This is a genomic window from Lysinibacillus sp. NPDC093692 (assembly GCF_050280125.1).
In the GTDB taxonomy this organism is placed as follows: domain Bacteria; phylum Bacillota; class Bacilli; order Bacillales_A; family Planococcaceae; genus Lysinibacillus.
In genome coordinates this window covers 1-57,671 of sequence record NZ_JBNNUW010000023.1, presented here as the reverse complement: position 1 = coordinate 57,671, position 57,671 = coordinate 1, and the positions used below count along the sequence as shown (strand labels likewise).

Annotated in this window: 54 protein-coding genes and 2 pseudogenes (1 of these 56 running past the window's edge); 22 read left to right on the top strand and 34 right to left on the bottom strand. The window is 37.2% G+C overall.

The annotated features are described in order from the left end of the window. A protein-coding gene (locus ACQKN4_RS20340; RefSeq protein WP_427484652.1) for an SDR family oxidoreductase crosses the window boundary here: on the top strand, nt 1–585 show its 3' portion. It extends 174 nt beyond the left edge of the window; the window shows 585 of its 759 coding nt (coding positions 175–759); its start codon lies beyond the left edge, outside the window; the stop codon is at nt 583–585. Between the two features lie 58 nt (nt 586–643). Here the strand turns inward: ACQKN4_RS20340 and brnQ are convergent, their stop codons facing one another. Beyond that, nucleotides 644–1,993 (bottom strand): branched-chain amino acid transport system II carrier protein, encoded by a 1,350-nt coding sequence (gene brnQ / locus ACQKN4_RS20335; protein WP_427484651.1) that lies wholly within the window; start codon nt 1,991–1,993, stop codon nt 644–646. Between the two features lie 189 nt (nt 1,994–2,182). After that, nucleotides 2,183–2,935 carry an alpha/beta hydrolase gene (locus ACQKN4_RS20330; RefSeq protein ID WP_079560110.1) on the bottom strand — a complete coding sequence of 251 codons (753 nt, stop codon included), beginning with the start codon at nt 2,933–2,935 and terminating at the stop codon, nt 2,183–2,185. A gap of 284 nt (nt 2,936–3,219) precedes the next feature. Here ACQKN4_RS20330 and ACQKN4_RS20325 point away from each other — a divergent pair, with 284 nt between their 5' ends. The 3 genes and pseudogenes from ACQKN4_RS20325 (at nt 3,220) to ACQKN4_RS20315 (ending at nt 5,746) form a co-directional block, all read left to right on the top strand. Beyond that, on the top strand, nt 3,220–4,101 hold the full coding sequence (locus ACQKN4_RS20325; RefSeq protein ID WP_427484650.1) for a LysR family transcriptional regulator: 882 nt from the start codon (nt 3,220–3,222) through the stop codon (nt 4,099–4,101). A gap of 396 nt (nt 4,102–4,497) precedes the next feature. Then, a complete protein-coding gene (locus ACQKN4_RS20320) occupies nt 4,498–4,794 on the top strand; it encodes a hypothetical protein (protein WP_427484649.1) in 297 nt (98 codons plus the stop codon). A 394-nt stretch (nt 4,795–5,188) separates the two neighbouring features. Then, nucleotides 5,189–5,746: pseudogene (locus ACQKN4_RS20315) on the top strand (hypothetical protein). Nucleotides 5,747–6,201: 455 nt separating this feature from the next. Here ACQKN4_RS20315 and ACQKN4_RS20310 read toward each other — a convergent pair. Then, a complete protein-coding gene (locus tag ACQKN4_RS20310; RefSeq protein ID WP_079560107.1) occupies nt 6,202–7,002 on the bottom strand; it encodes a DUF1835 domain-containing protein in 801 nt (266 codons plus the stop codon). 14 nt (nt 7,003–7,016) lie between these two features. Next, entirely contained in the window at nt 7,017–7,640 is a 624-nt protein-coding gene (locus tag ACQKN4_RS20305; RefSeq protein WP_094075065.1) for a LysE family translocator, read from the bottom strand. Nucleotides 7,641–7,930: 290 nt separating this feature from the next. Between ACQKN4_RS20305 and ACQKN4_RS20300 the strand changes: the two genes are divergently transcribed. The 8 genes from ACQKN4_RS20300 to ACQKN4_RS20265 all read left to right on the top strand — a co-directional run bounded on the left by ACQKN4_RS20300 (nt 7,931) and on the right by ACQKN4_RS20265 (nt 14,683). Further along, nucleotides 7,931–8,314: a sodium:proton antiporter gene (locus ACQKN4_RS20300; RefSeq protein ID WP_079560106.1), complete on the top strand. Its 384-nt coding sequence runs from the start codon at nt 7,931–7,933 to the stop codon at nt 8,312–8,314. A gap of 503 nt (nt 8,315–8,817) precedes the next feature. Beyond that, the gene (proB, locus tag ACQKN4_RS20295) at nt 8,818–9,912 is read left to right on the top strand and encodes a glutamate 5-kinase (protein ID WP_427484648.1); all 1,095 of its coding nucleotides are present in this window, start codon (nt 8,818–8,820) and stop codon (nt 9,910–9,912) included. Nucleotides 9,913–9,924: 12 nt separating this feature from the next. After that, the gene (locus tag ACQKN4_RS20290; RefSeq protein WP_079560104.1) at nt 9,925–11,175 is read left to right on the top strand and encodes a glutamate-5-semialdehyde dehydrogenase; all 1,251 of its coding nucleotides are present in this window, start codon (nt 9,925–9,927) and stop codon (nt 11,173–11,175) included. Between the two features lie 168 nt (nt 11,176–11,343). Further along, the gene (locus ACQKN4_RS20285; protein WP_427484647.1) at nt 11,344–12,258 is read left to right on the top strand and encodes a DMT family transporter; all 915 of its coding nucleotides are present in this window, start codon (nt 11,344–11,346) and stop codon (nt 12,256–12,258) included. Between the two features lie 284 nt (nt 12,259–12,542). Further along, entirely contained in the window at nt 12,543–13,517 is a 975-nt protein-coding gene (locus ACQKN4_RS20280; protein ID WP_427484646.1) for a carbohydrate kinase family protein, read from the top strand. A gap of 108 nt (nt 13,518–13,625) precedes the next feature. Then, nucleotides 13,626–13,748, top strand: coding sequence for a hypothetical protein (locus ACQKN4_RS20275; protein WP_276207738.1), 123 nt, complete (start codon nt 13,626–13,628; stop codon nt 13,746–13,748). A gap of 62 nt (nt 13,749–13,810) precedes the next feature. Further along, a complete protein-coding gene (locus tag ACQKN4_RS20270; protein WP_427484645.1) occupies nt 13,811–14,140 on the top strand; it encodes a nucleotidyltransferase domain-containing protein in 330 nt (109 codons plus the stop codon). Nucleotides 14,141–14,317: 177 nt separating this feature from the next. After that, entirely contained in the window at nt 14,318–14,683 is a 366-nt protein-coding gene (locus tag ACQKN4_RS20265; protein ID WP_427484644.1) for a hypothetical protein, read from the top strand. Nucleotides 14,684–14,891: 208 nt separating this feature from the next. On the opposite strand, the gene ACQKN4_RS20260 is transcribed toward ACQKN4_RS20265, so the two are convergent. Beyond that, nucleotides 14,892–15,332, bottom strand: a complete 441-nt coding sequence (locus ACQKN4_RS20260; protein WP_079560099.1) for a GNAT family N-acetyltransferase — start codon at nt 15,330–15,332, stop codon at nt 14,892–14,894. Nucleotides 15,333–15,534: 202 nt separating this feature from the next. Here ACQKN4_RS20260 and ACQKN4_RS20255 point away from each other — a divergent pair, with 202 nt between their 5' ends. Beyond that, entirely contained in the window at nt 15,535–15,987 is a 453-nt protein-coding gene (locus ACQKN4_RS20255) for a MarR family winged helix-turn-helix transcriptional regulator (protein WP_079560098.1), read from the top strand. Between the two features lie 213 nt (nt 15,988–16,200). Continuing rightward, a complete protein-coding gene (locus tag ACQKN4_RS20250; RefSeq protein ID WP_427484643.1) occupies nt 16,201–17,838 on the top strand; it encodes a PucR family transcriptional regulator in 1,638 nt (545 codons plus the stop codon). Here ACQKN4_RS20250 and ACQKN4_RS20245 read toward each other — a convergent pair. The 17 genes from ACQKN4_RS20245 to ACQKN4_RS20165 form a co-directional block, all read right to left on the bottom strand. After that, complete coding sequence (locus tag ACQKN4_RS20245; RefSeq protein ID WP_079560096.1) at nt 17,827–18,654, bottom strand: ABC transporter permease; 828 nt, start codon at nt 18,652–18,654, stop codon at nt 17,827–17,829. The two genes, ACQKN4_RS20250 and ACQKN4_RS20245, sit on opposite strands and share 12 nt — an antisense overlap. 14 nt (nt 18,655–18,668) lie before the next feature. After that, the gene (locus ACQKN4_RS20240) at nt 18,669–19,610 is read right to left on the bottom strand and encodes an ABC transporter permease (protein ID WP_079560361.1); all 942 of its coding nucleotides are present in this window, start codon (nt 19,608–19,610) and stop codon (nt 18,669–18,671) included. A 17-nt stretch (nt 19,611–19,627) separates the two neighbouring features. Beyond that, nucleotides 19,628–21,175, bottom strand: coding sequence for an ABC transporter substrate-binding protein (locus ACQKN4_RS20235; RefSeq protein ID WP_427484642.1), 1,548 nt, complete (start codon nt 21,173–21,175; stop codon nt 19,628–19,630). An 18-nt stretch (nt 21,176–21,193) separates the two neighbouring features. After that, nucleotides 21,194–22,165 (bottom strand): P1 family peptidase, encoded by a 972-nt coding sequence (locus ACQKN4_RS20230; RefSeq protein ID WP_427484678.1) that lies wholly within the window; start codon nt 22,163–22,165, stop codon nt 21,194–21,196. A 37-nt stretch (nt 22,166–22,202) separates the two neighbouring features. Further along, nucleotides 22,203–23,180 (bottom strand): ABC transporter ATP-binding protein, encoded by a 978-nt coding sequence (locus ACQKN4_RS20225; RefSeq protein WP_427484641.1) that lies wholly within the window; start codon nt 23,178–23,180, stop codon nt 22,203–22,205. Next, a complete protein-coding gene (locus tag ACQKN4_RS20220) occupies nt 23,155–24,183 on the bottom strand; it encodes an ABC transporter ATP-binding protein (RefSeq protein WP_079560092.1) in 1,029 nt (342 codons plus the stop codon). Before ACQKN4_RS20220 ends, ACQKN4_RS20225 begins: the two co-directional genes overlap by 26 nt. A gap of 25 nt (nt 24,184–24,208) precedes the next feature. After that, nucleotides 24,209–25,663, bottom strand: coding sequence for an aldehyde dehydrogenase family protein (locus tag ACQKN4_RS20215; protein WP_427484640.1), 1,455 nt, complete (start codon nt 25,661–25,663; stop codon nt 24,209–24,211). An 11-nt stretch (nt 25,664–25,674) separates the two neighbouring features. Then, nucleotides 25,675–26,421, bottom strand: coding sequence for an SDR family NAD(P)-dependent oxidoreductase (locus ACQKN4_RS20210; protein ID WP_079560090.1), 747 nt, complete (start codon nt 26,419–26,421; stop codon nt 25,675–25,677). A 1-nt stretch (nt 26,422) separates the two neighbouring features. Then, nucleotides 26,423–27,511 (bottom strand): tartrate dehydrogenase, encoded by a 1,089-nt coding sequence (locus ACQKN4_RS20205; RefSeq protein WP_427484639.1) that lies wholly within the window; start codon nt 27,509–27,511, stop codon nt 26,423–26,425. Beyond that, nucleotides 27,508–28,740: a M20 family metallopeptidase gene (locus ACQKN4_RS20200; protein ID WP_079560088.1), complete on the bottom strand. Its 1,233-nt coding sequence runs from the start codon at nt 28,738–28,740 to the stop codon at nt 27,508–27,510. Before ACQKN4_RS20200 ends, ACQKN4_RS20205 begins: the two co-directional genes overlap by 4 nt. 987 nt (nt 28,741–29,727) lie before the next feature. After that, nucleotides 29,728–29,934: a hypothetical protein gene (locus tag ACQKN4_RS20195; RefSeq protein WP_427484638.1), complete on the bottom strand. Its 207-nt coding sequence runs from the start codon at nt 29,932–29,934 to the stop codon at nt 29,728–29,730. Nucleotides 29,935–30,076: 142 nt separating this feature from the next. Further along, nucleotides 30,077–30,799, bottom strand: coding sequence for a hypothetical protein (locus tag ACQKN4_RS20190; protein ID WP_139376940.1), 723 nt, complete (start codon nt 30,797–30,799; stop codon nt 30,077–30,079). Between the two features lie 638 nt (nt 30,800–31,437). Continuing rightward, a complete protein-coding gene (locus ACQKN4_RS20185) occupies nt 31,438–32,562 on the bottom strand; it encodes a conserved virulence factor C family protein (RefSeq protein ID WP_427484637.1) in 1,125 nt (374 codons plus the stop codon). Nucleotides 32,563–32,574: 12 nt separating this feature from the next. Further along, nucleotides 32,575–34,461, bottom strand: coding sequence for an ABC-F family ATP-binding cassette domain-containing protein (locus tag ACQKN4_RS20180; protein WP_079560085.1), 1,887 nt, complete (start codon nt 34,459–34,461; stop codon nt 32,575–32,577). 241 nt (nt 34,462–34,702) lie between these two features. Continuing rightward, nucleotides 34,703–36,124, bottom strand: coding sequence for an anion permease (locus ACQKN4_RS20175; RefSeq protein WP_079560084.1), 1,422 nt, complete (start codon nt 36,122–36,124; stop codon nt 34,703–34,705). Nucleotides 36,125–36,944: 820 nt separating this feature from the next. Beyond that, on the bottom strand, nt 36,945–38,492 hold the full coding sequence (locus ACQKN4_RS20170) for an esterase/lipase family protein (RefSeq protein WP_427484677.1): 1,548 nt from the start codon (nt 38,490–38,492) through the stop codon (nt 36,945–36,947). A gap of 823 nt (nt 38,493–39,315) precedes the next feature. Next, the gene (locus tag ACQKN4_RS20165) at nt 39,316–39,930 is read right to left on the bottom strand and encodes an HD domain-containing protein (RefSeq protein ID WP_079560083.1); all 615 of its coding nucleotides are present in this window, start codon (nt 39,928–39,930) and stop codon (nt 39,316–39,318) included. 1,276 nt (nt 39,931–41,206) lie between these two features. Between ACQKN4_RS20165 and ACQKN4_RS20160 the strand changes: the two are divergent. Then, nucleotides 41,207–41,413: pseudogene (locus tag ACQKN4_RS20160) on the top strand (hypothetical protein). A gap of 77 nt (nt 41,414–41,490) precedes the next feature. Here the strand turns inward: ACQKN4_RS20160 and ACQKN4_RS20155 are convergent. Beyond that, nucleotides 41,491–43,170, bottom strand: a complete 1,680-nt coding sequence (locus ACQKN4_RS20155) for a formate--tetrahydrofolate ligase (protein ID WP_079560082.1) — start codon at nt 43,168–43,170, stop codon at nt 41,491–41,493. Nucleotides 43,171–43,382: 212 nt separating this feature from the next. Here ACQKN4_RS20155 and ACQKN4_RS20150 point away from each other — a divergent pair, with 212 nt between their 5' ends. After that, on the top strand, nt 43,383–43,583 hold the full coding sequence (locus ACQKN4_RS20150) for a cold-shock protein (RefSeq protein ID WP_079560081.1): 201 nt from the start codon (nt 43,383–43,385) through the stop codon (nt 43,581–43,583). A gap of 76 nt (nt 43,584–43,659) precedes the next feature. Here ACQKN4_RS20150 and ACQKN4_RS20145 read toward each other — a convergent pair whose 3' ends face one another. After that, the gene (locus tag ACQKN4_RS20145; RefSeq protein ID WP_427484636.1) at nt 43,660–44,445 is read right to left on the bottom strand and encodes a VOC family protein; all 786 of its coding nucleotides are present in this window, start codon (nt 44,443–44,445) and stop codon (nt 43,660–43,662) included. A gap of 173 nt (nt 44,446–44,618) precedes the next feature. Here ACQKN4_RS20145 and ACQKN4_RS20140 point away from each other — a divergent pair, with 173 nt between their 5' ends. Next, complete coding sequence (locus tag ACQKN4_RS20140) at nt 44,619–45,107, top strand: flavin reductase family protein (RefSeq protein ID WP_079560079.1); 489 nt, start codon at nt 44,619–44,621, stop codon at nt 45,105–45,107. A 223-nt stretch (nt 45,108–45,330) separates the two neighbouring features. Here ACQKN4_RS20140 and ACQKN4_RS20135 read toward each other — a convergent pair whose 3' ends face one another. The 3 genes from ACQKN4_RS20135 to ACQKN4_RS20125 form a co-directional block, all read right to left on the bottom strand. Continuing rightward, nucleotides 45,331–45,486, bottom strand: a complete 156-nt coding sequence (locus ACQKN4_RS20135) for a YezD family protein (RefSeq protein ID WP_079560078.1) — start codon at nt 45,484–45,486, stop codon at nt 45,331–45,333. A gap of 360 nt (nt 45,487–45,846) precedes the next feature. Continuing rightward, complete coding sequence (locus ACQKN4_RS20130; RefSeq protein ID WP_427484635.1) at nt 45,847–46,512, bottom strand: phosphopantothenoylcysteine decarboxylase; 666 nt, start codon at nt 46,510–46,512, stop codon at nt 45,847–45,849. Nucleotides 46,513–46,934: 422 nt separating this feature from the next. Continuing rightward, nucleotides 46,935–47,810: a LysR family transcriptional regulator gene (locus ACQKN4_RS20125; protein WP_079560076.1), complete on the bottom strand. Its 876-nt coding sequence runs from the start codon at nt 47,808–47,810 to the stop codon at nt 46,935–46,937. A 134-nt stretch (nt 47,811–47,944) separates the two neighbouring features. Between ACQKN4_RS20125 and ACQKN4_RS20120 the strand changes: the two genes are divergently transcribed. Then, nucleotides 47,945–48,844 (top strand): DMT family transporter, encoded by a 900-nt coding sequence (locus tag ACQKN4_RS20120; RefSeq protein ID WP_427484634.1) that lies wholly within the window; start codon nt 47,945–47,947, stop codon nt 48,842–48,844. A gap of 130 nt (nt 48,845–48,974) precedes the next feature. Here the strand turns inward: ACQKN4_RS20120 and ACQKN4_RS20115 are convergent, their stop codons facing one another. The 5 genes from ACQKN4_RS20115 to ACQKN4_RS20095 form a co-directional block, all read right to left on the bottom strand. Continuing rightward, nucleotides 48,975–49,322, bottom strand: a complete 348-nt coding sequence (locus tag ACQKN4_RS20115) for a general stress protein (protein ID WP_079560074.1) — start codon at nt 49,320–49,322, stop codon at nt 48,975–48,977. A 197-nt stretch (nt 49,323–49,519) separates the two neighbouring features. After that, nucleotides 49,520–49,960, bottom strand: a complete 441-nt coding sequence (locus ACQKN4_RS20110) for a Dps family protein (RefSeq protein WP_079560073.1) — start codon at nt 49,958–49,960, stop codon at nt 49,520–49,522. Nucleotides 49,961–50,096: 136 nt separating this feature from the next. Then, complete coding sequence (locus ACQKN4_RS20105; protein WP_427484633.1) at nt 50,097–50,378, bottom strand: hypothetical protein; 282 nt, start codon at nt 50,376–50,378, stop codon at nt 50,097–50,099. A 7-nt stretch (nt 50,379–50,385) separates the two neighbouring features. Next, entirely contained in the window at nt 50,386–50,607 is a 222-nt protein-coding gene (locus tag ACQKN4_RS20100) for a hypothetical protein (RefSeq protein WP_427484632.1), read from the bottom strand. Then, nucleotides 50,607–50,966, bottom strand: coding sequence for a hypothetical protein (locus tag ACQKN4_RS20095; RefSeq protein ID WP_427484631.1), 360 nt, complete (start codon nt 50,964–50,966; stop codon nt 50,607–50,609). The genes ACQKN4_RS20100 and ACQKN4_RS20095 overlap by 1 nt, the downstream gene beginning before the upstream one ends. Before the next feature lie 170 nt (nt 50,967–51,136). Here ACQKN4_RS20095 and pepF point away from each other — a divergent pair, with 170 nt between their 5' ends. Together pepF and ACQKN4_RS20085 are read left to right on the top strand one after the other, a co-directional pair. Continuing rightward, complete coding sequence (gene pepF, locus ACQKN4_RS20090) at nt 51,137–52,945, top strand: oligoendopeptidase F (RefSeq protein WP_427484630.1); 1,809 nt, start codon at nt 51,137–51,139, stop codon at nt 52,943–52,945. 223 nt (nt 52,946–53,168) lie between these two features. Continuing rightward, nucleotides 53,169–54,152 carry an SEC-C domain-containing protein gene (locus ACQKN4_RS20085; protein ID WP_427484629.1) on the top strand — a complete coding sequence of 328 codons (984 nt, stop codon included), beginning with the start codon at nt 53,169–53,171 and terminating at the stop codon, nt 54,150–54,152. 261 nt (nt 54,153–54,413) lie between these two features. Here the strand turns inward: ACQKN4_RS20085 and ACQKN4_RS20080 are convergent, their stop codons facing one another. Beyond that, complete coding sequence (locus ACQKN4_RS20080; protein ID WP_197144123.1) at nt 54,414–54,605, bottom strand: zinc-finger domain-containing protein; 192 nt, start codon at nt 54,603–54,605, stop codon at nt 54,414–54,416. Nucleotides 54,606–54,776: 171 nt separating this feature from the next. Between ACQKN4_RS20080 and ACQKN4_RS20075 the strand changes: the two genes are divergently transcribed. Continuing rightward, a complete protein-coding gene (locus tag ACQKN4_RS20075; RefSeq protein ID WP_079560067.1) occupies nt 54,777–55,169 on the top strand; it encodes a ribonuclease HI family protein in 393 nt (130 codons plus the stop codon). A 344-nt stretch (nt 55,170–55,513) separates the two neighbouring features. Then, nucleotides 55,514–56,152, top strand: coding sequence for a C40 family peptidase (locus ACQKN4_RS20070; protein WP_079560066.1), 639 nt, complete (start codon nt 55,514–55,516; stop codon nt 56,150–56,152). Between the two features lie 690 nt (nt 56,153–56,842). On the opposite strand, the gene ACQKN4_RS20065 is transcribed toward ACQKN4_RS20070, so the two are convergent. Beyond that, nucleotides 56,843–57,484: a hypothetical protein gene (locus ACQKN4_RS20065; protein WP_427484628.1), complete on the bottom strand. Its 642-nt coding sequence runs from the start codon at nt 57,482–57,484 to the stop codon at nt 56,843–56,845. Nucleotides 57,485–57,671: the final 187 nt, after the last annotated feature.

Sequence of the window (57,671 nt, the reverse complement as noted above, 5' to 3'; positions counted from 1 at the left end):
ATTCAAACAAATGTTGCATCAACAGAAGATTTACAACGCTTATTTGATGAAACAAAAAATGCTTTTGGCACATTAGATATTTTAGTGAATAATGCTGGTATTATGGATGGAATGGAGCCAATTGGTGAAGTTTCTGATGAACGTTGGGATAAAGTATTCGCAGTAAATACAACTGCTGTTATGCGTTCAATGCGTATGGCGACAGAGATTTTCCTTGCTCAAGGACATGGTGTATTTGTCAATAATATTTCGGCTGGCGGTCTCTATGGTGCTCGTGCTGGAGCTGCTTACACTGCTTCTAAGCATGCCGTTGTTGGGCTTACAAAAAACACAGCATTTATGTATGCAGATAAAAATATTCGCTGCAATGGCATCGCTCCAGGTGCAGTTATTACAAACATTGCTTCTTCCATGACAAACGTGAGCCAAACAGGTGCAGCACGCCAATCACTAGGTATGGCCATTAACCCACGAGCTGGACAACCTGAGGAAATCGCTCAGCTTGCTATTTTCCTAGGCTCAGATGAATCAAGCTTTGTCAACGGACAAGTAATCGCTGTTGATGGTGGCTGGACAGCTTACTAAGATTCAACATAAGAGAAAGCACGCACATGTAAAATTCATTGTGCGTGCTTTCTATCATTTAAAATTCATTTTTTTGCTTTCTTGTTGGGAATAAGCATCCAATAAATGCCCCAATTAACGCTGGTAATATCCAGCCTAATCCTATGTCGTAAAATGGTAAAAGGTTCGAATAAGCTTTCTCAATTGCATCAAAAATACTTAGCTTCGCTGACGGAATGCTAACTACTAATGCTTTATAGCCATCAATGACACTAATAAAAATTGTGAAAATCATAGTAACCGCATATACCGGTTGCTTATTTTTAAATAGTGATGAGCATAATGCGAGTACAATTAAGACAATTGCTATCGGATATAGGAACATCAACACTGGAATGGCAAACTTAATAATATTCGTTAATCCGAAGTTGGCAATTGTAAATGACATAACGCACAAGATGAATACAAACCATTTGTAGCTAATTTTCGGAAATACCTCATGGAAAAACTCACTACAAGATGTGATTAAACCAATACTTGTCTTTAAACAAGCAAGGACAATAATCACTGCTAATAAAATAGCCCCGAATGATCCGAAATAATGATCTGCCACTGCGGCAAATATTAAACCACCGTTGTCAAATGTACCAACAGCTCCAATACTTGATGCCCCCATATACGTAATTAAACCGTATATTAACATCATTAATGCCATGGCAAAAATACCCGATTTCCACGTTGCTTTAGCAATTTCTTTTCTGTCTGTTATTCCTGCGCTTTTAATTGCATTAATGACAACAATACCAAAGGCTAATGAAGCTAATGCATCCATTGTGTTATAGCCTTCTTTAAAGCCTGTCATAAATGCTGAATCAATATAATCTCCCATTGGCGGTTGGAAATGCCCCATCGGTTTTACAATACTAATAATAATTAAAATAAATAACACAATTAGAAATGCTGGTGTTAAATATTTTCCGATATAATCCATAATTTTCGCTGGATTCAATGAGAAATAATAAACGATGGCAAAAAATACAAAGCTAAATAAAGCGAGTAAAAGTGTTGTATGTTCAGCTTGTATATATGGTTCAAAGCCAACTACAAAAGGAACTGTCGCTGTACGAGGAATCGCAAAGAAAGGACCGATCGTTAAATAGAGTGCTAATGAAAAGATAACACCGAATAATGGGTGAACACGGCTCGCTAAGTCACGTAAACCGTTACTACCTGATAAACCAATAGCTAAAATACCTAGAAACGGTAAACCGATAGCTGTTACTAAAAATCCAATTAGGCCAAACCAAAAATTGGTCCCCGCTAATTGTCCAAGCTGAATTGGAAAAATAAGATTCCCCGCTCCAAAATACAGTCCGAAAAGCATCGTACCGATGACTGCATATGTTGAAAAAGGTATTTTCTGTTGCATTTTGATGAACTCCTTAGATGTATTTAACTATTGCGAACAATTTAAATGAAGAGATTTATCACTATAATTCCACTATATTAACATAGCATTTATTTGTAAAACAATAGTTGTTTTTTCTTTTTAAAAAATAAATTGTACAGTTCCTAGCTGTAAATAGACAAAACTAAAAGAGCTGTCTGCTGACAGCCCTTAGTTTGCTACTGACCACTCTATATGATCTAAAAACTTATATACGTCCTCATACACTTTTTCGCGCTCTTTATCTAAAGTAATAATATGACCAGAATTTTCATACCAAATAATCTCTTTATCGTCTGTTTCCACGGTATTTAAAATGAATGGTGCACTTTCTTGATAAAGTTCATCATCTAATGAACCTTGTAATACTAATGTAGGTGCTTTGATTGTAGATAAATCATCACGTGTTTCGGTCGTTAAACGTGTCACACCATCTAATGAATCCTTAGGTGTAATACGTAATTCATGTAATTCTGAAATAATTTGATCTTTTGATTTATTTTCAAAATGTTTATATAAACGAGCGTAATGATATAAACGTGTAAATAAGCCTTTTGAGTTATCGCGTGTGATTGGTGCACACATGGCAACACATGCTTTCACAGGAAATGTCTCTGCTACTTTTAACGAAAATACGCCGCCAAGCGAAATTCCTACTACCGCGATTTCTTCATAGCCTTTACTTTTTAGGAAGTTATAACCTTCCACAACATCATTCCACCAGTCTTCTGGTTTTGTTTCAAGTAATGCTTCTGGTTCTACACCATGCCCACTATAAATCGGTGCATGAACCGTATAACCACGTTTTGATAAAAATTCTCCTAGCTTTTTCACATCTTTTGTGCTACCTGTGAATCCATGCAGTAATAGTACGGCTTTTTTGCCTCCCTCAATTGTTAGAGGTTGTGGCTTAGAAAAATTCATTTTATAATATCCCCTTCACGGAAATTTGTAATTGTGTAATTTATGTGTCTATCTTAACACCCTTTATTCATAATGTACAATTTATAGTTTTTATCATATTAATGTGTTTCATGCATTAATGATGTAAGGTTAACGGCTGTACTATCACACTTTCAGCTACTTTCATTTCTCATTTCTCTTTTTAAGTACTCCATCTTTTTTAAATTTTTTTGGCGCCTATACTTCCTACTCTTTTACCGTTATAATGCAGTTAACTCAAAAATAACGAGAATAGAGGTGAAAAAATGGAGTGGCAGCAATTGGAGTATTTCGTAACGGTAGCTAAACTTGAGCATATGACTCGTGCAGCTGAAGCATTAGCGATTTCTCAGCCAGCATTAAGTCGCTCTATTTCAAAGCTTGAAGAGGAATTAGGAGTACCCTTGTTCGACCGTCAAGGACGCTCGATTATGCTCAACCGATATGGCGAGCTTTTTTTGTATCGTGTCCAACGCATGCGTAAGGAGTACGAAAAAGCAGTTATTGAATTACAGGAGCTGAATAACCCAGAGCTAGGAGATGTATCACTCGGATTTTTACATACTCTAGGGACTAGCATTGTACCCGACTTGATCCGTTCCTTCCGTCAGAACCATCCGCATATTCGCTTTCACTTTACACAAAATTACTCACACTCCCAGTTGAAGCAATTACTTGCGGGAGAGTTAGATCTTTGCTTACTCGCAGCGATTGACACAGAGCCACCTGTTTGTTGGAAAGAGCTATGGCGAGACGAGCTTTTTATTATGGTGCCGATTGACCATCCCCTCGCGAACCGTAAAAGCATCAAAATGAAGGAACTTGAAAATGAAAATTTTGTTCTGTTGAAAAAGGGTTACGCATTACGTCGCACAGCTGATAAATTATTAAATGCTGCAGGTATCAAGCCGAAAATTACGTTTGAAGGTGATGAAGTATCTACAGTTGCTGGTTTTGTAAGTGCTGGGCTTGGCGTGTCGTTGCTACCTGTTGATGAAGACTTGAATCCAAATAAATTGGCGAAAATTCGTGTTGAGGATATGGTTTGTGAACGGACCATAGGTATGGCTTGGATTGAAAATCGATACCTTCCACCATCAGCACGACAATTTCAGCAATTTGTATTCGATTTTTACGATGAGAAGTAATCTTTCATTCATATAGAATGGGTAAAGCATTAAAGTGAGTAACGACCATTATCTTAGGGTGACAACCTTCAAACGTATGTAAATAAATAGACCAAACATATTTTATATATAAAATATGTTTGGTCTATTTTTATGATTCTGTTCGTAACGATTATTGTTTTGTTTTGTCTTGTCTTACTCAACTAATAGGGCAGTTTAGTTGAAGAGTGTTGTTTAACTTATTGTTCAACAATCGGGCCAGATTGTTGAATAACAACTTTTTACGAAAGATTACCAAACGACGCTTTGGTAATTTTCTGAAGGTTTGAGGGAATCAGAAGGCTAAAATGTTTATAATTAGTCCGCTTGTTTTTTGGTATAATATCTAAATGACTTTTAAATGAAATGTGGTATTACATGAAGAAATATCTTGAAAAGTATGCTATGGGTATGATTATTGCTACAATTCTTCTTTTTATAGAAGAAGGACCAGATTTACCATTACATTTACCCATATGGAAACAACTAATCGTATCCTTCATCATTCTACCTTCTATGTGGTATTTGTTAGAACGGACGAATGATAACCATAGCGATATTGATACACCTTATTTTACATGGCAAAAGTTTAGATTACTTTTAAGTCTATTATTGGGCATAATAGCTACTTTCATTGTTGCTGATATGCTAGGGTATATTCAATATGTTAAATAGCTAAACCTAGTAATTATGTATGTAAAAAATGTACGATATTATTAATTCAATATACAAATAACGTTCCCAAATGAAAGTTTGGAAATACAACAAAAAGCCACGAATGTAACGGGGTGCAAGAGTTAGACAAGGTGTTGCTGCGGCAGCATCTTTTTTCTTGTTGAGCTAACGAGGCAGTTTAGTTGAAGAAGGAACTTTCCATTCATTAAAGAATTTTTTCTTGCTACCGATAATGATGCGTTATGTAAACCTGACATGTATGGAATATACATCCAATATTTATGACAAATCACTTCTTTCAAATGATAGGAATTTTATATATCTATTATTTATAATTTACGTTGTGGTACAATATGTTAATTAATTACAATAATTTCTAAAAGGAGGATATATAATGAAAGCAACGAAACTCGTATCATTAGCAATACCTATTCTATTATTAGTAGGTTGTGCGGTAGAAAATAAAGAGTCTACTCCTAAGACTGAGCAGTTAAGCAAATCAACAATGAAAACAGTAATATCAGAGAAACAGTATCCCTATTATATTTGTGAACAATTAGTAGAGTTTCAATACATGAAGGATTTATTCATAGTAAACTCGATGAAAGCTATGGAAGACAAAGAAAAAGAAAAAGATATTTTAAAAACAGCAAACAAGATGGATAAGATTTTAGACAATATGGAGTATATAAAAGTTCCTGATAAATACAAAGACATTCACAAAGACATACAAGTAGGGGTAACAGATGCAAGAAAAGCAACAAAGCTTATTAAAGACGCTAGTAAAGAGGATAAACCGAATATGCAAGAAGCTGTACTAAAAAGTACTCCACATTTATCAGGTGTAGATGGAGAAAATTGAAAAAGTGCACTTTATGAGTTAAGTAAGGAAAACAAAGATGCTTATGGTAAAGCACTTGATAAATTAATGAAAGAACATGCGGAAATATAGATAATCCTATTGTTATCCATCGGTACTTCTAAAACTTCTAACTCCATTCATCAATCATCTCCTGTTGATATGTTATAGAAGGTGCTTAACTCATAGTGTTGATTGGAATGTTGGTTCTATAAGGTTCGAAACTTAGTTTCTTCGGAGTCCTACCTCGGACCGAGGCTATATCTTCTCGCATACAAACGATTATCATTTCTGAATATTCACATTATATAATATATACTTATTAATCAACCCTTATATTTTTAAAATAGTATGTATTAAAAAGAGGATAACCAGCCTCTATAATAGACTAATTATCCTCTACTCCTATATCCTTATATAACAATTGTTACTCGCTTTTCTTTATTCTCAATTGTGGAAAAGTTAGTCCTTTAGATGAATTTCCAAGTTTCTTGAACTACAAAAAACCACCTTCTTCAAATGAAAGGTGGTTACTGGAAGCAGTTTTATTATTTTTCCCCTACATATTTTACTTGATACGAATACATATCTGTTGTATCTCCATCAACCTCAAAAAGTCCCTGCTTTGCAAGTGTCATTAGTCGTTTTTCCACAAACTCTTCACCTAAATACTCATCAATTGAACCAATTGCTTCACCGATGATACGCATCGGTTTAAGCCATTCCTCATTTAGTTCTGCATGAGCTCTTTCGGCACATTCTATAATAATAGGATCCAATGCATCTTCCGCTACATGGACAATTCCATCTTGCCAAACTCGCAATGTACTAGGGTTTTGTTTTAGCGCCTCCCATTCATTAGCAAATTGTTGACACTCATCAATAGAAAAACGCTTTGCCTCCGAACGTAGTTTCATAAGCAAGTCTGGTGAGATCTCACCTGTTTGACGAATCATCATATTTGGTTGTACACGTTTCAGGCCATCTGTGGCATCAATCCCATATACCATACTACATTTATTGATCAACTTGCTCATGACATAACGTAACCCAATCTCTTCATGAGTACTTTGGCTGTACCATACCCAGACATCAACATCGCACGGTAAACCTGCAATTTTTTTCTTCCATTCTTTATAAAGATCCTCGTTCAATTCACGTTCTTCACTGTCCCTAAAGATATTGGCTCTTAACCAGCTTTTTCGTTCTTCTGAGCTGCTTAGCGGACCAATCGAGAAAATCTCATTGACACTAAGCACTGACTCCTCTCTTTGTAAATGATGTTGTCGTATTGCATGTTTAATTGAGCCTTGCGTAGATAAGCTAAACGTTATATGTAAAATTGCCATAAAAATCCCCCATTTTACTGTTTACTTAGCGCTATTTGTATTCCAATAAAAGTGAAAAGTACACCTTGAATCATATTTAATCGTTTAGCAATTGCAGGCTTCCCAATAATTACTTTTCTTACTTTACCGGCAAAAATACTAAATAATGAAAACAGAATAAGCGCTTGTACTAAAAATACAATACCCAAAACTAGCATCTGTAAACCTACATGGCCATTAGAAGGATTTACAAACTGTGGCAATAGTGCTAAGAAAAATAAAGAAACTTTTGGATTTAAAATATTCATTAAAATACCTTTCCGATATAAAGTCACATAGGCTTGTACATTTTGCTGTTCCATTGTGAACGGATCACCTTTCGCACGAAACGACTGCCATGCTAAATACAATAAATACGCCGCTCCTGCAAACTTAACAATAGAAAAAATAACTGTTGATTGATAAATAATAGCCGAGATACCGAGAACCGCCGCTCCTATATGAACGAGCAAACCTGTACATAAGCCAAGTGAGGTTGCTATACCAGCCTTTTTATCCTGTGCAATGCTTTGTGCAAGAACAAATAAATTATCTGGACCTGGCATTATAGTTAAAATAATTGCCGCCCCTAAAAACGCCATTAAGGTTGAAAATGCCAAAACTATCCCTTCTTTCTATTACTTTTCACAAAAATACTCATCATAAGCGAGATTAATTTTTATTCCGACTAACTCTACTTTTAGTAGAAAAATTACTTTCCAAAAAATAATAACCATAAAATGTATTTCTTAACATTATACTATATACCAATATACTTTTTCTAAATTTTTACAAAAAATCCCCTAACCAATTCTGCTCGTTTCAGCAATACTTTTCTACCTTAATCCATTATAATAAATATTATCATAACTTAAAAGTCGGATTATTTGGGAGAAAGAGGTGTTTGTTGATGGCAGTAAGCGATATTGTAAAGCAATATGAAGACGAGCAAGGAAATGTCTATTATAAAATGAAAACACATGACATCAGGGTACAGGCTACGCAAACTTCAGGGTTAGCGCCAGTTATTACTTATTGGATGGGTGAAAAAGAGATTACAGACGATATTCGAAGTTTACGCTTTAGCCCTCGCCCTCCCTCAAGTTATATTCAAGATTACGATGAATTTCAAACTATGCTTTATGCAAAAGAGCAACGTTCCATCAACGAACTATATGAACAAATGAGTATTAAACCGAAAAATATGTCTTCAGGAAAACAAATAGTATGGAGTTCTTTCGTGATTGTTTTAGCGATGCTCCCACTATTAATCGCAATCTGGTGGTTCAAATAAACAAGGTTATGTTGCTCCTACACGGTACTCTCGATTGTTCAGTAATACCTACTTTTTTATTCAAAACTTTCTATTAACATTCCTAATCAGCTTGACAGACATGCTAAAGTAGTGCATTCTGTATAGAAATCGGACACCAACCAAAATAATTGATGAAGGTCCATTCAACAAAGATATTGAATTATACAATATAAGCGAGCGAAGATTAGTACCTAGAAACTGCTTGATCAGAGAGCGATGCCCATCGGCTGTAAGGCATTGTACAAGAAAGACTAAAGAACCTACTTCGTAAATCGTCCTAGCTAACTAGGCGCAGTCTCAAGCGTTATGAGCAAAGTGGAATGTCAATGATGTTCAATCTAGGTGGTACCACGGAAAGTAAACCTTTTCGTCCTAATTTTTTAGGATGAAAAGGTTTTTTTATTTTTAAATTTAGCGAAATCTTAGTAGCTGCTAAAGTTTAAATCATAGTACAAGTGTAATGGCGAATTGGAGGTATTGCTATGGAAAGAAAAAGAATTGTCGTCAAAATTGGGAGTAGCTCCTTAACAAATGCAAAAGGTGAAATTGATAAAATACGTTTAATGGACCATGTCCAAGCGATCGCTGAATTAAAAAAATACGGTCATGAAGTATTGCTTGTTTCATCAGGTGCAGTAGCAGCGGGCTTTAAACAGCTAGGCTACCCTTCTCGTCCCGTCACATTAAAAGGTAAGCAGGCTGCCGCGGCAGTTGGGCAAAGTTTACTGATTCAAACCTACAATGCTTTATTTAGCATTTATGATATTGTGCCTGCTCAAATTTTACTTACACGCACTGATTTTTCAAAAAAAGAGCGTTATAAAAATGCCTGTGCCACATTTGAGGAATTATTAGAACGCTCCATTTTACCTATCATTAACGAAAACGATTCGGTATCTGTCAGCGAATTAACCTTTGGAGATAACGACATGTTATCAGCACTTGTAAGTGGTCTTATACATGCCGATCAGCTCATTATCTTAACAGATATCAATGGCCTGTATAATGCCAATCCATCTAAAAATCCTGATGCACAACGTATTGATCGTTTAACAGAGGTATCTGATGAGATGCTTGGCTTTGCAGATGGTTCAGGGTCTAAGGTCGGTACAGGTGGTATGGAATCCAAATTACTAGCAGCTCGAGCAGCTTTAAATGCAGGTGTCAAGGTGTTTATCGGAACTGGTCACGGTGCTAATAAACTTGTCGATATAGTAGAAGGACGTGGTGATGGTACGTATGTTGAGCATGACGCGCTTGCTGTTTTAACGAATAATAAACAGTGGATTGCACTAACGGAAGTATCTGGTAAAATCTTTATAGATAGCGGTGCAGAACATGCATTATTGGCAAATGGTAAAAGCTTGTTGCCTGCTGGTGTATATCGTGTCGAAGGCGACTTCGCAACTGGCGACGTTGTCGAAGTCTATAGTGACAAGGGACTGCTTGGCCGTGGTGAGGTCTTATATTCTTCCCTAGAGTTAGCACATGCGATGGGAAAACGTACAGACGAGTTAGCGAACTATCCCATTGAGGTCATTCACCGAGATAAATGGCTAAAAATTCAAACAAATTAAGGAGGAATTCACATGACAAGTGAAGTTCAACAAAAAGGAAAGCTGGCTAAGGCTGCAAGCTATATTTTAAATATTAAAACAACTTGCGAGAAAAATGAGGCTCTCACAAAAATTGCTGAGCAATTACTAATCGACCAAGATATGATCATTGCTGAAAATGCAAAGGATTTAGCAAATGGCGAGACACAAGGAATGCCCGCTTCTACCCTCGATCGCATCATGCTAAACAAAGAACGAGTAGAGGCAATGTCAAGTGCTATCCACTTACTAGTTGAATTAAATGATCCAGTAGGTAGTCTCTTAGAGCGAATAGAAAAAGATAATGGATTACTAATTGAAAAGCGCCTAGTACCAATTGGCGTTATCGGGATGATTTACGAAGCACGCCCTAATGTAACAGTAGATGCTGCAACATTATCATTAAAAACAGGCAATGCAGTCATTTTACGCGGTAGCTCTTCTGCTAAATTTTCGAATGTAGCGCTAGTGGCAAGTATTCATCGTGCACTTAGCAAAACGTCTATCCCTGCGGACACTGTGCAATTAATCGAGGATACAAATCGCGAAACTGTCAAAGAATTATTCCATTTAAAAGAATACTTAGATGTTTTAATTCCTCGTGGCGGAAAGGCACTTATTGATTTAGTAGTAAATGAAGCCACTGTACCAGTACTAGAAACAGGTGCTGGCAACTGTCATATTTATGTAGACCAAACGGCCGATTACTTAAAAACAGAAAAGATTTGCATCAATGCAAAAACTCAGCGCCCTTCTGTTTGTAATGCCGCAGAAAGCTTACTTATTCATCCTGAATGGTTTCATGAGCACGGCAAACAGCTACTAAGTGCTATACATCAAGCTGGTGTGACAATTATCGGCGATGATACTGTCTGTCAAGCTCTTGATTTCGCGCAACTAGCAACTGTAGAAGACTATGCAACTGAATATTTAGATTTAAAAATTAGCGTTAAAATTGTGGAAAACGTTTATGAAGCAATTGAGCACATTAATAAATACGGCACTAACCACTCTGAAGCCATCATGACAGAGGATCAGTTATCAGCAGATACTTTCTTACATAGCGTAGATGCTGCCGCTGTTTATCACAATGCCTCCACTCGCTTCACAGACGGCTTTGAATTTGGCTACGGTGCAGAAATCGGCATTAGTACGCAAAAATTACATGCTCGAGGACCAATGGGGTTACCTGCGTTAACATCTACAAAGTATTTCATTCACGGTAACGGCCAAATCCGAGAATAATTGTAGAACAATGAAGCCGACAGTTGACGTACGTACACTGTCGGCTTTCTTCGCTTATTTTATGAAGTTTTAAGATTGAAAGATTTGTAGAAGGGGCGGGGCGAAATAAACGTTAAGTCTCCCCTACTTTCTCAAGCGTCAAAAATTTTAATAGAAAGAAGGTTTTATATGAACATTTCAGCGATTATCAAACTAACTGTTTCAATGGCCCTTTTTGGCTCTATTGGATTTTTCACCGTTCATACGGGCGTACCTGCAATCGAGCTAGTATTTATTAGATGTATTTGCGCCACCCTCTTCCTTGGCGGTATGTGGCTTATCACTGGTGGGCATAAGACGGAAAAATGGGATAAAAAAGAAATATTACGTACACTTCTATGCGGTGTCTTTATTGTCTTAAACTGGGTATTTTTATTTAAAGCCTTTGAAGAGATGTCGATTTCCATTGCGATTTCTATTTATAATTTAGCACCAATATTCGTATTAATTTTTGGCGCATTGTTTTTAAAAGAAAAAATGACTATTCAAGCTTTACTAGCAACACTAACTTGTTTTATCGGCAGTATGTTTATTATTGGTTTAAATAATTTTATGTCCCTCTCTGAATTTATGAAATCAGGCTTTATATGGGCATTACTGTCTGCATTGTTTTACGCATTTACGATGTTAACAAGTAAAACGATCACAAAGCTTAGCTCCTACGCATTAACATATATCCAAACAACGGTCGGAATTATCATACTATTGCCATTTGTTAATTTTTCATTATTTGAAAGCTTAACGACTACAAACTGGCTATATATTTTAGGAACAGGTTTTATTCATACAGGATTTGTTTACTATTTATTTTTTGATAGTATTCGTAGCCTCTCTACCATACTAGTTTCAGTATTAGTATTTGTTGACCCTGTTGTGGCAATATTGCTTGATATGCTGTTACTTGATTTTATGCCGAGCTTTATGCAAACAGCTGGTATTGTATTAATTTTTGGCGGTATTTTCTACACTATTTACGTACCAAAGAAAAAGCGAATGCCTCGTAGCGAAAGCGAAGCGTCAGCTACGGAACCCCCCTACCTTTAAAGGTGAATGTGGTGTGGTTCGGATATCTAAACAACTGCTGAAATAAGGAATTCAGTCTAAGTATGTGAGGGCAAGATGACGGAACGATCGTGCTGAGCGACGGATTCAAATACAACAGACAGAAACGACTGGCTTAACGACGGATACAATGCGCATAGCGAAGGAAGGGTCCAGCTGAGTGACAGATAGAAAAGGCAAAACGACGGAAAGCCACGCCTTATGGCAATTTTTTCTGTGCGACAGCACCAATTACCAGGCGAAATTGATATAAAGGAGGTTTTTCCATGAGTAAACTTTATGCAATTGGTGAATTATTAATTGATTTTACATCTACTGAACAAAATGCCTCCCTTGCTGCAGTTGAGCAATTTACTAAAAATGCTGGTGGAGCCCCTGCCAATGTTGCAGCTGTTTGTGCAAAGCTTGAGCAACAAGCAGCCCTCATTACACAAGTAGGTCAGGATGCTTTTGGAGATTTTCTAGTAGAAACATTAAAAAATGCCGATGTCGATACGAACTATATTGTTCAAACTATTGAGGGTGAAACAAGTCTAGCCTTTGTTTCACTGACAAGTGATGGAGCCCGAGATTTCTTATTTTATCGCCGCCACGCAGCAGATTTACAATACAACAAAGAGCAACTGCCACCTAATCTTTTAACAGATAAAGATATTCTTCATTTTTGTTCAGTTAATTTAGTGGAAAGCCCAATGAAACATGCACATGTGGCCCTGATAGAACAGGCTCATCAGGCAGGGAGTCTTGTTTCTTTTGATCCAAATGTTCGCTTGCCACTTTGGAATGATGTGAAGGCATGTCGTCAAACGATTTTAGAATTTTTACCAAAGGCCCATATCGTTAAATTGTCCGAGGAGGAGCTTTTATTTTTAACAGCGATTGAGGATGAAGAAACAGCCGTCCATTCATTATTTCAAGGGAAAGTAAAAGTACTTATCATTACTCGTGGAGCAGAAGGTGCAAGTCTTAATACGAAAAATCTTCATATTAAAGTACCCGCTGACAAGGTTCATGCGATTGATACAACTGGAGCGGGTGATGCCTTCATCGGTGCATTGTTAGCCATTCTCCTTAGCAAGCAGATTACAGCAAACAATCTAATCGATTATTGTCAGCAGCATGCTACCTCCCTCCTTACATTCGCGAATAGCTATGCAGGCGCTTCGACAGAAAAATATGGGGCCATTGCATCTTACCTCACTAAACAAGAATTGCTATTTAAAGACAATCAGTTCCTTTGAAAATTTCGAAACTTATGAAGAGGAACTCCGATGAAATCTATTACAAAAAAAACGAACAAAAGCATTTCTAATTGATTTGGTAATTTCACAGCTGGAGTTTTGAAACGGATGGTATATCGTGACTCAATTAGCTCATTCGATTACTTGAAAAATCCAGAATCGTTCGAACAACAAAACGGACAACTTCGTCCTCACGATAGCTTCTCAGGTACTGTTGTAAAAGAAATCTAGCAAAATAAGGCTGCTCGAAATATACTTTGGGCAGCTTGTTTTAATATAAGGAGCGGATATATTTGAATTTGGATTATGTTGTGAAGATTTTACTTGAAAGTCTAAAAGATGATCAATATATTGAAGCTGTATTTTTAAGAGGATCTATGGCTAGAGAGGAGCATGATGAATTTTCAGATATCGATATGTATTGCGTTGTGAAGGAAGAAAATATTGAAGCATTTTTACCCAATCGCAAGAAGCATATTGAAACTTATATGAAAACATTATTCGTTGATGAAATTTATATTTTTGCCCCGCAGCTACTAGCCGTATATGAAGATATGATTCATATCGATTTATTTACCTTATCACCCTCTGAAATAAGTGATAAAGATGCCCATCAATTATGACTCGGCATAATTGCGTCCGGAATCGGATTTGTGCTTGCACAAAGAACCCCTTACCGATTCTGTGACATCCGCCGGAGGCTTTAACTTCTTTCAGTAAATGTTTGGACACTCGCTGAAAGCAGTTAAAATATTATTTGATCCGAATAGAATCCTTACAGCTAAACAGAAAAAAACACTTTGTCATTAACGCCTCTTGAATTTCAAGATGCAATAGATGATACTGTTTGGTATTTGTATCAATATTATTGGAGTGCTAAACGTGAAAATGAGATTTGGTGCGTTCATTTACTGCGGAATAGTTTAGAACATTTCGCTAAAGTACTCCTGCATAAATATTGCCCTGAACGAGCTGTACTTGGACTTAAAGCGCTAGATAAATCTTTACCCACTGACCCATTAAATGAGATAGTCCATATCATGAATTGTATGAGCCTTGAGACACATGAGGTCGCCGTTAAGAAATTAGTGAACGCCTTTAATAATGAATCAGATTGGATATTTGCAAATGCGCCGAATAAAGAAAAAATAAGAGAGCTATTGTAATCAATTATGCCTCGACATAATTGCGTCCGGAATCTGCGTTATGCTTAGGCCTGCGATGTTTTTTGTGCGAAAGCGCAGTGCTAACGTGGCGTTCTCAGACTGAGTTCCTCTATTTCAGCGGGTGTTTGGAAACCCGCTGAAAGAAGTTAAAACAAAATAGCAAACTAATAAAACCTAGTTTGCTATTTTATAATAAATAATGAATACTCTACGCCTTATGAAATTGTTTTTTCATTAAAATATGCGGGATGCCACAATCCATAAATTCTTCACCTTCACGTTTATAGCCTAATTTTTCATAAAAGCCTTCTGCATAAGATTGCGCGTTTAATTTTGATTTTGCTAAACCTTTTTCAAGTGCTATTTCCTCTAAACGTTGGATAATTACTTTACCTAAACCAAATTTGCGGAATTCTATTAATATACATATACGCTCTAGTTTGCCATAGCCATCAACAACTCGTAGTCTGCCAGTACCAACAGGTTGATCGTTATAGTACACAAGAATATGATCACATGCTGCATCTAGCGTGTCGAACTCATCAAATTCTTCTTCCTCTGGCACCTTTTGCTCCTCAATAAAAACTTTTTGACGAATCGCAAACGCTGTTTGTAAATCTTTTTCATCTGTAATTTTTTTTGTGTTCATTTTTATTCCTCCTGATTATTACTTGAATTTGGTGACCACTGGTAGAATTGTCAACTGCGCCGTTATACACCACTACGCTTCAGACTGTAAGTTTGGAAAAGAGAACCACCTGTAGATATGAAGTGAAATTTCCCTTCATGGATGATAATATATAGTATAGAGTATTTTTTGTTGCAAATACAATATATTTCGGAGGCAATCAATGAAGGAAATTTTACGAGATATTGGTGCGATTGCACGGGCACTTGATTCCATTAGTAATATTGAGTTTAAAGAACTCGATCTAACAAAGGGACAGTATTTGTATGTCACTCGCATCTGTGAAAACCCTGGTATTATTCAAGAAAAGGTTGCTGAACTATTGAAGGTAGATCGCACAACGGCCTCCCGAGCGATTCAAAAGTTGGAGACTAAAGGTTTTGTAGAAAAGCGTAGTGAAGTAGGTAACAAGAAAAACAAGCAACTTTTCCCAACAGAAAAAAGTATAAAGATTTATCCATTTTTAAAGCGAGAAGGAGACTATTCGAATGCTAGAGCATTAGATGGTTTTTCTCCTGAAGAAATGGACAGTGTTCAAGACTTTTTAGTTCGTATTCGTCAAAACATTGAAACCGATTGGGAATACGTAAAAAAAGGACATAAACGAAATTATTAAAGGCGACTCCTTGTGCTTTTCGAGCATTTGGAATCGCCTTTCTTCGCGAAGAATACCTATTTCAATACAGTTGACCATATCAAAATTGCAAACCTTTTTATGGTCTTTTCCTTCTCTCAGTCCGGTAACCCTCTAACTTTTATTCTAGTTATTATTGAAATTTTCTGATTAATCTAACATAATTATTGTACATCGAAGGGTAGGTGCTTATTTATGTCGAAACATCCTCTACTTGTACGTGATGTATTAAAGCGAAAGCATTTTGAATCTGCCAAGTTAATCGCTGGACAACAAGGACTAAATCGACAAGTACTATGGACACATATATTAGAAATTAAAAATTTTGATACTTTAATAAATGGCGGAGAGCTCATTTTAACAACTGGGGTAGGTTTACAGTTAGAGCGTGAAACACAAATCGCTTATTTGCAAAATCTTATTCGCAACGGTGCTGCAGCTCTTTGTATTGAGATTGGTGATTATTTTGATTATGTTCCTGTAGAACTGGTTGCTATGGCTAATGCTCATGATTTTCCTATCATCATTTTTGAAGAGGTTGTAAGATTTATCGATATTACGCAGGATCTACATACTTACATTATTAATCAGCATCAGCAAGCATTAACACAGCTTGATGCGATTTCAAAGACTTTTATGGAATTGTCGTTAATGCCAAATGGAATTTTAAAAATTTTACAGGTGCTTTATCAAGATACAGATGCATTATTTTTATTTGTCTCCGAAGATACAAAAAGCTTTTATTATCCAATAGAAGCCAAAAAGTATTTACAAATTTTAGAGGACCACTGTCAGCAATTAGAATTACAAGAACCCCTTCAACTTCTATCCATTGACAACTATCATTTCGTCATCATTCCGGTCAATGGACTTGGACAAGTATGGGGTTATTTATGTATGCATTCTGTACTGCCGAAGCCAAGCGACTATACATTGTTAAATCTTGAACGTGCAACGATGTCTATTGCTCAAATCTTAATGCGCAATCGAATGCTACAGGAACGCAAGCAAAGCCGAGAGGATGAATTTATCCTCTCCTTAATACAAGGTCAGCCTATTGATTTTCAATATTATCAAAGCTTTTTGCCAATGGAAAGTCGCAACTTATTTTATCGTGTCATCGTATTTACTATTCTTGATTATGCCGATACTTTTACAGAGGAAGACTGGCAAGAAATCCAGCTGCAAAATGTCATGTTTGTTCGTTCCATCCTAAAAAAACTTGGCTTCTTCCCTACCGTTTCGGTTCGACAGCATGAAATAATTATCCTTGCGTTTTATATTGCAGCAGATGATATGGAAAAAAATCGTGACCCATTTAATCAAGCTATAAAGCAGATTATTGCCCGAAAAACGCCACAGCTTTTCGAGCAAATAACCCTTACCTTTGGCATTAGTAATGTTTATCAATCCATTAATAGTGTACATCAAGGCTATAAGGAAGCAAAAACAACTATTCAAATGCAACATAATGAACTTGCTTCTTCTATTTACTTCAAGGATTTAGGTGTATACAGATTGTTATTACATCAGGATCATGTCGCACTTTTGCAATATGTTAAAGATTATTTACAAGAAATACTGTTAATTGATCAAAAAAACGGTAATGATCTTTATCAAACGCTCTGTGTATATTTAGCATGCAATGGTGCCAAAAATGATACAGCTGAACAATTATTTATTGTCCGCCAAACACTCTATAAACGCATTGAACGACTAGAAAATATTTTTGGTGCTGACTTTTTACAAGCCCCTCATCGTCTCAATATAGAAATAGCGGTGAAGGCCTATGATTTATTGAAAAAAACAGCCCCGGATATTTTACGCTTTTGAACGCGGATCCATAAAATCGCGCAACGCATTGCTAAGCATATACAAACCTAATACAAGTACTGTAATAGCTCCGCCTGGCGCATAAGTGTACCATGGGGCTCCCACTAAATAGGCTTGTGAATCTTTTAACATTCGTCCCCAACTAGGGTTTGGTGGCTGCACACCAAGCCCTAAATAACTAAGTGCCGCCTCCGCAAGCATCGCAGTCGCAAAGGTCACAGTGGCAGCGACGATAATTTGCGATGAAATATTAGGTAATATATGACGAAACATAATGCTATAAGGTTTTACACCAATTAACTTTGCTGCTAAAACATATTCAGTGTCACGATGTTGGACGAAACCACCACGTGTAATTCTAGCAATGGCCGGTATGGCAATAATGCCTAATGCAATAGCCGTATTAACAATTCCCGGCCCAAATACCGCTACGAGCATTAAAGCTAGTATAATTCCCGGAAAGGCCATTAATGCATCCATCATGCGCATAAAAATTTCATCGATCCAGCCACCTACATACCCCGCTATACCACCAATTAAAATACCAAAAATTGTTCCGATAAATACCGTCAGTAAACCGACTGCAAATGCCGTTTGTGTTCCTTTCATAATACGGCTAAAAATATCACGACCAAATTCATCCGTTCCAAATAGATAATCACTACTTGGGCTACGTAATTTTTGGGGTATATTCATCGAGTTCACATCATGAGGTGTATAAAAAAAGCTGATTATCATGATGATTAGAAAACCGACAATGACTAGTAGACCAATGATTAAATTAATATTTTTCATGTATCTTTGTATATGTTTCATCGTATCCACCTCGCTCATCGTAATCGGATTCTAGGATCTAACACTGAATATAAAATATCGACCATAAAATTAATCATGACCACCGCAACAGTAATATACATAACGATTCCCTGTACTAATGGAAAATCACGATTACTAATAGCTGTAATGAGAAGTTGACCAACGCCGGGCAGTGAAAATACTTGCTCCACAATAATCGTTCCAGCAACAACTTCAGCCATAATCAATCCAAATACCGTTAATATTGGAATCATCGAATTTTTTAAGACATGCTTATACATAACATTTTGCTCAGACATCCCTTTACTACGAATCGTACGCACATAATCGAGCTGAACTTGCTCTAAAATTGACGTACGAACATAGCGGAAATTGACCGCAATTTGTGGAATAGCAATTGTTAACGCCGGGAGAACGAGTGTACTTAACGCTCCTGCTACACTTTGCGTCCACGGAATATAGCCACTTATTTTAAAGAAGCTAAACTGCAGTCCAACATATAAAATGAGAATCATTCCTAGCCAGAAAGAAGGAATGGCCATTCCAACTTGCGTCACTGTAGACAACGACATATCACTAAACTTATTTTGTCTTCTCGCCGCAAACATCCCCAACGGTAAGGAAATGAGTAACACAATTACGAGGGTGAGCCCAGCTAATGACATCGTTACAGGTAGTCTATCAAACAGTAAGTCTTTTACGGGCATTGAAAAACGAATAGAATTTCCTAATTCCCCTGTTAATAATCCCTTCACCCAATCTGTATATTGCTCATAAAGGGGGCGATTCAAGCCAAGCTCTGATCGCAAATTTTCAATTTGTGTGGGATCCGCTTCAGTACCTAACATCGTCTGAACCGGATCACCAGGTAAAATTTGAAAAACACCAAATGTAATTATCGACACTAGAAGGATAGTAGTTATTAACAGGATGAACCGACGTATTATATACATCATCAAGCACTCATCCCTTTCTAGTTAGAAATTTTCACCTCAGACATATCGTGGAACCAGAATGGGTAGTTCTTTAATCCAGTAACTTGCTTCTTAGAGCCCCAAACAATTTGATAATCTGCGATATATACCGCTGCTGCCTGCTCAGCTAAAATTTCCTGTGCACGATGATAATAGTCAATTTGCTTCGCCTGATCTCTTTCCTTTAAAACGTCTACCATAATTTTATCGTATTCATCATTTTTAAATTTGAAGAAGTTTTCACTATCATTAGTTGAAATGTAATCATTTATAATTTCATAAGCAGAAGCACGACCCGTTAAATCGATTGTTGTCATTTGATAGTCGCGACCAAAGTAAACTCGGTCTAGCCAAATTCCCCATTCTACAACCTCAATTTCTACATCAATGCCAATTTCCTTTAAATTATCCGCAACGATTTGCGCGATATTTGAATAAATATCATTATGCGAAGATACTGTAATTTTCGTTTTAAAGCCTTTAGGATAGCCCGCTTCTGTTAATAATGCTTTAGCTTTTTCCACATCACGCTTATACATATCTTCTAAGCCTTTCTTCTGATAGTCCCCCATCGCTGGACTCATGTTTGAACCAAGTGGTACAGCATAACCTGCAAACACTGAGTCAATAATATCGGACTTACTAATCGCGTAGTTAATTGCCTGACGGACCTTTACATTATCAAAAGGTGCTTTCGTTTCATTAAATGTAACGATTAATGATGAGTTATTATTTTGATGAGATAAGTTATAATTACCTTCTACTTCACTTACACGTTGCCACGGAACACTCGTTAAATCGACTTCATTGGCCATTAAACTCATAATCGCTGCTTGATCATCCGATTGGAAGGTAAACGTCACTTTATTCAAGTATGGTAACCCTTCCTTCCAGTAGTTTTCATTTTTCTTCAGTTCTAAATTTGTACCCGGTGAGTATTTTACATATGCAAATGGTCCAGTACCTATTGGGTTTTCATTATGCTTTCCATCATTGCTTTTTGGTAAGATAGCTGATTGACGTGCTGTTAATGAATATAAGAAGTTGGAGTTTGGCTCCTTTAGCTTAATCACAAATGTATTGGCATCTGGTGCTTCCGTTGACGCAACATTATCAAAGCTATTTGACATCTTTTCGCCGCCGTTTTTCCCCATTAAACGATCAAATGAATACTGAATATCCTCAACAGTTAAATCCCCACCATTATGGAATTTCACACTCGGACGAATTTTAAATGTATAAGTTAAACCATCCTCAGATACTTGATAGCTCTCGGCTAGACCTTCTTTTAAAGTACCATCTGTTTCTGGTGCCATCAGTCCTTCAAAAATATTAAGAATCATTTGGTACGATATAGACGCTGTTGCTTTATGTGGATCTAAAAAATCTGGGTCGTCATTTATACGTACTACGATTTCTTGTGGTAAATCCGCTACTGTCTTTCCACTAGTACTTGCATTCTTTTTATCATCACTTGAACAGGCACTCATTAGTAAAACGACTATCATTGTCAATAACAGCAACGACCAATTGTTCTTTAGTCTCATGTCATTTCCCCCTATTCTCTATGTGCTCATTATTTGAATGCTTTTATAGCTTTCTACTTCAACTAATTTATCAGCAGCTTTAATGCCAGTAATGATCGCTTCTTCCATGACTCTTGTAGCCATATGGCCCAAATAATCCACCGGAAATCTTTTATCCCCTGTACCAAGCACGAAAATTGTATCTCCATCCAGCATTGTGTGTACTGGATAAATTGTCCGTGCAAGAGCATTTTGTGTAAGCTGGGCTATTTTTTTCGCCTCTGCTTTTGTCAGCTTGGCATTCACTGCAACGACACCGATTGTCGTATTCGTACCAGAAAATGCTTCCGATTGCACATGCTCCTCTAAATACGTACAGCAATCCATCCATTCCCCTGTTTTCGGATCCCTTGCTCCTGCTAGCGTTTCTCTTGTAGTAGGATCTTTCACATCTCCAACAGCATTGACAGCAACAATGGCACCCACTACAACATCCTCTTTGCCAGCTATAGAGGCGCTGCCTAGTCCCCCTTTCATACAATATTGAGGGCCCGCCAATTTTCCTACAGTCGCACCATAACCAACCCCTGTATTCCCATTTGCAAATGGACCAACAACCGCACTTTTAGCGGCTTCATAGCCCATTGGAGCAGTAGGTCTTGTCTTTGGATCACCGATAAATAAATCGAACAGCACCGCACTAGGAACAATTGGAATTGTAGCAACACCTGCCTGTACGCCAACACCCCGCTCCTCTAGAAATTGCATGACTCCTGTCGCAGCATCCAATCCATATGCGCTTCCTCCAGATAGGCAAATCCCATGCACATGCTCAATTTCGTTAATAGGATCAAGTGCATCAGTTTCTCGAGTGCCCGGCGCTGAGCCTCTTACATCGACACCGCACACCGCACCACTTTCCACTAAAATCGCTGTACAGCCTGTAATTCCTTCACTATTTTCTGCATGCCCTACTTTAACTCCAGGCACATCTGTAATATTTCCAAACATCATACACACCTCACTTCGCAAAGACTGATTTTTCAGTCTATTTATCATATAAAAAGCAAGCTACCCGTTGATGGTTATTTTCTTCCTGAAGCTCTGGCCGTTCCTGATGACATCTGTCCATCACATAGGGACAACGTGTATGAAACACACAGCCTACAGGAGGGTTCATCGGGCTTGGCAATTCACCCTGTAACGGTATTTCTTGTTTCGGCTCATCAAAATTGATCACTGGAATGGCGGATAGCAACGCCTGCGTATATGGGTGCAGAGGATTTGCATATAATTCTTTCTTCGCGCCAATTTCCACTACCCTCCCCAAATACAACACAGCTACTCGATCGCTAATATGTTTTACAACACTTAAATCATGGGAAATAAATAAATAGGTCAAATGAAATTCATCCTGTAAATCCATCATTAAATTCAATACCTGTGACTGCACCGAAACATCTAATGCAGATACAGGTTCGTCTGCAATAATGAACTCTGGATGAATAGCAAGAGCCCGCGCAATACCGATTCGTTGTCTTTGGCCCCCGGAAAATTCATGCGGGAACTTTTGCATAGCATCCTCTGGTAAACCTACCTTGTGTAAAAGCTCCTTTACACGTTCTTTGCGCTGCTCTTTCGTTAATGTAAATTGCAGCTTCATCGGCTCTTCGATAATGGCACCTATTCGCATACGAGGATTTAGTGATGCAAACGGATCCTGAAAAATCATTTGCATTTGATTTCGATAAGTTTGTAGTTTACTTCCCTTTAACTGCTGAATAGGCTGTCCTTTATATATAATTTCTCCGTCCGTCGGTTCAACGAGTTTTAAAATAGTTCGTCCAAACGTCGATTTTCCGGAGCCGGATTCTCCTACGATCCCAAGCGTCTCACCTCGGAAAATTTCTAGAGAAATGTCATCGACTGCTTTAATGACCTTTTTCTCTTCCTTCATCGACTTACGTTTTACAGGAAAGTACGCTTTTAAATGTTTTATTTCAAGCAAGGCTTCTTTCTTCGTCATGATCATGCGCCCCTTTCTCTGAAAATAAATGACAGCGTACTTTATGCTCGTCTTGAATATGGATTGCCTCAGGTTGCACGTCACGGCATTGTGCCATCACAAATGGACAGCGTGATGCAAAACGGCAGCCTTCTGGTAACGCATAAGCTGGTGGAACAGTTCCTGGAATTGACGGCAATCGTTTAACATCTGTCTCTAGATTAGGCATTGTTTTCAAAAGAGCCGTTGTATATGGATGCTTTGGATTCATAAAAAGCTCTCGCACTGGCGCTTCTTCTACAATCTGTCCGGCATACATAACTAGAACGCGATCTGCCGTTTCTGCTACAACGCTCATATCATGTGTAATAAATAATATAGCCGATTGATGTTCTTCCTTCATCTTCATCATAAGCTTTAAAATTTGAGCCTGTACTGTTACATCAAGTGCCGTTGTTGGCTCATCAGCAATTAACAGTTGAGGATTATTGGACATTGCAATCGCAATCATGACACGTTGGCGCATACCACCTGATAATTGGTGTGGATATTCGGCAATCACCTTCTCTGCATTAGCAATACCCACTTCTTTTAAAAGCTGCAGAGATTTGTCCCGCGCTTCCTTTTTTGATATCCTTTGATGTCTACGAATGCCTTCTATCATTTGATTACCGATTGTAAAGACAGGATCTAATGATGTCATCGGCTCTTGAAAAATCATACTAACTTCATTGCCTCTTATATTGCTCATCTCTTTATTTTTAAAGTCTAAGAGATTTTTACCATTAAGTTTAATGGTACCAGCTGTAATTTCTCCTGGTGGAATAGGCAGTAATCGCATAATTGATAACGATGTAATACTTTTACCGCTTCCAGACTCACCTACAAGCGCAACCGTTTCTCCCTTACGAATCGTAAAGCTCACATCATCGACCACTTTTGCCTGCTTACCATTTTTTAAATGGAATTTTATTTTTAAATGTTTTACCTCTAAGAGCACCTGATTTTCTTTTGGCTGATCCATATGCATCCCTCCATCTCACATTTCATTACATTTGATTAGGTGGTGCATAGCGTATTGCAATATTTTTCATTTGCGTATAATTTCTCAACGCGACAAAACCTTTTTCTCGTCCAATGCCACTCTTTTTATAGCCACCAAACGGCATTTGAATTCCGCCTGCTGCTCCATAGTTATTAACAAACACTTGTCCAGCTTTTACACGACTTGCAACATAATGTGCAGTATCCAAATCCTTCGACCAAACGCCTGCAACTAATCCGTAATCTGTACTATTCGCCAAGGTAATTGCTTCATCAACCGTCGTAAACGTAAAGACTGTTAACACCGGTCCGAAAATTTCCTCCTGCGCGAGTGGATCGTTAGCTTCTACTCCAGCTAGTATTGTTGGCTCAATATAATAGCCCTGTTCATAGCCTTTAATCGTCAGAGTTTCACCACCAGTAACTACGTAGCCATCCTCTTTCGCCTTTTGCAGTAGTGTTGAAATCTTCATATATTGTCGTTCATTTAGAAGTGGGCCCATATCAGCGTCTGCTTCACCAGGACCAACTTTTAATGCCTGAAATTTTTGTACTAATTGTGCCATGAATTTTTCTTTGGCACGCTCTTCAATTAGGAGTCTGGCTCCTGCCGAGCATGTTTGTCCGGCATTCTGAATAATGGCACGTACAACTCCTTCAAGCGCTTGCTCCATGTTGGCATCTGAAAAAACAATATTTGGAGACTTTCCACCAAGCTCTAATGTTACAGGGACAACATTCTCAGCCGCTGACTTCATCACCTCAATGCCTGTTGGAACAGAGCCTGTAAACGTAATATGATTGATATCAGGATGGGAAGTTAAATACGGTCCAACATCACGACCTAAACCTGTAATATGCTGAAAGATACCTTTTGGCACTTTATCCACAAACCATTCCGTTATAGCGTGTGTAGTTAATGGCGTATCCTCCGCACTTTTAACAATTACAGCATTGCCAGTAGCAATTGCTGCTGCTACACTTCTTGCCGTAATTTGAATAGGGTAATTCCAAGGCACGATATGTACGGTAATACCTACAGGCTCTAACACTACCGCATTTAAAATGCCGTCTTCAATAGGAATCGTATCCCCCATTACTTTATCAGCAGCTCCACCATAAAACTCAAAATAGCGGGCTGCCGCTTCAATATCGGCCCTTGCTTGAGTTAACGGCTTTCCAACATCACGACATTCTAACAAACTCCATTCCTCTGCATGCAGACGTATATAGCGGGCAAGTTCAATAAGTAGCTGCCCACGTTCATAAGCCTTTATTTGCCGCCACTCTTCCCTTTCAAATGCTACACGCGCAGCGCGTACAGCCTCGTCAACATGGATTTTATTCGCATTCGTAATTTGGGCAATGACTTCACCAGTAGAAGGGTTCATGACATCCAATAATGCTTCTATATCACCATGTATCCACTCACCATTTATCAACATTGGAATTCTCTTCACGCGTATCCCTCCTATAATCCACGACCACCGTCTACATGTAATGTCGTTCCTGTAACCATGCTTGCTGCATCAGAAAGTAAATAACTTACTGCTCCAGCAATGTCTGATGGATTCACTAATCGTCCAAGTGGGACCGATTGAACAAAGACACTCTGCTTAGTTTGCTCGACGTCCGCTCCTTGTGCCGTAAATTGAGAAAGCATCTGCGTATCGGCTGGCCCTGGGTGAATCGTATTCACACGTATTTGGAACGGAGCTAGCTCAATAGCCAAACCACGTGTAAAACTCTCCGCCGCCCCTTTAGATGCAATATAAGATTGTAAACCTGGGCGTGGTCGTACTGCAGAAATGGAAGCGATTGTGACAATTGAGCCCTTTAGCCGCTCCTTCATATAAGGAACGACTGCCTTTGTTGTAATAAATAAGCTTTTAACATTGACATCCATTAAGCGGTTCCACTCGGCCATCGTTACTTGCTCAATCGGTTTTGCTGCCTGCGCTATACCAAGTGCATTGACAAGTCCATCAATCCGTCCATACTCGTCAAAAATTTGTTTGAATACTTCGTTCACACGCTCCTCTTGCAAGACATTGACCTCAAAGCATCGCAAGGTATCGTGCGCTAAATCGCTTAGAGAAGCTACTGATAAATCAAGCCCTACAGCAATATTGCCCTTTGCAAGCTGTTCTTGAATAATGGCTTTTCCCATACCACCACCAGCACCTGTAACGATGATGACCTTTTGCTCTACTGTCATGCTATACACCCCTTGCTGCTAAATTCATTTTGATAATCTCCTGACAAATCGCATCACCCATTTGTGCGGTTGTCGCCTGTCCACCAATATCTGCGGTTTTTACAGCCCCTTCTCGAAGTACCGTCTCAATCGCACTTACAATTAGCATTTCTAAATCGGATCTCCCTATATGTCCAAGTAACAAAGCAAGTGACCAAATTTGTGCAATTGGGTTTGCTATGCCCTTTCCTGCAATATTTGGTGCTGACCCATGCACAGGCTCAAACATAGAGGGGAATTCCTTTTCTGGATTTAAATTAGCTGACGGTGACAGCCCAAGACCACCAACGATGGCTGATCCTAAATCTGATAAAATGTCTCCGAATAAATTGGAGGCCACAACTACCTGAAAATCTTGCGGTCGTTCCACGAAATAAGCTACTAAAGCGTCGATATAGATAGATTCTAACTCTAGTGCTGGTGAGCTTTGTGCAACAATTCTTCTAGCATGCTCATCCCAAAACTTCATTGAATGAATAATAGCATTCGATTTTGTCGCGCTCGTAATTTTTGTTTTGCCATTTTTATAGGCATAATCACACGCGGCTTGGACAATTTTTTCAATCCCGATACGTGTCATAATCGTATTTTGAATCGTCATTTCCTGTGGCTGACGATGATAAATTCGCCCACCACTATCGGAATATTCCCCCTCTGCATTTTCACGGAAGATTACAAAATCAATATCCCTTCCATTAGCAAGTGGTGAGGCTATGCCAGGTAGTGATTTGATCGGACGAAAATTAACATATTGCTGAAAGCTTTTTCGTATCGGCATAATTAATTCCCATACTGTCACGTCATCAGGAACACGAGCATCTCCAATAGCCCCGAATAATATCGCATCAAATTCTTTTAATTTGTCTAATGCGTTACTTGGCATCATTCGACCGTGCTTGAGATAATAATCTGAGCTCCAAGGAAAAATAGTTGTGTCTATTTGTAAAGTAGAATCATGTTCCTGAAGAGTATTTAGTACCTTTAATGCTTCCTCCATAACTTCCTTCCCAATACCATCCCCTGGAATAACTGCAATTTTTGTGTGAGTCAATGTGCATCACCTACTAAAAACTTTAATGCTGCTAAACGGTAAATGGCTGTAGTTTCTGCTAATTCTTCGATATCGACATATTCGTCAATTTGGTGGGGCATATCACGATCACCCGCTCCAACGGTAACGATCGGTACCCCATGCACATGTAGGAAAGTTCCATCTGTAGCCCCTGGGACACCGTTATATTTCGGCTCTTTTTCCGTTACCTCAGCGACTGCCTCATAAATGGCTTGTACAACAGGCTCCTCCTTCGCTGTTGCTGTTGCAGGGCGATTATCAAGCACTGTTAACTCAACTTTAAAATCCGGATCATCTGCTTGCAGGCGTTTAATAATCGCCTCAATTTTACCGAGAAGCTCATCGTGATCCTGTGCAGGAACTGTACGGATATCAAGTGTCGTCATACAATGATCAGGAATGACATTAATTTGCGCATCTCCTATTACAGGCGCGCGTAAAATCGTTGGTGTAATAGATGGCCAATTAAGCATCGGATCACGTCCTAAACGTGCCTGCTCTTCTTTTTCCAATTTTTCAAGCTCTACGATAAAACGTGCCATGCGCCAGTTCGGATTAATGCCACTCCAAGAAATCGCACCGTGCGCCATTTTACCGAAAACATCCACTTTCAAGCGTATTGCCCCACGCTGTGCGATACAAACGTTGTTTTCCTCTGGCTCACATATAATTGCTCCATCCACATCATCTGCCCAGCCATTTTTTATAAAATGTTTAATACCAAGCATTAGCCCTTCTTCATCACATGGAATACATAAAATAATCTTGCCTGTAAATTCCTCCTGATCCAGTAACAACGACTGACAAGCTGTAATCATACACGCAAGATTTCCTTTTGTATCATTTGTGCCTCGGCCATACATTCGGCCATCAATAATTTCTGCGCCGAACGGGTCGTACGTCCACGCTTTACGATTCCCTTCCGTCACGACATCTGTGTGTCCTTCAAAGAGGAGTGTTTTTCCTGGCTTACCCGAATCAATAATACCAATGACATTCGGTCGACCTGGCACAACCTCCTCAACATGTGTTTCAATCCCTATATCACGTAAATATTGAGCGACATAATTTGCGACCTCTTGTTCATTGCCATTTGGGTCATCTTCCCGGTAAACACTTTCTATACGTACTAGCTTTTGTGTAAGCTCAATAACTGCTCCGCGGTCACGTATATAAGATTCCGTTGTCTTTAAACTAGTTACTGTCATTCATAAGCCCTCCTTTTATAGAAAATTCTAGAGATCAATTATGCCTCGGCATAATTGCGTCCAGAATCGGCTTTGTGCAAGCACAAAGAACTCTTTTCCGATTCCGTGACATCCGCCGGAAGCTTAGACCAACAAACCAACCGTTTTCTGCGAAAGCGCAGTGCTAACGTAGCGTCATCAACAACATGATGTTGGTCACTCAGTCGTGTGTTGTTGTTGTCGCTCCGCTTTCGCACAGTTAAAACCGTGTTGCTGTTGCCTGTCGTACAGATAAATTGCCAAAGGACGTGGTGTTCTTAGACTGAGTTCTTCTATTTTAGTAGGCGTTTTGACGCCTGCTAAAAGAAGTTAAATAATTCTATCATTGTCCTATTAAATAAGTATTAGACAATTTGTTAATAATATATAGAATGCTATTAACTTTATGTTTAGTAGTGAAAAGCTAGAAAACACAAAAATAATATATATTATGTTATTTTTCGATAAAAAGAGACTTAAGGGATCATTACCCTAACGTGAGGTTGATTTCCGTTCCAGCTAGGCGCTTTGTCCAGCCAGAACGGAAATCAACAATCGCATGATATAGGTTTTATCAAAATGCCAGTGATAAAAAAATAAATAGTTAAAAAGGAACGAATTAAAGAAATAATGATGGAGAAATTTTATATAGCTTCAAGTTTTAAAAGCATTGATAAAGTAAACTTGTTAAAGGTTACTTAGCCACAGGTGGATACAAGGAAACGTATGACTGGGCACAAAATGTAATAGCTACGACATTTGAAGATTTAAGGGGAACATTAGAGGATTTAGGCTGTTTTCGAGAAGATTGTTGCTATTCAACTAAGGCTGCAAGTTAGTTCAATAAGAGAAGCGTATTTCTTATATCGCGTTTGAAAGAAAATGTTCAGTAAGGCGGGGGAATTCTGATGTGAGAAATTAATAAAGGGTCACTCTGCTGGAAGTGACCCAAAATATAACTATAAGATACTATTTGAACTTATCTAATTTCTTATCTTTCATTGAAGCTACTTCTCCAAATTTCTTACAAATAGATAAAATCATTGGTGAACCCGAAAAATTTAGCTTAACGAGCCTAATTGGTTTTACATTTGCATAAGATCCGCCTAGTTCACCTTGGGCAAGCGAATCATTACCACAAGACTTACCAACTATAGTATCCCCCTCCCTTTCCACTATTTCTTACGAATAACAGGAATATGCGAAAAATCATGCTTTAACAGGCGTATCCTGTTATGAACAGGATGCGCCTTATTAATATACTTTATGTCAAACGTTATAGTGTCAGTGTAGTGAAGTTACTCTAACCTACTAGAGATTAGTTAATGGATATAGCCATTAAATCATCATTTTCTAGCCAGTGTTTACCGCCGAGAAAATCAACTAAATAAAGCGGTTTGTAGTTGTTATTAATAGTAGTATAGATTACTTCGCCCGTTATCTTTAAGGCAGCTATCATCACTTGTGATCTGATAGGATATTTAATATCGACGCATTCCTTTAGAACAAGGATGAATTGTTCCATAGAGCAAACACCCGTCTGGAAGATACGGTGATTATCATCGGTTTCAATGTGGTAAATAACTCCGCCGTCTTTTAATACATCGATTACGATTGTATGTTGGAATTGACCAACTGAACGAGTAGCAGAAAATCTACACCCGGTAACTGCTCGGTGGAATGGTTCTTCTTTATCCGGATGATATAAGCTTCTCTCTACTTGCTCCCAACCACTTTCTGTAAGGGCATTCTCAATATAACTAAAGATAGGGACGTATCGACTCGAGTTTTCTAATATGAATTGTTTTATTTCTTCAAGTTCTTGAGCGAATGAGTTGTCGAAATTAGTTTCATCGAAATCTCCCTCAGAATACGTTTTAGTCAAATCTTTCATTTGACTTCTAAACTGTTCGGGGGTGATAAGCTCTGTAATGGCCCCTTCATATTTAATTACTTCAGATGTTTGGGTATTACCTGATGGATCGAACAAGTATGGTTTGCCTAAATAAGATGTTTCTAAATATACCTTTAATAGTTTCATCTGCAAAACTCTGTTGTGTTGTATTATTGGGCTCCAAATTGCAATGATGTCATATCCAAATACTTCATTCATTGCTAAGGCAAATATATGGCTACGATTAAGACAATAATCGAATAGTGTTCTTCCTGAAGCGCCTACTCTAATTTCATTTAAAGGCAAGTCTACGAAATCGTATTTCAACTGCACTTATCTTCCCTCCTTAAAAACTATAATCTTTTTTTATTTGTCATTCGTTATTATTTATTATGCACTGTGCTCTTATAGCTTAAACTTCAAGGGTACCGATATAGAATATGCCCCTGCTCTCCTATGTTCCTGTTCTACTGTTCCACTATAAAATAACTTGTGAGATTTCAATGTATGAAACTTATGAAAAAAACATGACTGAAAGAAAATCAAAGCGAAACCCCTTGATCTTAGAAAGTAATTTTTCCATTTTATTTTCTTCTTTTGGATATAGGTCCTGTTTCATTGCCTTCAATAAGGCTAGTTGATTTGCTTTTCCTAATTCTCCGACTGCTTCATACATTTCTAGGAAGCAACAATCTAAGAAAACAGCCTAGTAAAAAAAATGGAATTGAAATATAAAAAACCAGCGTCTATTTTGAATTGCTCAAATAGATGCTGGTTATTTCGTTTTATTGCTGGCGAGATTCTGTCATTTGCTTCCAAACAGAACCTTTTGCTTCCTCACCTTGTTCGATACGGGCAATCGCCATTTTTACTTGTAGCTTCACTTCAAACTCTTTATCCTCTTCAGCAGCTTTTAATGCCGTTAACAATTTTTCCGTACCGACTTCATATAAGTACATAGCTGCACGCCAACGAACTAGTTTATTTTTATCTTGTAATGCTTGCTGCATCACGTCTTCAAATTCCACTAAGCCGAGGTCACTCATACAATCTCCTGCAGTTCGACGTACCGCTGCGCTTTTATCCTGTAATGCCTTTTCCAAAAAAGGTACAACCGCTACATCTTCAATCATTCCTAAATAAACGGTTGCAAGTCGACGGATAGACATTTGCTCATCTTGTAATGCTAAATCTAAAAGTGGTAAATCATCTAGCTCTGGATCTGCCATTTGGTCAAGCAGTTGGAAACGTTTTTCCCATTCTGGTTGTTTAAACTGTTCAACAGAAATTTTTAGCTTAGCTGGCTTCTCAATAGTTTTCTCAGAATCATTAATCGTTGCAATAATCTCCGCTAAACGTTCCTCTGAATACGTTACATCGATTTCTTGTTTTACAGCTTCCGCAACTTCCTCTAGCTCTCCATAACGTACACCATAGTCAATCCACTTACGTTGGAAAATATAATTTTCATCAACTGCTGTCTCAATAATTTTATTGAAAGCTTCCACAAAGCGGTCACCACAGCTTACACGGTGCTCACGTTGATTATCAAACACTTTTACTTGAAGCGGTACTTGTTTATAAAACTGCACATGGACGTACACTTCACCATAAAATTCATTGGCAACTTGTTCTTTGTTTACTTCCTGTACATCTTCACCTAGCACTTGACGGATGCTTGCTAAAATACCTTCCCATGCATACTTTGCGTTACGCTCAACAGCGAAGAAATCTGCTACATGATAAACACCTTTAACACCTTCAATTGCTAGAATCGCTGCCGCTTCACCCGTTGCTTCATCTTTATTATCCTTTGTAAAATTATAGCTTTTGCCAAAAGGTAACTCTGTATCAACGACAATCTTCATAGAATTAGGGCTTGGTGTCGGTTCAATTGTAATAATCTTCATGTCTATCGCTCCTTATCCGTTTACGATTTCATCTAAATACGACCATCTTTCAATCAGATGTTCATATTGTGCATTCAGCTCATCTAGCTTCGCCGTTAATTCCTGTAGCTTTGTAAAATCAGCTCCAGCATTAGCAATACCTTCTTCTGTCTCCATAATTGCTGTCTCTGTCTTTTCTATTTCATCAGCAATAGTTTCCCATTCTTTTTGCTCTTTAAAAGATAATTTTTTCTTATCTGATTTAGTTTTTTCGGTCTTAGGTTTTTCAACTTTTGGCGCCTCTACCTTTACAGCAGCTTCCTGTTCACGCTTTTGTAAATATTCACTATAAATATCAAGCGTCTCATTAACATGCCCCAGACCATCTAAAATCCACAGCTTTTTCGCAATTCGATCTAAGAAAAAGCGATCGTGGGATATCGTTATAACGACTCCAGGGAAATGCTCAATGAAGTCCTCTAGCACACCTAATGTTTCAATATCTAAATCATTTGTAGGCTCATCTAGTAGCAATACGTTCGGTTGCTCCATTAATAATCGTAATAAATGCAGTCGTTTACGTTCTCCACCTGATAATTTACCGATAGGTGTACCGTGTGCATGAAGTGGGAATAAGAAACGCTCCAGCATTTGAGCAGCGGAATAGCGTACACCTTCTGCATCTGTAATATCATTTGATGCTTCACGGATATATTCAATCATGCGCTCATTTTCATTCATCTTTGGCAGTGTTTGTTTGAAATGTGCTAACTTCACTGTCGAACCAACAAGAATTTCACCAACATCAGGTGTTAGCTCTCCTGCTAGCATGTTCAATAATGTTGATTTTCCTACACCATTCGCTCCGATAATACCAATACGATCGCCCTGCTGTAGTAAAAATGAAAAGTTATCAAGGATTTTTTGTTGGCCAAATGCCTTTGAAATATTTTCAGCCTCTAAAACTTTCCGACCGAGTCGTGTTGTTGCAAGACCAAGTTCAAGAGAGACATCCTCAGATTTACGCTCCAAGTTATCCTCTAACTGCTCGAAGCGCTGGATACGTGCCTTTTGCTTCGTAGAACGTGCTTTCGCACCACGACGAATCCATTTTAATTCTGAGCGATAGCGGTTGCGATCCTTTTGTGCAGAGGCTGCATTCATTTCCTCACGAATAGCACGAGCTTCTAAATAATCCCCATAATTCCCCGTATGGCGGTATAATGTTTGATCAGCCAGCTCGTAAATATGCGTAGACAGCTCATCTAAGAAATAACGATCATGGGTAATAAATATAACTGCTCCCTTTAATCGTAACACCATTTCCTGTAGCCACTCTGTTGACTGCACATCTAAATGGTTGGTAGGCTCGTCTAATAAATAAAGATCTGCTGGCTCGATTAAAACTTTAGCTAAAGCAACGCGCTTTTGCTGACCGCCTGACAGTGTTAATACTTCTTTATCAAACATTTCTATCCCAAGCCTCGTAAGTGCTGTCTTAGCAAGAGCATTGACATCCCATGCCTGCTCTTCATCCATACGATGTTGCAAGCTAAATAACGTTTTTTGTAAACTTTCTGAAGTCGGATTTAAGGCAAGTGCAGCAACCGTTTCTTCATATTCACGATTCAGTTTTAAAATAGGTGAATCCCCTGCAAACACTGCCTGTAACACTGTTTCGCCACTATTAAAAGTAGGCTCCTGTGGTAAATAAGCAACACGATATTTATTTGGGCGGTCAACTTCCATAGAATCCGCTTCGATTTCATTTGCTAAAATAGAAAGCAATGTGGATTTACCAGTACCATTAATACCAATTAGCCCAGCTCGCTCTCCCTCATAAATGGTAAATTCAATATTTTGAAAGAGCGTTTTATCGCCCACTGTTTTCGTTAAATTTTGTACAATTAAATGACTCATTACACTTGTCCATCTCTTTCATTTAGGTGTTGTTTAATGTCCATACTACTTTTTAATATGTAGTTTATTATTGATATCCATTTTTATCATAACACCAAATGACAGGTAAACAAAGGACAACAAACTCTTCTTACCCAACTAAAAAAACCTCCTCCATTACAAGCAAAATGAAGAAGGGTTAAAAATCTCAAAAAAATATCCGGATAGAAATATTTCTATCCGGATACAGAAGCTAATTATTTTACCAATAACCAAGAGCCTTCCACCATAATCCCCCTACTACAACAAAAATCAGGATTGTTACAACGGAAACTACAAAACCAACTGTCCACCATTTTTTTTGATCAATATAGCCTGCACCAAAGAAGACCGGTGCTGGACCAGAACCATAATGAGTAGTGGCGCCAAATAAATTACTAAATGCCGCTAATAATATAGCCGCCAACATTGCTGGTGCACCCGCTTGCAGCATAACAGATAAAAACGCTGCATACATCGCACTAATATGAGCAGTGGAACTCGCAAAGAAATAATGAGAATAGAAATAGACTAATGCTAATATAACTACAGCCCATATCCAACTATACCCGGAAACAAGTCCACCCACTTCATTACTAAACCACGGAATCAACCCTAGTTTGTTCATAAAAGATGCCATCATAAATAGCGTTGCAAACCAAATTAGTGTATCCCATGCGCCTTCTTCCTTCTTAATATCTGCCCATGTTAATACATCTAACAATAAAAGCAATGAAAGACCAATAAGAGCTGCTGTAGTAGCACTAATGCCTAAGTAGTCTCCACCAATCCATAACGACAACACAGCAACAAATACTACGATCATTCGTTTTTCAGAACTTTTCAGTGGACCAAATTCATCCAGCTTCTTTTTAGCAATAGCTGCTGCCTCTGGTGTTTCCTTGATTTCAGGCGGATAAATTTTATAAATAACATAAGGAACAACGATTAAAGCTGTTAACCCAGGGACAATCATGGCCAATGCCCAACCAAACCAAGTAATCGTTACCCCAGCTGAATCACTTGCTAGCTTTACAATTAAAGGGTTCGCTGCCATGGCTGTCATAAACATAGCAGACGTTATTAAATTCCCTTGAAAGCCTACCTTTAATAAAAATGCCCCCATCTTACGCTCTGTACCGTCTTCCGGTTTAGATCCGAAAGTATGAGATAAAGACTGGATGATTGGAAATATAACACCACCAGCACGAGCTGTGTTACTAGGAATAGCAGGTGCTAATATTAGGTCACTTGCTAATAAAGAATAAGACAGACTCAAGGTTTTTTTCCCAAAAAGACGAACAAATACATAGGCAATTCGTTCACCTAGTCCCGTTTTAATAAATCCACGAGAAATAAAGAAGGCAATAACAATAAGCCAAATCGTTGAATTGCCAAAACCGCTTAAAGTCTCTTCAATAGTTAATGTATTTGTTATGGCAATCATAGCCATAGCAATAAAGGATATCGCTCCCATTGGCAAGGGTTTCGTTATAAATCCTATAATTGTCGCAACAAAAATAGCAAATAGATGCCATGCTTTTTCATCTACTCCTGAAGGTACTGGACAAAACCAGATTGCTACGCCAACAGCAAGGGAAATGAAGAAAGGAATCCATTTGACTGCGCTTTTTGCTTCTTTCATGATGTTGATGCTCCTTTAACGGTTACCCCAATGTTTTTTAACAGGCGATTTCTCCCACGATCTAATACCCGAATAAAATATAGACAAAATCAAAATCCCCATTGTCGAAAAAGCATAAGTAATTATATATGCTTTATGCATTGGATGAAAAGAGTTTTGGCTCATTTTTCAAGAAAAAATAACACGTGATTATAAATATCTATCTTTTATGATATTTTTTTGTTTTCAAAATTTTTAACAACCTCATATTCATTGAAGTTAGCATGTGCAATTCCACTGAAAAGATACGAATAGTGTTTAAATTAGCTAATGTCGAGAATCAATCCTCTTACATTTCATACAGTAAAGAGTTAAATCATCTCACGTTCTGTCTTGCAAATACAATGTAATAATCATACAAAACTCAATTCTCCCTCTTATAATGAATCGGCAAGGAATTGATTGCAGACTCGTATCCCGTTCGAGCGGCAGAAAAAAATTGAAGTAGTAAAAGTCCACTAAACTTAGACATTCGAATATAAAGACGACTTCCCTGTATACTAAGAGATGGTTAGCGCGTGTTGAATGAGATGGATATACTTAGGTAGTGATATATTTGATTGGTATAATAAATCCTATTGTATTCTAGTTCATTTTATAAAAGTTTTGTTACAAACAGTAAAAATACCATGCTGATTGCCAACATGGTATTTTCAAATCTTTTATTTAAATAGTGACTCATTACTCTTTGATATCTTATTTAATTGTATGATTATCAATTCGAAATCCAACCGTTGCTAAAGATATGTTTCCAAGGTCTTTTGCTAATTATTGCTTATGTCTATTTTATATACTTAGAACGAACAATGGTTCTATTATATGGATTGCCTTGTAACGTTTCACCGGAAATATTTAAAGTTATATTATATACACCAGATTTTTTACTCTCTGGGAAATTCACCATAAAGTTTTGTTGATCAACCTTTTGCAATTGTAGAGAAGAAGCAATGTCTTTACCTGTTGGATCTAGTACTCGTACATCGAAAGTAAGTTTTTGTAATTGTTGATTAGCTTGCATCGTGATAATATTATTCGTTTCTAATGATACTGTTGGAATACTCACCTTTATCAAAGAGGGACCCCCGTGTTGAACTGCCAATAAATACGCATTATTCTCTGCCTGCGTGCTTAGATTTACCTTCCATTCCCCAGTCTCAGAAATAACGCCAGTAAATGTATGAGGTGCTACGCCATTTAAGAGGGAGTCTTCATCCAATGAGTTGATTGTCTGATTGGTATATTTTATTCCTGAAGGAGAGACCAACTCTATCTCATCACTAGTTAACCCTGTCCACAATTTAACATTATCGAGTGCAGTATCCACATAAAAGGAATGTGTCACATCATATGACGATTGTAACTTTCCTCCATAAATATAACGAGAAACATCCAACTCTTGAAACATATCAGATTGAGAAAAGTATTCTTTGTTTGCAATGATACGATCAGTAGAAGCAGACTGTAGATACTGTTCCAATCTAGAAAATACCGCAGATCCCATTCGAATACTGTCATGGTCAAGAGCGGTATCGGTAAATAAATGTGTTCCGTAAGATAATTTAGTGCTTGCCTCTTTGACTAATCCATCATTTGGATCGGAAAGATATAGACCACCCATCCAGAGTGCAGATAAAAATGGTCCTGTATTAGTACCAGCAATTGTATAATAGTTGTTCCTACTTACGTTGGGGTGATTATCTATTAGTGAGCGAAAGTGTTCCATTTCCCCAACTTGAAGTGAATATGTTCCATCATCATTTTCACCGAGTAATGTAGCTAGCCAACCTGCCCACCAGCTATAAGCAAGATCAGCTAACTCTGATCCATAGTGAGGTGAACCTAAAGTAAACACCCTACCAACGTACGGATGAGCATTATTAAGAACTAATGCTGCTTGGGTATCGGGTCCACCCTTGCTATGGGCAATTATATTTAATTTTTTCCCGTGAAAAAGTTGACTGATTTCTTTTAACATAGAGGCTAATAATTTTCCATTATCATATTGACTGTAAGAGCCTTTACCTGCCGCATCGTATAATTGAACAAATACAGTTTGATACCCTGCTTCATAAGCTTTTGTATACATATCATTAAGACCGTGATACTCTGTATTACCATACCAACTTGTAGAGTTACCGTTTTTCCCTTGAACGAAAACAATAGGTGGTTTATTCGGATCAACATTAGGTGGAGTATCTCCTAGAAACCACTCTCCAGGTATAAAGCCTTCACCTGGTGGCTTCAATCCATAAGGTTCAATCGGGTTTGAGGCAAATACATCTGGAGTAGAAAAAAGAATAATTGTGACCATCACTAATAACGAAACCATTTTTTTCAAATTATTTTCCTCCTAACCATTATTATTGATTAAGTTCGTAAATCTGTAGAAAAGCAATTTAGATTCCATAATTCCAAAAAAACTCTCGATTACTACATCATCGTAACGGATTCCTTTGCAAAACATAACTTGTGTAAAGTCAAGAAAAACAGGTGTTGATTAACAGACGTTAATGATAATAAATCTGTCTTCAAAGATGTATTTTCAAACAGAGACAAACTAACCCGCCATCCATCTATACTCAACATTCTACAAAAAGGAAATGATTTCCTTCTAATTCAGACAAAAAAATAGCATTATCTTATACTGCGGCGAAGACTAACTTTGAGAAGAAGCATAATAGATTGCGTTAGCAAGTAAAATAGCATAGAGCGAAACGAATTGACACTTTGTTTTTCAAGTGACATACCAATTGCATTAATTACAATTCCAATATATCTATTTGCCTTATTGCCTTATCGAAAAATTAAACTTATCTTTTTTAAGTGATTCATAAATTACTACCTTCCAGAAAAAGTAAATAATTACATTGCAGTTGGTCAAAAAACATTTAATTTAGCAAGTCTTATATCAAATTACTACCATCCAAAAAATATTCCTACATTTCCTCACACATGCTTTAAAAATAATAAAAAAGAAGTGGAGTAAATCACTCTAAGTATAAAACGCACGCTTGTCGTGCCTTCATTTCACCTTCTGCTATAAATTGATGGACAAAACCAATAAAAATCCGTTGTCTATTGGAGTAGACAACGGATTTTTCATGAGACATCTATTTAATTATTAGCCCATATTTTTTTTGAAGCGTGAATAATTACTCACCCATCTCATTTTGTAATTGCTCTAAAAACTGCACCATAAATTGATGGCGTTCTTCAGCCATTTGTTTGCCCTTCTCTGTAATCATTAAATCCTTCAGCAATAAGAGCTTCTCATAAAAATGGGTAACTGAGGATGTATTTTTACTACGATACTCGTCCTCTGTCATATCCATACGCGCATTCTCTTCCTTATCGTAAAGCTTTCGACCTTTAGCTCCACCAAAAGCAAACGTACGTGCAATACCGATTGCTCCAATCGCATCTAAGCGATCTGCATCTCGTACTATTTTTGCTTCGATAGAAGTTGCTTCTAACTCATTACCACCATTAAACGATACTTGAGCGATGCAATCCCGAATATGTTGCTTTTTCTCCTCGCTAAAAGACAGCTCGGCAATTAGCTTATTTTCTTGCTCTTTGCTATCGGTATACTTTTTATCACTTACATCATGTAAGAGCACAGCGATTTTCACAACTTCTGCATCCGCTTCTGACTCTGTTTCTAAAATCGCTAACGCATTTTGATAAACCCGTTCAATATGTTGAAAATCATGACTAGCATCAAATTGTTCGTAAATTCCCCGTACTTTGTCCATTAAATTGTTCATAATCTTAGTTCAGTCCCTTCGTACATTATTATACTGTATTGCTTCGAATAGTTGGCAATTATTAAGTAACCTCGAGGCTTTAAAAAAACAGTATCGCAAGGTTATTTCAATTGACAAATTTTTCAGAATATTGTAAGGTGAATGTACAGAACATTTAACTTTGTTCTGTAGCTCACTATTTCAGTGGTGTACAGCAACTATGTTTTGACAGATTTAAAAACTTCAGCGGGCTTGCAATTGAATACTGTTGAATACTGTGTTGATGATGACGTGCGTATAGTGAAAATATCAATCATCTAAGAAAACAAATAAAAGTGAACATTTTTCCCTTAGAAATTCTTTGTTTCAACCCGCATAGCGAATGTACATGACGAGATAAGTGAACAAAAAGTTAGCTTGTTGTCACGACCTAGAAGGCTTTGACCATATGTCGCAAGCGTGTGATATTTGTATCATTAATTGACGTTACCTTCTGTAATCATACCCTTGAGTATGTGTGAACGTAACTCCTCCCATTAATAACAAATAACATAACGAATTCTTGCCAACATTTTACGAAAAGTCAAATTATCAGAGTCGTGCTAACAAAAATAGAGAAATCTTTTTTAGGCAACCATTTTTCCGAATTTCATTTAAGCCGTAAATGAAGTAATAAGTTATGAAGGAAGTAGGAACGATAGTTATGTTACGTATTACCAACCCGCTGAAGAAAAAGTAAAAGCTGCCCATCTTACTATTGTAGATGATGGCAGCTTTTATTGTTTCTTCGATTTCCATTTAAAAGACATTATCCTATCTTCCTTCTAAGATATGTTCAAAGGAATAATTTTTTCTGAACACAGGAGATTCTAAGGATATTAAGAACCTTGTTGACCTTATCGTTGTTGATCTTCATTAGTTTGGATTAGCCTTTCCTTGATTTCTTCAATACGCTCTACAGATAAACAGATAAGCCTGTGATTTTACAATCATTTTCTGATCCTGAATTATAGGACCAACTTCAAGAAGTTAAGAAAGAAGATGAACCCTTTTAGGCAATCCTTTTGTGGAAGTATATGTAAAAAGAGGAATAGGAACGAATTATCAATAAATAATAATCTGACAATGGCATTCCATGTTAAAATCCATTGTCCCATGAAAAAGAATTCTAACTATAACCCGAATCCTTTATACCACAAAGAACTACATAGCCTCTTTCATATTTTTAACCGACTATTCAAGGGGATCAGCTTACTAAAACAGGACAGCTCATATATTCTTGGTTGAGAGGGTGATTATGTTGAATAGTCTATTAGAGAACATGTATCAAATTTCAATAGCAGCCCTACTCTTATGTTCGTTTTTTCTTTTAGATTTTTTTAAAAAAATAAACGTGAAAGAACGCCTTCTTCTTTTGAATATACAATGTATATTATAATTCGAATTTCAATTTTTTCATGGTTATCCAGTTTTTCTTATTGCATATGGAGGATATTTTAAATAAAAAAAGCTGCCCTGTATAACTTATAGGAGCAGCTTTGTATGTTGTATTTATTTTTTTACGAAATCTTGCATTTTTTCTTAGAACAACCCTACTGCATGTCCTTCGTTATCTACATCCATGCGTAAGGCAGCTGGTGCTTTTGGTAAACCTGGCATTGTCATAATATCTCCTGTAAGACAAACTAAGAATCCTGCACCCAGTTTTGGAATCACTTCACGGATTGTGATAGTAAAGCCTTCTGGACGTCCTAAAAGACTTGGTTGGTCAGATAAAGAATACTGTGTTTTCGCCATACAAATCGGTAGAGAATCCCAGCCGAATTTTTCGATTTGAGCAATTTGTTTTTTCGCTTGTTCAGTAAATTGTACATCTTTCCCGCCATACACTTTTTGAACAATCGTACGAACTTTTTCTTCAACGGACTCTGTTACATCGTATAAAGGAGAGAAGTTATTTTCTTCTTCTAATACGGCTACTACTTGCTCAGCTAAGGCTAATCCACCTTTACCGCCTTCTTCCCAAACATTTGTACGAGCTATACGAACATGATTTTCTTGACACCAGTTCAGGACTGCTTCTAACTCAGCTTCTGTGTCCGTAATAAAACGATTTAAGGCGATAATCGGTTCAACGCCGAATGTACGAACCGTGTCGACATGTTTAGCTAAATTCTCGATTCCTTGTAAAAGCGCTTCAACATTTTCGCCAACTAGCGCTGTTTTTGGTACACCGCCATGCATTTTTAAGGCACGAATAGTAGCCACAATGACAACGGCACTTGGTTTAAAGCCTGCTTTACGTGCTTTAATGTTCATGAATTTTTCAGCACCTAAATCTGAACCGAAGCCAGCCTCTGTCACAACGATATCAGCTAGCTTACGAGCCGTTTGTGTCGCCATAATTGAGTTACAGCCATGTGCAATATTGGCAAATGGCCCACCGTGGATAATGGCAGGTGTTCCTTCAAGCGTTTGCACTAAGTTTGGTTTAAAGGCATCTTTTAATAATAATGTTAAAGCCCCTTCCACTTGTAGATCTCGCACGAATACTGGTTCACGCTCAAAAGTATAACCGATTACGATACTTGCTAATCGTTCACGTAGATCTTCAATGCTTGTAGCTAAACAAAAGACTGCCATAATTTCTGATGCAACAGTAATATCAAAGCCGTCCTCTCGTGGCATCCCTTGTACAGGACCACCAAGACCCACAACAACTTTACGAAGAGTGCGATCATTTAAATCCATTACACGCTTCCAAATAATACGGCGAGGGTCAATGTTTAAAGCATTTCCTTGGTGGATATGATTATCAATAAAGGCTGATAATGCGTTATTCGCCGTCGTAATAGCGTGGAGGTCGCCAGTGAAATGCAAGTTTATATCCTCCATCGGTACAACCTGTGCGTATCCACCACCTGTTGCACCACCTTTCACGCCCATTACTGGGCCAAGTGATGGCTCACGTAAAGCAACAACAACGTTTTTATTCAATTGATGAAGTGCATCAGCAAGTCCAACCGTTACAGTTGACTTCCCTTCACCTGCTGGAGTTGGACTAATGGCAGTAACTAATACTACCTTTGCGTCCTCGCCATGTGCTGTTATTTTTAGTGGGTCAATTTTTGCTTTATAGCGACCATACTGCTCAAGTGCATCCTCTGGAATACCTGCATCTTTCGCGATTTCTGTAATAGGCTTCATCACCGCTTGATTAGCGATTTCTAAATCTGATAAAGGTTGATTAGTCGTTGTCATTTGGCATCCTACTTTCTATGTTGTTAATTTCCATTATAGACTTTATTGTGAAAAAAATCATAGGAAGTTATACAAGCATTTCGACAAACAATTGACAACTTTGCTCAATTCATGTATGTTCTTAATGAAAATGCATTTTTTCACATTTTCTCAATTATTTCACGACTTAGTTGATTTTATTCTACTTTCAAGCGCATGGGAGGCGAATGCTTATGCAACAGGGAATCGTAAAGTGGTTCAATAATGAAAAAGGTTATGGCTTTATTGAATGTGATGATGGAGAAGATGTATTTGTACATTTTACGGGAATCCAAGAGGAAGGCTTCCGTACACTTGAAGAAGGTCAAAAGGTATCATTTGATGTGGTGGAAGGCAATCGAGGTCCACAGGCGTCAAATGTTGTAAAATTTTAAGTACAAAGGAGCTGTTCATTTGATGAACGGCTCCTTTTTTCAAATGCTCTTCATAGATCTTTTAAACTCTTTAACCTCAGCTATTGATCCAATAAAAAGCTCCTGGAAAAACTAGCGTTTCCTTCGTTCTATCAGTATCTTTAAGTGTAACCCCAAACGGCCCTTCATTTAATTGACCTAGCGCCATAGTAGCCGCAGTAACTTCGTCATAAAAATCTAGGCGAATATTTGGCAAGTGTAGGGAAATAAACTTTTCTTGTTGTTCAGGCTCTGGTAATTGTAATACTTCCCCCCATAGTTTCACTGTAGCTTGCACATCTTTTACATAAAATTGTACAGACTCCATCGATATGGGTTGATCGCTCTTAATGGCTCCATTTGCTTTTAATTGCGCAATACGTTCCTCGTCTGTATCAGCCCACTCAATCAAAAAAGGGAAATCAATTTCCAGCCCCGGTTTCCCAAAATGCAAGAGCTTCCATTCAACTACGGAGCCGTCTGGTCTTGTACGACTACAATCATCAGGTCCATATACTTCGAAGCCAAGTGCACGTAATCGTTGTCCCTCTTCCTTAATATTTTTTGTACGCAACGCAATTCTTGAAAAACCATAGCGCTCGTTTGTATGTTTAAACGTATAATGTAGTGAATAAGGTAATTTCACTGCATTTTCAAATAATTGACGATCATAGATGGCTATTTGCTCAATATAGTTTAATCCAAAGTAGCTTAACGTATTGAATGTCCCCCACATTGTATGTTGACCACCGTTAACTGTATGGATATTACGTTTATTTAAGAAAATCTTTGTATTCTCTGGTGATTGAACTTGATGAACTAAATGGTCAAAATATAAAGACATGACTCCCCCTCCTTTTTTCTCTATTATATACTTTACCAGTTAGTTTTGTTGGTTTAAAATAAAATTAGGAATGTTGCAATTATTTTAAATACTCAGCACCAAGATGATTATCACTCTGATGGGTCATCAGAAAAGATTTTTCATTTCCAAAAATCAATGAAGAGGTGATTAGAATGACAGACAAAGTTGCTGCTTTTAAACAAGCATTAGGTAATTATCCAACAGGCGTAACGGTAGTCACTGCTTGTAATGACGCAAATGAACCTTTTGGCTTAACTGTCAATTCCTTTGCATCCGTTTCTATAGATCCACTCCTTATTTTGTGGTCGCTCGATAAAAAATCACAGCTACATCCATATTTTACAGTAGCTCAAAAGTTTGCTGTTAATGTTTTAGCGTATAATCAAGAGCATCTATGTACACTATTTTCAAGCAAAATTCCAGATCGCTTCGCTCAGGCTAACTGGTCAACTTCTGTATTAGGTGTTCCAGTTTTGCATGATACTGCAGCCATTTTACAATGTAAAACATTTCAGCAAATCGATGCTGGAGATCATACAATATTTATCGGGCAAGTCCTAGAAATTGACAATGCACAGAAGGAGCCTTTACTGTATCATCGCAGACATATTGGTGAAATCCCAAAAAGTTTTTATGAGTAGGCTATAAGAATATACGCAAAACCAGGATGATTCGCCGTGATCATCCTGGTTTTTGAAGTTGAACTTTTTTATTATGTGGTTTTTAATACAATTTAAATGATAAGCCCCTTCAGATTAAGTAAAAAAATAGTCGGCTCCGTATACCCTAAAAAATGCCGGCTATATATGTTAAGGAAATATCCCCCGTGACTTAGAAACATCTGTTCACCTATCATCACACCTTTTACTTTTTCTGTGGAAATCTCTGCTTTTCTAATCTGTTAATTTGCACAATGACTCCATCTTGAATCGTAATGTTTACTTCTCCAAACTCCAAATTTTGAATTGCCTTTGCAATTGCCTCTAGCTTTTTGTCATCTACTTTTGCCTGTTGAGTCATCCGATACACCTCTTCTTTTATTTTTTGTACAAAAGAGCAAACGCGTCAATCATAGCCCCTTATCCCTTAGGAGCTCTCCTAGGTTTGACCTATACCATTTGTTATCGTAGAAGCCTCATTTTGTGCCAAGTCTCTACCGCTCCCGATAAAAGAATTACGTTTCTTGGAAATAATTCTATAATTCAGAAAACCTATTGTCAATATAAACATTAGAAAACTTAGTTGTTTACTAAGAAATTAAGAAAAATGAGGTTTATCTATTAGTTATGCCAGTTAGTATCAACTCATTCTTCATAGTACAAAAAAAACAAAAATAAAAACTGTGTAGAGTCTATTTTTCCTCTACACAGCTTTATTCATTTATAAAAGATCTATTAATGCTTCTGCTGTCTTTTGCTTGCCCATAACCTTTATCGGTTGGCCGTTAGCCGGTACAATCCAGTGAGGCTCATCGCCACCATATAAAGATTGTGAGCTGTTAGCTACCATAAACTGAGCGTTGGCTGATTCCATTCGTAGACGTGCACGGGACATTAAAAATTCCTCATCATCTGTTGCCTCAAGTTTAAAGCCCACTAATGTAACTTCCGGATTCCATCCTTTTATTTGACCTAATACTTTAGGTGCCTTTTTAAAGTGGATGATAGGTGGCTCGTCAGATGGCATTTTGCCTGCCTCCTCCATTAGATTCCCAGACTGGTCATACACTTTGTCAATTAGCCAATCAGAACCGGCAGCCGCCATAATGACGATTTCCACATGCTCTTCTTGAACAGCATGTCGAACTTTCTCGCCTAAATCTTCAATACCTTCAAATCGAATGGTACGCATTTTATCTTTATTCGCTGGAAGCTGTGCGAAATAACCATGCATATACAATACGTTTGCCCCAGCCGCTAGTGCCGCTTCCGCTAAATAACAGCCCATCGATCCTTTCGATAAATTCGTATGCCCACGCACACGATCCCATTTTTCAAGTGTTCCCCCACTTGTAATGAGTACGGTCTTCCCTTGTAATGTCCCCATACACTCACCTTTTTTCTAATCAATTTCACCTTGGCGACATTGTGGATGTCGCTTTGCTTTCGCTACAGATAAACAATCCGTGACATCCGCCGGAGGCTTTGGGCCAACATATGTTTTCTGAGCCAAAGCGCAGTGCTAACATATGTTGGTCACTCGATCGTCGCCACAGGACGTGGCGTCCTTAGACTGAGTTCCTCTATATCAGTAGGTGCTTGGACACCAACTGAATAAGTAATCAAAATTGCATCCATCTCACCACCTTTAGAGGTGGGAATCTTCTGTACCTGTCGTTACGCATTCGGTACAAAAAAGATCTGCTGAATGAAGTTAAATATACAAATACTATTTTAGCGTAATGCTACGTTTTGCTTCAATGATGTTTTTATAGAGAAAGTTGCTATCCTTTATGACTTACATACAAATCAATTCCTATTTTGCTCTTTTAACCAGGAACTTAAGATTTCCGCAAATTTTTTGGTCACTGGTGATGCATGGTGTTTCATTGCAATTCCAATTGTCCGATAGCCACCTTGTTTTAACGGTATAGCTTTTATCGAAGGCGGCAAATTATTCGTCACTAATTTCGGTAAAATACTAATTCCAAGTTGGTGAGAAATCATCGACGTGATTCCTACCTCTTCTGATAGTTCAAAACGAATATTTGGCTTCACGTGATATTGCTCTAACAGTACTTTTACATCATTTGTTCCTTTATGTGAAGTCATGATAAATGGCATGTCTTCCAGTTCCACAATATCAATTTCTGCTTTATTATAAAGCGGACTTTTATCAGAAACGATACATAGCAACGGATCTTGCTGTAGTTCTATAAACTGAAATTGCTTCGACTTTTGACCATTTAAAAATCCTGCATCCACCTCTCCACTCAATAGCCATTGTTCGATTTCATAATAATCTCCCTCACGTAATTCAACTTGTATACCAGGAAATTGATTGTCCATAATTCGAACAATTTCCGGCATCCAGTTTGACGAAATACTTGATATTACACCAATTCGCACTTTCCCTCGAGTAACACCGAGTATATGTGCTGCTTCTTGCTGTAACAGTTCCTCTGCATCGAGGACATGCCTCATTGACCTTAACATTGCATCTCCTTCACTTGTTAACGAGACACCCGTTCGACTTCTGTGAATAAGTGCAAAGCCGAAATCCTTTTCTAAACTTGAAACAGCATGACTTACAGCTGATTGAGTTAATCCTAATGCCTCTGCAGCTTTTGTAAAGCTAGCTACCTCAGCCACTTTATTCAAAATCTCATATTTGACTAAGCTCATTGTCTTGTCCTCTACATACATGAATTTTTTTAATACTGATTATTATAAACATTCGTTTTACTAATCACAATACAAGAGATATAGTAAATTTTAGGTTAAAAACTGTTTTAGTACACAGAATGTAGGTGAGCATAATGAGTATCCAAGGAAAAGCAAATTTATTAATGGTTATAGTGACAATGTTTTGGGGATTATCTTATACCTTTATGGTAATGGGGCTTGAAACATTGGCTGTTTATAATGTGGTGGCATTGCGTTGTATCATTGCATTTTTTGCAGCAGGAATCATCTTTTATAAACGCATGATTATGGCCGATGCTAAAACTTTAAAATATGCGGCTATTCAAGGCTTTATATTATTCATTGTGTTCGCTCTAAGTTTATTTGGACTTGAAACAACTTCGGTATCAAATGCTGGCTTTATTTTAAGTCTAACAGTTGTCTTAGTACCTATTATCAGCAGTTTTATTGAAAAGAAATTACCTTCAAGAGCAGTTAGTTTTGCGATTGTTTGTACTATGATTGGGATTACAGTTTTAACTGCCCACGGTTCATTTGCCTTTCAAAAAGGGGATATTTTAATAGCCATGGCTGCACTCGGCTATTCGATTTATTTACTGTTAAACAGTACATTTACGCGTAACGTTGAATCCATTTCATATGGCATTTACCAGCTCGGTTTTGCTGGATTTTATGCACTCGTATTAACATTCATTTTTGAAACACCTACACTTCCAAATACAACGACTTCTTGGATTGCTATTATTGGACTCGGTGTCATTTGTAGTGCATTTTGTTTCGTAGGTCAAACTGTTGCACAACAGTTTACTTCTGCTACACATACAGGACTAATATTTTCCTTAGAACCAATCTTTGCAGCGATGTTTGCCATGATGTTTTTAGGAGAAGGATTAACGATAAAAGTATTAATAGGTGGTAGCTTTATTCTAATTGGTAACCTTGTTGCTCAATTAGAGCAGCTTCATGTGTTACGCTTTATAAAAAAACACGACCACGAAAAAGCGATTCATTAAATCAATTTTGAAACCTTTCTACACAAATAAACAGAGTGATGCATGTGCAATCACTCTGTTTATCGTATTGTACTAAGGAAATATTCCCTATTATGTGAATGAAGATGACTTTCAATCACCTTTCACTAGGCTATGTCGTCATAGGTTCAATTGTAGGCTCAGCAAATACTACGATGACACCTTGTTCTACGAGATGAGAATAGTAAGCGGTTTGTCCCTCTGTAAGATCAAAACGCTTTAATCCTTCCGTCACAGCCGATTCACCGGTAAACCAAGACTTAAATTGATCTACCCAATTCCCTGCCTCATGGGTTTTAACATTAATACCCCATTCTACATCCTCAAATTGGCTTGGATCCTTTGCAATAACATGAATGTCCTCTATTTGATATGCTTCTAATCGCATACTTTCTAAAATATGAAGCATTTCTTCCCTTGTATGGGCCACTTCAATTTGTGGGCTTTGTTCATTTATCATGTTCAATTCCTCCTAACTTGTATGGCTTACTAACTATCTACCCTTCCTATTCAAAAACAAACATATTTTGCCCATTCTTTTCCGAACTGTAATATATGTTATTTCTTTGTGAAATATGTCTATCTTTTGAAACAACAAAAAAACAGACAATGGAAATGCATGAACGAGTTTCCATTGCCTATCATTTATTTGTGGTTTTAGTGCCCAAGGAAGGCCTTTAACATCCATGTATGCTTTTCAAGGGACTGGTACATAGCATTCAGTAAATCCTCTGTTCGATCGTCCCCTTCTTCTCCTGCAAGTCCCATTGTTGAATGTAAAGATTTCATAATTTTTTGGAAATCTGCAATGGTTGTAACCACCATTTCCTCCGTCGTCTCATTCCCAGTCGCTTCCTCAATAAAGGACAGTTCAAGATGTTCTTTTAACGTAGCGACTGGTTGTCCATCCTTCGAAAGAATGCGCTCTGCAATTTCATCTAGATTTAATGTTGTTTCATTATATAATTCTTCAAATTTTGCATGTAGTGTAAAGAAGGCATTTCCTTTAACATACCAATGATAATTGTGCAATTTCGTATAAAGTACAGACCATGTAGCGACAAGTTTATTTAATTGTTTGTTTAAGTTTTGTGTCATTGTTTCTCCTCCAATGTGCCAGTTGTTCTAGCCATTAGTATGCGTAGCAAAGTGTATTTGCTATACACACATTTTTTTCCATTAACACATTTTTAAAGGTCATTTGATTGGCAATTTGTCTCACTACACAATTAGACTATTTAAGTTCCTTACGAATTTCCTTAATTTTTGTCACTGGAAGCTTCGAAACCTCTGCAATCCATTCGTCTTCAGCACCCTTTTCAAATAAACCAAAAATTATTTGTTTCATGCCACGTTCAATTCCCAGCTCAATGCCCTCCTGCCTTTCTAATTCCAATACTCCAGCAAGTGTCGGTGGTAAATCTTCTTTATATTGATGCAACATTTCTTCCTCCCCTCTAATTTCCTCTTTTACATCTCTTACAAGTTGCTCAGACATAGCTCTTGGTAGTTTCAATAAATAATCAATAAAATAAAGCAACGTCATTTACTTCTGCTCGTTCAACATTTTTTAATGACCATACTTCTCTTAGTAAAGTTCTTTTGTACGTACTACGAAGACTCATTTCATTTTTTGTACGATTCAAATAAAGAGATGCTAGTAATGCTTTACTAAGTAGCTTCGTTGACTTTTTCAATTCTTCTTCATCAAAATCAGATACAACAAATTTATTAAAAGTGTACATTAATTCTGTACCATAATACTTTTCATGATACCGGTTCGTGCTATTAGTACTCTTATTCGTAAAAATAGCAATAGCCACAATCTTCTTACCATAAGGATCCATTGCTCTTTCCCACTTTTCAGATGAACCTTCGCAATTTGGTCAGCTATTTTGCGCCCTTGACGTTGCTCAATAATTTCTTTGAAAAGCTCCTGTTGTAAAAACTCCACTTGCTTTGAAAAATTCACTTCTGCATGTAACTCTGGCAAAAAGAACAACAAAAAATCTTCAAACAAATCCGCAATTAACTTCTTCCATAAATTATCTTGATTCACTTGGCTAAGTTTATATACGTCTGGTTTTTCCCAAACTAACTGCATTATAACTTCATTCCTCCTCCTTTCTTTACATCCATTATACTAAACACGAACATAAGTTTCTACGCTATTATTCTATTTTTAAAAATATTTAAACTATTCTCTATAATTATTTCACTTTCCGAAATAGTTTCGTTATAATGGAGACACTTACACATAAGGGGTGTTGATTGATGGAAGTATTACGAAAAGATGTACCATTAGAAGAAACGTGGAATTTAAAAGATTTATTTGAAAATGATGCGGATTTTGAGCCTATTTTAGCTCAGCTTGTAGAGGATGCACTAAGCTTTGAACGCAAGTATCAAGGTACAATTACGGATGCGCAAAAAGTAATTGAAGTTTTAACAGCTTTTGAAGCATTACAAAAAAGCATTGTCCCTATTGGCACATATGCAAATTTAAATAGTCAAACAGATCTTACAGATAATGTAGCGCAAATGCGTTCTGCCAAATACAGTACTGCGGTGGGTAAAATAAGTAGTGCATTTTCTTTCGTACGCAGTGAATTACTAGCACTGGACGAAGCGATTTTACAAGAGGCCACTGAGTTGAGTCCTATTTACAAAGTTTACTTAGAGGAATTGTTAAAGCAAAAGCCTTATCAGCTGCACCCTGAAGTGGAAAAAGCATTAGCTGCATTTAGTTCAACTTTTAAGACACCTTATGAAACATATAATACGACAAAGCTTGTTGATATGCATTTTGGACAGTTTGAGGCAAATGGTGAAAAGCATCCATTAAGTTTTGTATTATACGAAAACAACTGGGAGTTTGAGGCTGATACAAACGTACGTCGTGCTGCATTTGAAGCATTTTCTAGTAAGTTACGAGATTATCAGTACACAACTGCCAAAATTTATAACACACATATTCAACAGGAAAAAACAATGGCGGAATTACGAGGCTTTGACTCTATCATTGATTATTTATTGTTTGATCAGGATGTTGATCGCTCACTTTATAACCGTCAAATAGATCTTATTACAAAAGAGCTTGCGCCTCATATGCGCCGTTACACAAAGCTTATTCAACAAGCGAACGGCATCGAGAACATGACTTTTGCAGACTTAAAAATAGCGTTAGATCCAGAGTATGATCCAAAATTAACAATGTCGGAAGCAAAAGAATATGTTGAAAATGCATTATCGGTTATGGGCGAGGATTACAAGAACATGATTGAAAAGGCATTTAACGAGCGCTGGATTGATTATGCAACAAACAAAGGAAAATCTACTGGGGCATTCTGTTCAAGTCCATATGGTAATCATCCTTATATTTTAATGTCTTGGAATGAACGTATGAATGAAGTATTTACGCTAATTCATGAGCTAGGACATGCAGGTCACTTTGTGAATGCACATGCCCATCAATCTTATTTTAATAGTCGTCCTTCGTTATACTTTATCGAGGCACCATCAACAATGAATGAAATGCTTCTAGCCAATTATTTATTAACCCATAACGAAGATCCTCGTTTCAAACGTTGGGTTATTTCAAACATTGTGTCCAAAACATACTATCATAATTTCGTCACACACTTACTAGAGGCAGCATACCAACGAAAAGTATATGAATTAATTGACGCAGGTGAAGCTGTTAATGCTTCAGTTTTAAATCAATTAAAACGTTCTGTCCTTGAAGATTTCTGGGGCGAAGCTGTCGACATTTCTGAAGGTGCAGAACTTACATGGATGCGTCAGCCACACTATTATATGGGCTTATATCCATACACATACAGTGCTGGCTTAACAATTTCTACACAAGTATCCAAGCGTATCTTAAAAGAAGGTAAGCCGGCGGTAGATGAGTGGTTAGCAGTCCTTCAAGCTGGCGGTACGAAATCACCTGTAGAGCTAGCTCAAATGGCGGGTGTCGATGTTACAACAGACCAGCCGCTTCGAGATACGATAGCTTACATTGGTCACCTCGTTGATGAGCTTGAACGATTAACGACTGAAATGGAAGCTATCAAAAGTTAAACAAAGCTTAGAACCATCTATGCTATTTCTAAAGCGTAGATGGTTTTCTTTTTCTAGTTCTAAGTTGGAAAATATGTTCATATAATAGAATCAGGGCGTCCTTTTTTTGATATTTCTAAATAGACAATCATTTTTCTTCATACAAATGTACCGTTATTATTAAGTAGATGCAATTTATTTAGCAAAATTCGACTAACAATTTTCAAAGGAAGTGTTTCTAATTATGGTAAAACGTAATGATCCATGCCCTTGCGGTAGCGGCAAAAAATACAAAAAATGTTGTGAAGGCAAACAGCAGGTTACAGTAGAAACTGTAGCAATCGAAGAATTAGAACGTGTACTACAAACATTTTACTTAGAATATCCAGAACGCAAAGATGTTCGTGCTTATATCGAGCATGTAGGTACATGGCAGCCTAAATTAGAGAGCGTACTACAAAGAGAGCTAATTGAAGCAATCGCGTTAGACGACTTCTTCTTCCATCAAGAACCATCTATTTGGAAAGGTTACTTAAAGAAAACAAAGAAAAAAGCGGTAAGACCTTCTACAGTAAAAGTGTTAGAAGGCTGGTCACAACCTCGTCTATTTATTGGTTCTGTGTCTGTTGTAGAAGAAAAATATTTCAAGGCTACACATGTGTTATCAAAAGAAGAAATTTATATTCGTCGTGAAAATGATAAACCAATCCCTGAAGGTATGCATGTCTTTGCATTCATCTTACCGGATGGTACAAAAAAATCAGAGCATTATTTAGCTGTTTCAACGCTAATCTTCTTCCCGGAAGATCACGCTAAAGTGTTTGAGCAATTTAATAAAAATTTCGAGGCTTCTGAGAAGAAGATTGGCGCATTCTTAAAAGAAGAGCATTTATCCTTCTGGGAGTTACTTGTGTCAAACGGTTATAAAGGCGAGGAATTCACGAATTTTGAGAGCAATGTAATCACACAAGTAAAAGATTTCCTTGAGCAAAATGATCGTGAAACAGCTCCTATGTTAGAGCTTTTAGAAGACTACTTAATTGAAGGACAACCATCTGCGCGCAAAGAGGCTGCGATCGCTGCTGGTGCGATTCGATATGGTCAAGAGAAAGAGCTGTTCGAGCCGCTATCAATGACAGTAAAAGAAATTGCGGCGACGTTCGATATTTCAGCTTCCTCTCTCACAAAATACTACCAAGACTTAAGTACCTACGTTGAAACTAAATAATACTTAAAATTATATTGCGCTACACGCTCTAAACAGATCTTAGAGTGTGTGGCGCATTTTTTCACCATAGAAAAGCTACATTTGTTATCGGTAGTGAACCAACAACAAAGTAGCTTATTTTACGGTAATTCTTTCGAACATATTGTTATTTATGCATCGAATTGAGTTAAAATTTTTTTATCATTAAGCTTTACTTTATATAAACATAGACCGTTTAGTACTATGATTACTTCAAAGATATTTTTGCAATATGTGAAAACATTATTTACTATATACCTTCATGAGCTCTTCTCCAAGAAATTGTAGTCGCTCGCCTATTGTGCAGGCTTCAATACAGAAGCGATGAGCTCCAGATTTTCCACGCTCTTTTCGTAATTGCTTGATCACTAAGCAATCAGCACAATACATATCATGTAGTTCATCAATATCTTTCATAACCGTCACTTTATCCAATTTGAACTCTCGCTCCTTTCACGTCCAAATTTCGCTTCTTACTATTATGAAGTGAACATTTTGAACAAGCAACTATTTTGTTTATCCATATTTATCTTCAACTAAAATATTGTGAAAAAGCACTATTGATGTACAATTAATGTAAAATCTAAATCAAAAAGTGGGGATTTTATGTTAGAAGTTTACATTGATGCTGCTAGTGCAGGAAACCCTGGCCCCAGTGGTATTGGAATATTTATTAAAGGTGAGGGCCACCATATACAAATAAGTGAGTATATAGGACAGACTAATAACCACATTGCCGAGTTTACTGCATTAGTTCGCGGACTTGAGGAAGCACTCAAGATTAGTTCAAACCTAATATCAGTGCGCTCTGATTCAAAAATTGTTGTAGCCTCTATGGAAAAAGAATATGTGAAAAATGAGGAATTTAAACCTTATCTTGAGCAGGCACTTACACTTGTAAGTAACTTCGATTTATTTTTTATCAAATGGGTTCCAGATACGCAAAATAAAGCTGCAGATGCACTTGCACGTAAAGCCATTCAAAAGGAAAAAAATTAAACTTCGGGGACTGTCCCTTGTCTTAAACCAAGAGCCGGTCTCTCCCTTTATCCACATTCACTTTATTTAGATACTTAATATCCCCCAATATTTCATTTTTATCATCTTCAAATACATTCTTCTATAAAACTGCGTTCCTATAAATGTCATTCCCCTTCCATAAGAAATACGTTTACCTTCTATTATCCCTGACTTTAGATAACGAGCCATAAATTGGATGATTTCCTAATTATTATTAGTAAAATTTGTATCTTTAATGTTATTTTATTGACATACTATTGTAATATTACAATGTTAATATCATTTATGTATTAAGTTTTTGAATATTTAGGAGGATACATATTATGAAAAAGAATAAAAAGTATAGATGGGGTATGAAATTAGCTACATTGGTTTTAAGTTCATCTGTACTTTTTTCAACAATTGACACAGCATCGGCGGCAACTTATACAGTAAAATCTGGTGATTCTTTATGGAAGATTGCCAATCAGTACGGTGTTTCCTATCAAACTTTAATGAAATGGAATAACTTATCTTCTTCAACCATTCGCGTTGGACAAAAGTTAAACGTTAATACTACATCAACATCAACAGTTAAACCAAAACCAATATCTACACCTAAACCAACTGCTAGTCTAGTACAAATTGCTAAACAACAATTAGGCGTAAGATATACATTTGGCGGGAGTAAACCAAGTACAGGTTTTGATTGTTCAGGCTATGTTACTTACGTTTTTAATAATGCTGGTATTTCGACTGCTCGTAAGTCAGCAGCAGGCTTTTATAGTACAGCTAAAAAAGTAAGTTCACCCAAAGCAGGCGATTTAGTATTTTTCTCTAATACGTATAAAGCTGGTATCTCACATGTAGGCATTTATATTGGAAATAACCAAATGATTAGCGCGAGTAACAATGGTGTTTCCACTGCTAACATCAATAGCACTTATTGGAAAAAGCATTTTGCTGGATATGGTCGTTTATAATGCAAAAGAAAAACAGTTGGGATATCTTTTATTAAAAGTCAAGTTATTTTCTACTGTTAAAGATTTAACAATATGACAAATAGAATGTTACACATTATAATAGTTTTTTGCAGAATTAGTTGAAGGACTAATTCTGCTTTTATTTTTATATAGATGTAGCTTTTTAATAAAGTTCAATTAAAAGTAAGTTGCAAACGCTGATTTTCTACAGAAAGAACAACTGTTTTGAAACAAGGTTTGATCAAAACAGTTGGTTCTTTATTTATCTAGTTTGGTTTTTATAAAAAAGTTTGATTATTTCGGGATGAGAATATTCAATTAAAGCACCCCATTACTTTAAGTGAAGAATTTCACAACCCTTATTAGAAAGAGAAGAACGGTGACCTTCACCTCTCCAAAGACACTAACGTAGGGTGTTTTCAAGGATGTAACCATTCTCCCACGTTCCTATAAGTATAAATCGATCATCGTTGCTGAATTCCCCAAAACAAGCATATTGTAGTTCTTCAACTAAAATGGGTTCTAAATCATCGTATCGCAGGATTAAAACTGTCTCACTATATGTAAGGATAATATATCGTCCATCGTTTGACTGGTGCATATGTTGAAAATAACCGAAGTGGTCAGGATAATCTTGTTCTGATAAACAGACTTTCTTTAAAATTTCTTTAAACTGTCCATCAAGTATAACTATGTCATAATCTTGAACCACAATATATACGTTTTAATAGAGTTAAAGATGATGGAATCCCAATTCCGAATTTCTAAGTTATCTAATATTTCTATGGACTCTTTATTTATTGGTTCTTTAACTTTTACTATTTTTTCGACTCGGTAATCTTCATTATTTACATAACTCAAAGTAAATAAATAGGCACTTTCAGCCTGGATAAAGTGATTAAAATAAATTAGGGGAATTGAATCTTTAAATTGCGTTAGTACTCTAAACTCACCCTTCTCAATGTTGATTAATGCCAGTTGATGTCCGTCTTTCGTTTTCAATGTATCAAGGATAATGAATGAAGTATTAGTTAAAACAAAGTCCCCTTCAACAAGTTGATATTTTTTATTTGATTTAATGCTTTTGATTAACTGAAATCCAACCGTTTCATACACACATACAGTACCGATTGTGTTTTTTATATATAAATAATCATCATTGTCTGAAAAATGAATATCTCCTGGATTATTGGGTTTACTAAGCTCCTTTATTTTTTCCCAAGAACCTGTATCATAAATAATTGTTTTACTGCCCATTGTATGGCATAAAAAACGATAGGCATTCGAAAATTTAATTTGATAAGAGGTTTTAAATTTTTTGATTACATTCATATGAAGCATACAAACAGCCCTTTAATAAATATTTTTACACGCATATTCTCATCTTATCCCTACTTGCACTAACCTGCACCGTTAGTTCAATAAAGAAAAACATACTAAGATTAGTAGTGCAGACCAAGGCATTGGTTCGTACTACTATTTTTTTATATAGTAGAGGTGAAGAATAGGTCGGGCAGCT

What these genes read in the sequence shown, in the direction of transcription:
- brnQ (WP_427484651.1), bottom strand. Translation starts at nt 1,993, where the DNA reads ATGCAACAGAAAATACCTTTTTCAACATATGCAGTCATCGGTACGATG.
- ACQKN4_RS20330 (WP_079560110.1), bottom strand. Translation starts at nt 2,935, where the DNA reads ATGAATTTTTCTAAGCCACAACCTCTAACAATTGAGGGAGGCAAAAAA.
- ACQKN4_RS20325 (WP_427484650.1), top strand. Translation starts at nt 3,220, where the DNA reads ATGGAGTGGCAGCAATTGGAGTATTTCGTAACGGTAGCTAAACTTGAG.
- ACQKN4_RS20320 (WP_427484649.1), top strand. Translation starts at nt 4,498, where the DNA reads ATGAAGAAATATCTTGAAAAGTATGCTATGGGTATGATTATTGCTACA.
- ACQKN4_RS20310 (WP_079560107.1), bottom strand. Translation starts at nt 7,002, where the DNA reads ATGGCAATTTTACATATAACGTTTAGCTTATCTACGCAAGGCTCAATT.
- ACQKN4_RS20300 (WP_079560106.1), top strand. Translation starts at nt 7,931, where the DNA reads ATGGCAGTAAGCGATATTGTAAAGCAATATGAAGACGAGCAAGGAAAT.
- proB (WP_427484648.1), top strand. Translation starts at nt 8,818, where the DNA reads ATGGAAAGAAAAAGAATTGTCGTCAAAATTGGGAGTAGCTCCTTAACA.
- ACQKN4_RS20290 (WP_079560104.1), top strand. Translation starts at nt 9,925, where the DNA reads ATGACAAGTGAAGTTCAACAAAAAGGAAAGCTGGCTAAGGCTGCAAGC.
- ACQKN4_RS20285 (WP_427484647.1), top strand. Translation starts at nt 11,344, where the DNA reads ATGAACATTTCAGCGATTATCAAACTAACTGTTTCAATGGCCCTTTTT.
- ACQKN4_RS20280 (WP_427484646.1), top strand. Translation starts at nt 12,543, where the DNA reads ATGAGTAAACTTTATGCAATTGGTGAATTATTAATTGATTTTACATCT.
- ACQKN4_RS20275 (WP_276207738.1), top strand. Translation starts at nt 13,626, where the DNA reads ATGGTATATCGTGACTCAATTAGCTCATTCGATTACTTGAAAAATCCA.
- ACQKN4_RS20260 (WP_079560099.1), bottom strand. Translation starts at nt 15,332, where the DNA reads ATGAACACAAAAAAAATTACAGATGAAAAAGATTTACAAACAGCGTTT.
- ACQKN4_RS20255 (WP_079560098.1), top strand. Translation starts at nt 15,535, where the DNA reads ATGAAGGAAATTTTACGAGATATTGGTGCGATTGCACGGGCACTTGAT.
- ACQKN4_RS20250 (WP_427484643.1), top strand. Translation starts at nt 16,201, where the DNA reads ATGTCGAAACATCCTCTACTTGTACGTGATGTATTAAAGCGAAAGCAT.
- ACQKN4_RS20245 (WP_079560096.1), bottom strand. Translation starts at nt 18,654, where the DNA reads ATGAAACATATACAAAGATACATGAAAAATATTAATTTAATCATTGGT.
- ACQKN4_RS20240 (WP_079560361.1), bottom strand. Translation starts at nt 19,610, where the DNA reads ATGATGTATATAATACGTCGGTTCATCCTGTTAATAACTACTATCCTT.
- ACQKN4_RS20235 (WP_427484642.1), bottom strand. Translation starts at nt 21,175, where the DNA reads ATGAGACTAAAGAACAATTGGTCGTTGCTGTTATTGACAATGATAGTC.
- ACQKN4_RS20230 (WP_427484678.1), bottom strand. Translation starts at nt 22,165, where the DNA reads ATGTTTGGAAATATTACAGATGTGCCTGGAGTTAAAGTAGGGCATGCA.
- ACQKN4_RS20225 (WP_427484641.1), bottom strand. Translation starts at nt 23,180, where the DNA reads ATGACGAAGAAAGAAGCCTTGCTTGAAATAAAACATTTAAAAGCGTAC.
- ACQKN4_RS20220 (WP_079560092.1), bottom strand. Translation starts at nt 24,183, where the DNA reads ATGGATCAGCCAAAAGAAAATCAGGTGCTCTTAGAGGTAAAACATTTA.
- ACQKN4_RS20210 (WP_079560090.1), bottom strand. Translation starts at nt 26,421, where the DNA reads ATGACAGTAGAGCAAAAGGTCATCATCGTTACAGGTGCTGGTGGTGGT.
- ACQKN4_RS20200 (WP_079560088.1), bottom strand. Translation starts at nt 28,740, where the DNA reads ATGACAGTAACTAGTTTAAAGACAACGGAATCTTATATACGTGACCGC.
- ACQKN4_RS20190 (WP_139376940.1), bottom strand. Translation starts at nt 30,799, where the DNA reads ATGAAACTATTAAAGGTATATTTAGAAACATCTTATTTAGGCAAACCA.
- ACQKN4_RS20185 (WP_427484637.1), bottom strand. Translation starts at nt 32,562, where the DNA reads ATGAAGATTATTACAATTGAACCGACACCAAGCCCTAATTCTATGAAG.
- ACQKN4_RS20180 (WP_079560085.1), bottom strand. Translation starts at nt 34,461, where the DNA reads ATGAGTCATTTAATTGTACAAAATTTAACGAAAACAGTGGGCGATAAA.
- ACQKN4_RS20175 (WP_079560084.1), bottom strand. Translation starts at nt 36,124, where the DNA reads ATGAAAGAAGCAAAAAGCGCAGTCAAATGGATTCCTTTCTTCATTTCC.
- ACQKN4_RS20170 (WP_427484677.1), bottom strand. Translation starts at nt 38,492, where the DNA reads ATGGTTTCGTTATTAGTGATGGTCACAATTATTCTTTTTTCTACTCCA.
- ACQKN4_RS20165 (WP_079560083.1), bottom strand. Translation starts at nt 39,930, where the DNA reads ATGAACAATTTAATGGACAAAGTACGGGGAATTTACGAACAATTTGAT.
- ACQKN4_RS20155 (WP_079560082.1), bottom strand. Translation starts at nt 43,170, where the DNA reads ATGACAACGACTAATCAACCTTTATCAGATTTAGAAATCGCTAATCAA.
- ACQKN4_RS20150 (WP_079560081.1), top strand. Translation starts at nt 43,383, where the DNA reads ATGCAACAGGGAATCGTAAAGTGGTTCAATAATGAAAAAGGTTATGGC.
- ACQKN4_RS20145 (WP_427484636.1), bottom strand. Translation starts at nt 44,445, where the DNA reads ATGTCTTTATATTTTGACCATTTAGTTCATCAAGTTCAATCACCAGAG.
- ACQKN4_RS20140 (WP_079560079.1), top strand. Translation starts at nt 44,619, where the DNA reads ATGACAGACAAAGTTGCTGCTTTTAAACAAGCATTAGGTAATTATCCA.
- ACQKN4_RS20135 (WP_079560078.1), bottom strand. Translation starts at nt 45,486, where the DNA reads ATGACTCAACAGGCAAAAGTAGATGACAAAAAGCTAGAGGCAATTGCA.
- ACQKN4_RS20130 (WP_427484635.1), bottom strand. Translation starts at nt 46,512, where the DNA reads ATGGGGACATTACAAGGGAAGACCGTACTCATTACAAGTGGGGGAACA.
- ACQKN4_RS20125 (WP_079560076.1), bottom strand. Translation starts at nt 47,810, where the DNA reads ATGAGCTTAGTCAAATATGAGATTTTGAATAAAGTGGCTGAGGTAGCT.
- ACQKN4_RS20120 (WP_427484634.1), top strand. Translation starts at nt 47,945, where the DNA reads ATGAGTATCCAAGGAAAAGCAAATTTATTAATGGTTATAGTGACAATG.
- ACQKN4_RS20115 (WP_079560074.1), bottom strand. Translation starts at nt 49,322, where the DNA reads ATGATAAATGAACAAAGCCCACAAATTGAAGTGGCCCATACAAGGGAA.
- ACQKN4_RS20110 (WP_079560073.1), bottom strand. Translation starts at nt 49,960, where the DNA reads ATGACACAAAACTTAAACAAACAATTAAATAAACTTGTCGCTACATGG.
- ACQKN4_RS20100 (WP_427484632.1), bottom strand. Translation starts at nt 50,607, where the DNA reads ATGTACACTTTTAATAAATTTGTTGTATCTGATTTTGATGAAGAAGAA.
- ACQKN4_RS20095 (WP_427484631.1), bottom strand. Translation starts at nt 50,966, where the DNA reads ATGCAGTTAGTTTGGGAAAAACCAGACGTATATAAACTTAGCCAAGTG.
- pepF (WP_427484630.1), top strand. Translation starts at nt 51,137, where the DNA reads ATGGAAGTATTACGAAAAGATGTACCATTAGAAGAAACGTGGAATTTA.
- ACQKN4_RS20085 (WP_427484629.1), top strand. Translation starts at nt 53,169, where the DNA reads ATGGTAAAACGTAATGATCCATGCCCTTGCGGTAGCGGCAAAAAATAC.
- ACQKN4_RS20075 (WP_079560067.1), top strand. Translation starts at nt 54,777, where the DNA reads ATGTTAGAAGTTTACATTGATGCTGCTAGTGCAGGAAACCCTGGCCCC.
- ACQKN4_RS20070 (WP_079560066.1), top strand. Translation starts at nt 55,514, where the DNA reads ATGAAAAAGAATAAAAAGTATAGATGGGGTATGAAATTAGCTACATTG.
- ACQKN4_RS20065 (WP_427484628.1), bottom strand. Translation starts at nt 57,484, where the DNA reads ATGAATGTAATCAAAAAATTTAAAACCTCTTATCAAATTAAATTTTCG.